58 protein-coding genes, 1 tRNA gene, 1 pseudogene and 1 riboswitch (2 of these 61 running past the window's edge) are annotated in these 55,124 nt (G+C 72.3%); of the genes and pseudogenes, 32 read left to right on the top strand and 28 right to left on the bottom strand.

What is annotated here, in order from left to right; translation table 11 throughout:
* On the bottom strand, positions 1-1,327 hold the 5' portion of the coding sequence (locus F5972_RS38090) for a glycosyltransferase 87 family protein (RefSeq protein ID WP_225311430.1). The gene continues 47 nt to the left of window position 1, outside the view; only the first 1,327 of its 1,374 coding nucleotides appear in the window; its start codon is at positions 1,325-1,327; the stop codon falls past the left edge of the window.
* A 338-nt stretch (positions 1,328-1,665) separates the two neighbouring features.
* On the opposite strand from F5972_RS38090, the gene F5972_RS39340 reads away from it, so the two are divergent.
* Positions 1,666-4,095 (top strand): hypothetical protein, encoded by a 2,430-nt coding sequence (locus F5972_RS39340; protein WP_150933756.1) that lies wholly within the window; start codon positions 1,666-1,668, stop codon positions 4,093-4,095.
* A 571-nt stretch (positions 4,096-4,666) separates the two neighbouring features.
* Here the strand turns inward: F5972_RS39340 and mptB are convergent.
* The 3 genes and pseudogenes from mptB to F5972_RS13250 all read right to left on the bottom strand — a co-directional run.
* Positions 4,667-5,164, bottom strand: a pseudogene (gene mptB, locus F5972_RS39335) (polyprenol phosphomannose-dependent alpha 1,6 mannosyltransferase MptB); the annotation flags it as partial.
* A gap of 287 nt (positions 5,165-5,451) precedes the next feature.
* Positions 5,452-6,189, bottom strand: coding sequence for a glycosyltransferase family 2 protein (locus F5972_RS13255; RefSeq protein WP_150933755.1), 738 nt, complete (start codon positions 6,187-6,189; stop codon positions 5,452-5,454).
* A gap of 13 nt (positions 6,190-6,202) precedes the next feature.
* Positions 6,203-6,553 (bottom strand): STAS domain-containing protein, encoded by a 351-nt coding sequence (locus F5972_RS13250; protein ID WP_117409882.1) that lies wholly within the window; start codon positions 6,551-6,553, stop codon positions 6,203-6,205.
* A 277-nt stretch (positions 6,554-6,830) separates the two neighbouring features.
* Here F5972_RS13250 and F5972_RS13245 point away from each other — a divergent pair, with 277 nt between their 5' ends.
* From F5972_RS13245 to F5972_RS13230, 5 genes are all read left to right on the top strand, one after another.
* A complete protein-coding gene (locus F5972_RS13245; RefSeq protein WP_225311428.1) occupies positions 6,831-7,277 on the top strand; it encodes a hypothetical protein in 447 nt (148 codons plus the stop codon).
* 240 nt (positions 7,278-7,517) lie between these two features.
* Complete coding sequence (locus tag F5972_RS37195) at positions 7,518-7,676, top strand: hypothetical protein (protein ID WP_191910090.1); 159 nt, start codon at positions 7,518-7,520, stop codon at positions 7,674-7,676.
* A gap of 123 nt (positions 7,677-7,799) precedes the next feature.
* Positions 7,800-8,363 carry a MauE/DoxX family redox-associated membrane protein gene (locus F5972_RS13240; protein WP_150933754.1) on the top strand — a complete coding sequence of 188 codons (564 nt, stop codon included), beginning with the start codon at positions 7,800-7,802 and terminating at the stop codon, positions 8,361-8,363.
* A gap of 28 nt (positions 8,364-8,391) precedes the next feature.
* Positions 8,392-8,871, top strand: a complete 480-nt coding sequence (locus tag F5972_RS13235) for a S26 family signal peptidase (RefSeq protein WP_150933753.1) — start codon at positions 8,392-8,394, stop codon at positions 8,869-8,871.
* A 52-nt stretch (positions 8,872-8,923) separates the two neighbouring features.
* On the top strand, positions 8,924-9,451 hold the full coding sequence (locus F5972_RS13230; RefSeq protein ID WP_150933752.1) for a TlpA family protein disulfide reductase: 528 nt from the start codon (positions 8,924-8,926) through the stop codon (positions 9,449-9,451).
* 36 nt (positions 9,452-9,487) lie between these two features.
* Here F5972_RS13230 and F5972_RS13225 read toward each other — a convergent pair whose 3' ends face one another.
* A complete protein-coding gene (locus F5972_RS13225) occupies positions 9,488-10,609 on the bottom strand; it encodes a sensor histidine kinase (RefSeq protein WP_225311427.1) in 1,122 nt (373 codons plus the stop codon).
* Positions 10,606-11,307, bottom strand: a complete 702-nt coding sequence (locus tag F5972_RS13220) for a response regulator transcription factor (protein WP_150933751.1) — start codon at positions 11,305-11,307, stop codon at positions 10,606-10,608. Before F5972_RS13220 ends, F5972_RS13225 begins: the two co-directional genes overlap by 4 nt.
* A gap of 248 nt (positions 11,308-11,555) precedes the next feature.
* Between F5972_RS13220 and F5972_RS37190 the strand changes: the two genes are divergently transcribed.
* The 4 genes from F5972_RS37190 (at position 11,556) to F5972_RS13205 (ending at position 13,357) form a co-directional block, all read left to right on the top strand.
* On the top strand, positions 11,556-11,723 hold the full coding sequence (locus F5972_RS37190) for a hypothetical protein (RefSeq protein WP_191910089.1): 168 nt from the start codon (positions 11,556-11,558) through the stop codon (positions 11,721-11,723).
* A gap of 1 nt (position 11,724) precedes the next feature.
* Positions 11,725-12,018 (top strand): DUF6412 domain-containing protein, encoded by a 294-nt coding sequence (locus F5972_RS13215; protein WP_204284880.1) that lies wholly within the window; start codon positions 11,725-11,727, stop codon positions 12,016-12,018.
* A 29-nt stretch (positions 12,019-12,047) separates the two neighbouring features.
* Entirely contained in the window at positions 12,048-12,740 is a 693-nt protein-coding gene (locus tag F5972_RS13210; RefSeq protein ID WP_150933750.1) for a YidC/Oxa1 family membrane protein insertase, read from the top strand.
* A gap of 125 nt (positions 12,741-12,865) precedes the next feature.
* Positions 12,866-13,357, top strand: a complete 492-nt coding sequence (locus tag F5972_RS13205; RefSeq protein ID WP_225311426.1) for a GNAT family N-acetyltransferase — start codon at positions 12,866-12,868, stop codon at positions 13,355-13,357.
* Between the two features lie 23 nt (positions 13,358-13,380).
* On the opposite strand, the gene F5972_RS13200 is transcribed toward F5972_RS13205, so the two are convergent.
* The gene (locus F5972_RS13200; RefSeq protein WP_225311425.1) at positions 13,381-13,833 is read right to left on the bottom strand and encodes an ATP-binding protein; all 453 of its coding nucleotides are present in this window, start codon (positions 13,831-13,833) and stop codon (positions 13,381-13,383) included.
* A gap of 310 nt (positions 13,834-14,143) precedes the next feature.
* On the opposite strand from F5972_RS13200, the gene F5972_RS13195 reads away from it, so the two are divergent.
* Positions 14,144-14,707, top strand: coding sequence for a methylated-DNA--[protein]-cysteine S-methyltransferase (locus F5972_RS13195; protein WP_150933748.1), 564 nt, complete (start codon positions 14,144-14,146; stop codon positions 14,705-14,707).
* A 42-nt stretch (positions 14,708-14,749) separates the two neighbouring features.
* On the opposite strand, the gene F5972_RS13190 is transcribed toward F5972_RS13195, so the two are convergent.
* Complete coding sequence (locus tag F5972_RS13190; RefSeq protein WP_150933747.1) at positions 14,750-16,087, bottom strand: purine-cytosine permease family protein; 1,338 nt, start codon at positions 16,085-16,087, stop codon at positions 14,750-14,752.
* Positions 16,078-16,194, bottom strand: a riboswitch (TPP riboswitch). Its footprint overlaps the gene before it by 10 nt.
* 38 nt (positions 16,195-16,232) lie before the next feature.
* A complete protein-coding gene (locus F5972_RS13185) occupies positions 16,233-16,556 on the bottom strand; it encodes a rhodanese-like domain-containing protein (protein ID WP_150933746.1) in 324 nt (107 codons plus the stop codon).
* A 144-nt stretch (positions 16,557-16,700) separates the two neighbouring features.
* Here F5972_RS13185 and F5972_RS13180 point away from each other — a divergent pair, with 144 nt between their 5' ends.
* Positions 16,701-17,540: an alpha/beta fold hydrolase gene (locus F5972_RS13180; protein WP_150933745.1), complete on the top strand. Its 840-nt coding sequence runs from the start codon at positions 16,701-16,703 to the stop codon at positions 17,538-17,540.
* Positions 17,541-17,565: 25 nt separating this feature from the next.
* On the opposite strand, the gene F5972_RS13175 is transcribed toward F5972_RS13180, so the two are convergent.
* Together F5972_RS13175 and F5972_RS13170 are read right to left on the bottom strand one after the other, a co-directional pair.
* Positions 17,566-18,444, bottom strand: coding sequence for an Fpg/Nei family DNA glycosylase (locus F5972_RS13175; protein WP_150933744.1), 879 nt, complete (start codon positions 18,442-18,444; stop codon positions 17,566-17,568).
* Between the two features lie 22 nt (positions 18,445-18,466).
* Positions 18,467-19,072 carry a TenA family protein gene (locus F5972_RS13170; RefSeq protein ID WP_150933743.1) on the bottom strand — a complete coding sequence of 202 codons (606 nt, stop codon included), beginning with the start codon at positions 19,070-19,072 and terminating at the stop codon, positions 18,467-18,469.
* A gap of 43 nt (positions 19,073-19,115) precedes the next feature.
* Here F5972_RS13170 and F5972_RS13165 point away from each other — a divergent pair, with 43 nt between their 5' ends.
* A complete protein-coding gene (locus tag F5972_RS13165) occupies positions 19,116-19,772 on the top strand; it encodes a GOLPH3/VPS74 family protein (RefSeq protein WP_150933742.1) in 657 nt (218 codons plus the stop codon).
* Positions 19,773-19,896: 124 nt separating this feature from the next.
* Here the strand turns inward: F5972_RS13165 and F5972_RS13160 are convergent, their stop codons facing one another.
* On the bottom strand, positions 19,897-21,192 hold the full coding sequence (locus F5972_RS13160) for an LCP family protein (protein ID WP_225311424.1): 1,296 nt from the start codon (positions 21,190-21,192) through the stop codon (positions 19,897-19,899).
* A 257-nt stretch (positions 21,193-21,449) separates the two neighbouring features.
* Here F5972_RS13160 and F5972_RS13155 point away from each other — a divergent pair, with 257 nt between their 5' ends.
* Entirely contained in the window at positions 21,450-22,895 is a 1,446-nt protein-coding gene (locus F5972_RS13155; protein WP_150933741.1) for a hemolysin family protein, read from the top strand.
* Complete coding sequence (locus tag F5972_RS13150; RefSeq protein ID WP_150933740.1) at positions 22,892-23,896, top strand: hemolysin family protein; 1,005 nt, start codon at positions 22,892-22,894, stop codon at positions 23,894-23,896. Before F5972_RS13155 ends, F5972_RS13150 begins: the two co-directional genes overlap by 4 nt.
* 361 nt (positions 23,897-24,257) lie before the next feature.
* On the opposite strand, the gene F5972_RS13145 is transcribed toward F5972_RS13150, so the two are convergent.
* Positions 24,258-24,340 (bottom strand) — tRNA-Leu (locus F5972_RS13145).
* A 158-nt stretch (positions 24,341-24,498) separates the two neighbouring features.
* On the opposite strand from F5972_RS13145, the gene F5972_RS13140 reads away from it, so the two are divergent.
* The 7 genes from F5972_RS13140 to pknB all read left to right on the top strand — a co-directional run bounded on the left by F5972_RS13140 (position 24,499) and on the right by pknB (position 33,316).
* On the top strand, positions 24,499-25,239 hold the full coding sequence (locus F5972_RS13140) for an FhaA domain-containing protein (RefSeq protein WP_150933739.1): 741 nt from the start codon (positions 24,499-24,501) through the stop codon (positions 25,237-25,239).
* A 16-nt stretch (positions 25,240-25,255) separates the two neighbouring features.
* Positions 25,256-25,720, top strand: a complete 465-nt coding sequence (locus F5972_RS13135) for an FHA domain-containing protein FhaB/FipA (protein ID WP_150933738.1) — start codon at positions 25,256-25,258, stop codon at positions 25,718-25,720.
* Positions 25,717-26,994, top strand: a complete 1,278-nt coding sequence (locus F5972_RS13130) for a Stp1/IreP family PP2C-type Ser/Thr phosphatase (RefSeq protein WP_150933737.1) — start codon at positions 25,717-25,719, stop codon at positions 26,992-26,994. Before F5972_RS13135 ends, F5972_RS13130 begins: the two co-directional genes overlap by 4 nt.
* 26 nt (positions 26,995-27,020) lie before the next feature.
* Positions 27,021-28,364, top strand: coding sequence for an FtsW/RodA/SpoVE family cell cycle protein (locus F5972_RS13125; RefSeq protein ID WP_150933948.1), 1,344 nt, complete (start codon positions 27,021-27,023; stop codon positions 28,362-28,364).
* Positions 28,361-29,818, top strand: a complete 1,458-nt coding sequence (locus F5972_RS13120) for a peptidoglycan D,D-transpeptidase FtsI family protein (RefSeq protein WP_150933736.1) — start codon at positions 28,361-28,363, stop codon at positions 29,816-29,818. Before F5972_RS13125 ends, F5972_RS13120 begins: the two co-directional genes overlap by 4 nt.
* Entirely contained in the window at positions 29,815-31,386 is a 1,572-nt protein-coding gene (locus F5972_RS13115; protein WP_225311423.1) for a serine/threonine-protein kinase, read from the top strand. Before F5972_RS13120 ends, F5972_RS13115 begins: the two co-directional genes overlap by 4 nt.
* Positions 31,387-31,453: 67 nt before the next feature.
* On the top strand, positions 31,454-33,316 hold the full coding sequence (gene pknB, locus F5972_RS13110) for a Stk1 family PASTA domain-containing Ser/Thr kinase (protein WP_150933735.1): 1,863 nt from the start codon (positions 31,454-31,456) through the stop codon (positions 33,314-33,316).
* A gap of 85 nt (positions 33,317-33,401) precedes the next feature.
* Here pknB and F5972_RS13105 read toward each other — a convergent pair whose 3' ends face one another.
* Positions 33,402-34,004: an anthranilate synthase component II gene (locus tag F5972_RS13105; protein WP_150933734.1), complete on the bottom strand. Its 603-nt coding sequence runs from the start codon at positions 34,002-34,004 to the stop codon at positions 33,402-33,404.
* A gap of 207 nt (positions 34,005-34,211) precedes the next feature.
* On the opposite strand from F5972_RS13105, the gene F5972_RS13100 reads away from it, so the two are divergent.
* A complete protein-coding gene (locus tag F5972_RS13100) occupies positions 34,212-34,457 on the top strand; it encodes a cell division protein CrgA (RefSeq protein WP_150933733.1) in 246 nt (81 codons plus the stop codon).
* A 111-nt stretch (positions 34,458-34,568) separates the two neighbouring features.
* On the opposite strand, the gene F5972_RS13095 is transcribed toward F5972_RS13100, so the two are convergent.
* A complete protein-coding gene (locus F5972_RS13095) occupies positions 34,569-35,435 on the bottom strand; it encodes a rhomboid family intramembrane serine protease (protein WP_150933732.1) in 867 nt (288 codons plus the stop codon).
* Between the two features lie 107 nt (positions 35,436-35,542).
* Entirely contained in the window at positions 35,543-36,073 is a 531-nt protein-coding gene (locus tag F5972_RS13090) for a peptidylprolyl isomerase (protein ID WP_150933731.1), read from the bottom strand.
* A gap of 151 nt (positions 36,074-36,224) precedes the next feature.
* On the opposite strand from F5972_RS13090, the gene F5972_RS13085 reads away from it, so the two are divergent.
* Positions 36,225-36,713, top strand: coding sequence for a hypothetical protein (locus F5972_RS13085; RefSeq protein WP_150933730.1), 489 nt, complete (start codon positions 36,225-36,227; stop codon positions 36,711-36,713).
* A 138-nt stretch (positions 36,714-36,851) separates the two neighbouring features.
* Here F5972_RS13085 and F5972_RS13080 read toward each other — a convergent pair whose 3' ends face one another.
* The 5 genes from F5972_RS13080 to F5972_RS13060 all read right to left on the bottom strand — a co-directional run bounded on the left by F5972_RS13080 (position 36,852) and on the right by F5972_RS13060 (position 43,388).
* Positions 36,852-39,143, bottom strand: coding sequence for a HelD family protein (locus F5972_RS13080; protein ID WP_150933729.1), 2,292 nt, complete (start codon positions 39,141-39,143; stop codon positions 36,852-36,854).
* A 476-nt stretch (positions 39,144-39,619) separates the two neighbouring features.
* Positions 39,620-40,795, bottom strand: coding sequence for a zinc-dependent alcohol dehydrogenase (locus F5972_RS13075; protein WP_150933728.1), 1,176 nt, complete (start codon positions 40,793-40,795; stop codon positions 39,620-39,622).
* Positions 40,792-41,268: a hypothetical protein gene (locus tag F5972_RS13070; RefSeq protein WP_150933727.1), complete on the bottom strand. Its 477-nt coding sequence runs from the start codon at positions 41,266-41,268 to the stop codon at positions 40,792-40,794. The genes F5972_RS13075 and F5972_RS13070 overlap by 4 nt, the downstream gene beginning before the upstream one ends.
* 117 nt (positions 41,269-41,385) lie before the next feature.
* Complete coding sequence (locus F5972_RS13065) at positions 41,386-41,775, bottom strand: STAS domain-containing protein (RefSeq protein WP_150933726.1); 390 nt, start codon at positions 41,773-41,775, stop codon at positions 41,386-41,388.
* Complete coding sequence (locus F5972_RS13060; RefSeq protein ID WP_150933725.1) at positions 41,775-43,388, bottom strand: PP2C family protein-serine/threonine phosphatase; 1,614 nt, start codon at positions 43,386-43,388, stop codon at positions 41,775-41,777. Before F5972_RS13060 ends, F5972_RS13065 begins: the two co-directional genes overlap by 1 nt.
* A 275-nt stretch (positions 43,389-43,663) precedes the next feature.
* On the opposite strand from F5972_RS13060, the gene F5972_RS13055 reads away from it, so the two are divergent.
* The gene (locus F5972_RS13055) at positions 43,664-44,920 is read left to right on the top strand and encodes an MFS transporter (protein WP_150933724.1); all 1,257 of its coding nucleotides are present in this window, start codon (positions 43,664-43,666) and stop codon (positions 44,918-44,920) included.
* A gap of 92 nt (positions 44,921-45,012) precedes the next feature.
* On the top strand, positions 45,013-45,537 hold the full coding sequence (locus F5972_RS13050; protein ID WP_150933723.1) for an SRPBCC family protein: 525 nt from the start codon (positions 45,013-45,015) through the stop codon (positions 45,535-45,537).
* A gap of 105 nt (positions 45,538-45,642) precedes the next feature.
* Here F5972_RS13050 and F5972_RS13045 read toward each other — a convergent pair whose 3' ends face one another.
* Together F5972_RS13045 and F5972_RS13040 are read right to left on the bottom strand one after the other, a co-directional pair.
* The gene (locus F5972_RS13045) at positions 45,643-46,311 is read right to left on the bottom strand and encodes a class I SAM-dependent methyltransferase (RefSeq protein WP_150933722.1); all 669 of its coding nucleotides are present in this window, start codon (positions 46,309-46,311) and stop codon (positions 45,643-45,645) included.
* Between the two features lie 168 nt (positions 46,312-46,479).
* Positions 46,480-47,127 (bottom strand): PadR family transcriptional regulator, encoded by a 648-nt coding sequence (locus F5972_RS13040; protein WP_150933721.1) that lies wholly within the window; start codon positions 47,125-47,127, stop codon positions 46,480-46,482.
* A gap of 138 nt (positions 47,128-47,265) precedes the next feature.
* On the opposite strand from F5972_RS13040, the gene F5972_RS13035 reads away from it, so the two are divergent.
* The 4 genes from F5972_RS13035 (at position 47,266) to F5972_RS13020 (ending at position 50,313) form a co-directional block, all read left to right on the top strand.
* A complete protein-coding gene (locus F5972_RS13035) occupies positions 47,266-48,000 on the top strand; it encodes a CPBP family intramembrane glutamic endopeptidase (RefSeq protein ID WP_150933720.1) in 735 nt (244 codons plus the stop codon).
* A 26-nt stretch (positions 48,001-48,026) separates the two neighbouring features.
* Positions 48,027-48,365, top strand: a complete 339-nt coding sequence (locus F5972_RS13030) for a PadR family transcriptional regulator (RefSeq protein WP_150933719.1) — start codon at positions 48,027-48,029, stop codon at positions 48,363-48,365.
* Entirely contained in the window at positions 48,362-49,090 is a 729-nt protein-coding gene (locus tag F5972_RS37185) for a hypothetical protein (protein ID WP_191910088.1), read from the top strand. Before F5972_RS13030 ends, F5972_RS37185 begins: the two co-directional genes overlap by 4 nt.
* 68 nt (positions 49,091-49,158) lie before the next feature.
* The gene (locus tag F5972_RS13020; RefSeq protein ID WP_150933718.1) at positions 49,159-50,313 is read left to right on the top strand and encodes a methyltransferase; all 1,155 of its coding nucleotides are present in this window, start codon (positions 49,159-49,161) and stop codon (positions 50,311-50,313) included.
* 20 nt (positions 50,314-50,333) lie between these two features.
* On the opposite strand, the gene F5972_RS13015 is transcribed toward F5972_RS13020, so the two are convergent.
* From F5972_RS13015 to F5972_RS13005, 3 genes are read right to left on the bottom strand one after another with little or no spacing between them, the layout of a single operon-like run.
* Entirely contained in the window at positions 50,334-51,209 is an 876-nt protein-coding gene (locus F5972_RS13015) for a DUF72 domain-containing protein (RefSeq protein ID WP_150933717.1), read from the bottom strand.
* 34 nt (positions 51,210-51,243) lie between these two features.
* Positions 51,244-51,669, bottom strand: a complete 426-nt coding sequence (locus F5972_RS13010; RefSeq protein WP_150933716.1) for a nucleoside deaminase — start codon at positions 51,667-51,669, stop codon at positions 51,244-51,246.
* Complete coding sequence (locus F5972_RS13005) at positions 51,666-52,517, bottom strand: LLM class flavin-dependent oxidoreductase (protein ID WP_150933715.1); 852 nt, start codon at positions 52,515-52,517, stop codon at positions 51,666-51,668. Before F5972_RS13005 ends, F5972_RS13010 begins: the two co-directional genes overlap by 4 nt.
* 92 nt (positions 52,518-52,609) lie before the next feature.
* Here F5972_RS13005 and F5972_RS13000 point away from each other — a divergent pair, with 92 nt between their 5' ends.
* Positions 52,610-53,056 carry an Lrp/AsnC family transcriptional regulator gene (locus F5972_RS13000; protein WP_150933714.1) on the top strand — a complete coding sequence of 149 codons (447 nt, stop codon included), beginning with the start codon at positions 52,610-52,612 and terminating at the stop codon, positions 53,054-53,056.
* A 124-nt stretch (positions 53,057-53,180) separates the two neighbouring features.
* Here the strand turns inward: F5972_RS13000 and F5972_RS12995 are convergent, their stop codons facing one another.
* On the bottom strand, positions 53,181-53,729 hold the full coding sequence (locus tag F5972_RS12995) for a dihydrofolate reductase family protein (protein ID WP_150933713.1): 549 nt from the start codon (positions 53,727-53,729) through the stop codon (positions 53,181-53,183).
* A gap of 90 nt (positions 53,730-53,819) precedes the next feature.
* Positions 53,820-54,521 carry a helix-turn-helix domain-containing protein gene (locus F5972_RS12990; RefSeq protein WP_150933712.1) on the bottom strand — a complete coding sequence of 234 codons (702 nt, stop codon included), beginning with the start codon at positions 54,519-54,521 and terminating at the stop codon, positions 53,820-53,822.
* Between the two features lie 335 nt (positions 54,522-54,856).
* Between F5972_RS12990 and F5972_RS12985 the strand changes: the two genes are divergently transcribed.
* Positions 54,857-55,124, top strand: the 5' portion of a protein-coding gene (locus F5972_RS12985) for a glycoside hydrolase family 27 protein (RefSeq protein ID WP_150933711.1). Its footprint extends 1,517 nt past the window's final position; 268 of the gene's 1,785 nt are visible here — the first part of the coding sequence; its start codon is at positions 54,857-54,859; its stop codon lies off the right edge, out of view.

Genomic DNA, 55,124 nt, shown 5'->3' with positions numbered 1-55,124 from the left:
ACCCGAGCAACCAGACCAGGCCGATCGCCCCGAGCCCGAAGGCGTTCTGCACGATCTTCCCGGCGACCGGGCTGAGGACCGGGGCCTCCAGCGCCTTGATCGACACCCCCCACCAGGGGATGGGCAGCACGTAAAAGAGCCACACGCCGGCCGCGACCAGCAGCCGGACCGGGTCCCGCCCCGACCCGGCGACGGCCGCGACCACCACCACGATCCAGGCGATGTGGTGGATCCACGCCACCGGCGACAACAGCACCGCCATCAGCCCGGTGAGCGCCACGGCCGTCATCGTGTCGCCGTCCAAGTGGGCCCGTCGGGCCTGGCGGAAGCCGTACCAGCCGATGGCCGCGACGGCGGCGAGCCAGACGGCCGAGGTCAGCGCGTCGGGCAGGTAGAGCCTCAGCAACATGCCCCGCAGCGACTGGTTGGTGGTGGCGGCGTTCGCGCCCAGCCGCTCGGAGTCGAGCAGCGCCCTGAACCAGAAGTCCCGCGCGTCGTCAGTGATCACCAGGAACGGCAGCAGCGTGAGCACGGCCGCCGTGAACAGCGCCATGAACAACGCCCGCCGCTGCCCCACATCACCCATATCCCCGAGGCGCCGCCGCGCTGTGAGCCCAAGGCGTTGCAGCGTGCTCCCATGGCGCTGCGCTGTGCTCCCGTGGTGCTGCGCTGAGCTTCCGTGGCTGGAGTCGCTATGGCTTGGGGCGGTGCCGCGAGGGGCGAACGCGGTGACGGCCAGGTAGACGAGGAAGACGCCGGGGGTCAGCTTCACCGCCGTCGCCAGGCCGATGAGCATCCCGCGCGGCCACCACGGGCGGCGCACCACGCAGTCGAGCAGGCACAGCGCGAGGAGGAACAGGTCCACCTGCCCGAACCGGACCTGGTCCCTGATCGGCATGAGGTACATGCACCCGGCGCAAAGCACGGCGAACAGCGCGGGCGCGGCCAGGGCGCCGCGTACGCCGTCCAGGAAGGCCCGGAACGCATGCCGTACCGTCACCGCGAGGACGGCGACGATCGCGATCGTCCACACCCACTGCGCGACCGGCCAGGACATCGCGGCGAGCGGCACCGCCAGCATCGCGGCGACCGGCGGGTACGTGAACGGCAGCAGCTGCGGTGCCGGCGTGATCACGTCGTAGACGGGCAGGCCCCGCAGGAGTGCCCAGCCGCCCGTACGGTAGACGTCGAGGTCGACGAGACGCTGGTCTTCGGGATTGGTGAGCCAGTAGGCGATCAGCGGGGACGCGGCGGCGGCCACCGCCACCAGGGCCAGCGCCCATGCCCAGGCGGGCCGGCGGGCCCCGGCGATGCGGCCAGTCGTCACAACCAGGCAGGTTACCGTGGACCCTGGCCACACCATTGTCGATCATGAGGGAGCCTGGAACAGTGCCATCCGCACCAGCACCGGCGCCGGGCCGGGGACGTTCCGCCGCCCCGCCGGGCGGCGGCAGCGTGCCGGTGAGCCCAGGCCCCCGCTCGATGCCGATGCCCGCGCATCGCGGCTCCAACCCTCGCCAGGTGCTGATGGGGACACGCCTCCGCTGGGTGCAGGTGGCGGCCCATCATGGTCCGGGTGCTCGCGGGGAGCACACGGCGACTCGCAGCGGCCCGGGTGCTCGCGGGGAGCACACGGCGACTCGCAGCGGCCCGGGTGCTCGCGGGGTGCGGGTGCTCCTGGCGGCTCTCCTCGCGCTCCTCGTCGCGGCCATCGTCGTGCCCTTCTCCACCGGCCCGGCCTCGGCCGAGACCGGGCCGGCCGGGGGAACCGTGCCGCCGGGCGGAACCCTGCCGGCGGCCGCGACGGTGCCGGTGGGGCGGGTGGTGGTGATCGGGGTGCCCGGGCTGCGCTGGGCGGACCTCGATCCGGAGCGGACGCCCACGTTGTGGGCCCTGGCGGACCGCGGCTCCACCGCGTCGCTGTCCACGCGGGCGGTGCCACCGGAAGGCCTGCCCGTCACCTGCCCGGCCGCCGGATGGCTGACCGTCTCGGCGGGGCAGCGGGCGGCCTCCCCCGGCTCGGGTTGCGGCGCGATCCCCGCGCCCATCGCCGCAGAGGACGGGACCGCGCCGGTCGCCGCCGCTGACGGGACGGCGTCGGTGCCCGGCTGGGCCGCGCTGATCGCCGCGCAGCAGTCCAGTCCGTTCAGGGCACGGCTCGGGCTCCTCGCCGACGCCGTCACCGCCGCCGGGGGGAAGGTCGCGGCGATCGGCCCGGGAGCCGCCCTCGCCGCCGCCGACGGATCCGGCAGGGTCGCGACGTACGCCGCCACGCCCGCCGCGCTGCCCGACCTCACGCCGTACGCACTGGTCGTCGCCGAGGCCGGGGAGATCACCCAGGCCTGGACCGAAAGCCGGGAGACGAGCCCGCAGTCCGCGCAATCCACAACTCCCACGAACCAGGCCACGCCGTCCACAACCCAGCCGGTGCCGGGTGCATCGGCGGCGCGATCCACAGCGTCCGCACCGCAAGCCACACCACCGGCCGCGCCGTCCACAACCCAGTCGGCGCGACCCACGGCATCGGGCACGCGATCCACAGCGTCCACAGCCTCGGCCGGGGGCGAGCGGGAGCCGGCCGATCTGGACGGGGAGGCGCGGCGGGCGGCCGTGAGCGCGGCCGACCGGACCGTGGGCGAGGTGCTGGCCAGGGTCCCCCAGGGCGCCACCGTCCTGGTGGCCGGGATCTCCGACTCCGGCTCCGTCGCTCATCTTCACGTGGCGATCGCCTCGGGCGGGCCGTACGGGCGCGGATGGCTCACCGCCGCCTCGACCCGGCAGCGGGCACTGGTCACGATCACCGACGTCACGGCCACGGTCACCCACCTGCTCGGCATCCCCACGCCCGAGGGCGTGGTCGGCAGGGCGTGGTCAGGGGGCGGCGCGGCGCCGAACGCGGCCGTGGCGGTCCGCGGGCTGGCCGGCGCCGACCTGGCGAGCCAGGTGCTCAGAGAGGTCAGGGAGCCGTTCTTCATCGCGCTGGTCAGCGCGCAACTGCTGTTCTACGGCCTCGCCGCGATCGTGGTCAGGCGTCACCGTCGCATGCTCACCGCCACCCGCGTGGTCGCCACGGTCAGCGCCGCCCTCCCGGTGTCGATCTTCCTGGCCCAGCTGGTGCCGTGGTGGAGCTTCAGGCACCCGATGCCCGCCCTGCTCGGCACGATCGTGGCCTTCGCCGCCCTCGTGGCGGGGCTCGCGTACGCGGGGCCGTGGCGCGGCCGGGTGCTGGGGCCGCCCGCCGTGGTCGCCGGGGTCAGCTCGCTCGCGCTCCTCGCCGACGTGGTCACCGGCTCGCGGCTGCAGGTGAACGCCGTGGCCGGGTACGAGCCCGTGACCGGCGGCCGGTTCTACGGCTTCGGCAACATGGCCTTCGCCGTCTACTCGACCGGCACCATCCTGCTGCTGGCCGCCGTCGCCCACGCGCTGCGCCGCCGGCCGAGGCTCGCCGTGGCCGTCTGCGTCGCGTACGGCCTGCTCGCGATCGCCGGGGACGGCTGGCCGACCTGGGGCGCGGACTTCGGCGGCGTGCCGTCGTTCGTCCTGGGCGTGGCGGTGTGCGTGCTGATGGCCGCGGGCAGACGGGTATCGGTCCTCCGGCTCGGGGTGATCGGCCTGGCGGGCGCGGCGCTCATCTCGCTGATCGCGGTGGCCGACTGGCTGCGCCCCGCCGATCAGCGCACCCATCTCGGGGCGTTCGTCCAGCAGATCATCGGCGGCGACGGCGGCTCGGTCGTCGGCCGCAAGCTCGGGGCGATGCTCCACACTCTGGGCAACCTGCCGCTGACGCTGCTGTCGGTGGTCGCGCTGGCGTTCCTGTTCCTCGTGCCGGCCCGGCCGTCGCGGTGGGGCGCGGCGGGGCTCAGCCTCGCGTACGCCCGGGCCCCCGAACTGCGGGCGGGGCTGATCGGCGCGCTGACCGCGGCCTTCGCCGGGTTCCTGCTCAACGACTCGGGGATCGCGATTCCGGCGATGGCCCTGACGGTCGCGGTGCCGCTGACCCTCGCGGCGTCCGTACACGCCCTGCAGCTCGCGCCGCCCACCACAGCAGCGCGATCGTCAGCGCCAGCAGAAGCGACGGCGCCACCCACTGCCTGATCACCTCCACGCTCCACCACAGGTCACCGGGCTGGTGCGCCTGGCGTGCGGGGAGATAGGCCAGCGAGAGCACGGTGAGCCGGGCGACCAGGAACCCCTCCATGCCCGGCCAGGCGACCAGCGCGAGCAGCGCGAAGCCCAGCCCGTCGTACCACGGCAGCGCGTACGGCGTGGCGAACAGCCAGGCCACCGCGACGGCGAGGGCGACGACCAGGCCCTCGCGCTCCGTCGCCGGACGGCCGCGCAGCAGCAGGACGGCGAGCCCGGCCAGCAGGAGCAGCGACCCCGCCTGGATCCACGCGTGGTACGCCCCGGACCCGAACACCGCCTGCAGCGCCTTCTTCCCGAGGGCCCACGGGGTGGCGAGCGAGACCGATCTGCTGGCGTTCAGCAACTGGTCGAGCGAGTGGGGCCCGGCCAGCAGGTACGCCGCGACGACGGTGAGCATGGCGAGCCCGGCGACCAGGGCGAGCCGCCGCGGGTTGCCGCGCAGCTCCCACGCCGTGCCCAGAGCCACCACGCCCACGGTGGCCTTGACCGCGACGCCGAGGCCGAGCGGCACGCCCCGGCGGGCGACCAGCCCGGCCACGACGAGCGCGACCGCGAGGGTGTCGAGGTGCATCCCGGCCACAAGCTGGTAGACGACCAGCGGGTTCGCCGTCCAGAGCAGGGCCGCCCGGCGCTGCCGTAGGAGGTCACCGGCCGAGGCACGGTGGAGAAGCAGGCCGGTGGCGATGAAGGCGGCGGCGTTGACCAGGGCCATCACGAAGACCGTCAGGCGGACCGAGTCGCCGCCCACGTGGCTCGCCAGCGCCTGTACGGCCGTCGCGACCGGGCCGTACACGCTGGGGGTCCTCGTCCACTCCTCCACGCGGCCGATCACCGGGTCGCCGGGCAGGTCGGCGGGCACGGTCAGGTAGGGGTCGTATCCGAGGGCCGCCATCCGGCCGTACGCGGCGTAGTTGAGGTGGTCGGCCGACCCGGAGGGTGGCAGGAACGCGAGCACCTCGGCGGCGGCGCATCCCGCGAGGACGAGCGTGCGCGCCTTCGGCAGCCGGTCGACGGACATCAACCCGACGGCCAGGCCGATCGCCCCGAGCACGACGGCCGCGGCGGCCATGGCGATGACGAGGTGTCCGCCGGGGGCGAGGTTCAGAGACCAGGGGGGCTGCCACGACCCGGCCTGCCCGGGCAGCTCCGGCACCATCGCGGACGGCCCGAGGACGCCGATCGCGATCGTGAGAAGGATCGACAGGCCGCCCGCCGCCACGGCCGCGACCGGCCCGGCGACGGTCCGCGCTTCCACCCGAGAATTCCACCACACGGCCGGGCCGGTCAGGCCCGTACGGGCGGGGGCTACCGGCGCGAGGGCCGGACCGTGGAGATGGTCTGCCGCACCACGGGCTCGCGGGCCGCGAGGGCCAGGCCGACGTCGCGAAGCTGCCGCGCCCGGTGCACCTGGGAGCGCCAGTCGGTGCCGGTGGCCCGGTGCGACATCTCGACCTCGACCTCGACCACCCGGAAGCCCTTCCTGAGGAGGTCGACGGTCATCCCGGTCTCGACGCCGAAGCCGTGCGCGAGCGGGCGGGCCGCCTCGAAGGCGTCCCGGGTGAGGCACCGCTGCCCGTTGAGCGGCTGGGTCGCCTCCCAGCCGGTCAGCCGTTTGATCCCGTCACGCGCCAGCCTCACGACCATGCCGTGGCCGCCGAGCTTGACCCTGGTCGCGAACGTCGCGATGGTCATGTCGGCCTCGCCCGCCCGCACGGGCGCGATCAGCGGGAGGGCCGCCGCCGCCGTCTCGCCCAGGTCGGCGTCGAGGAACAGCAGGTGACGCGCGTGGTCCGCGTCCAGGAGGCCCGCGGCCTCGGCCCCGCTCTCCATCGCCGCGGCCTTGCCCCTGTTGCGGCTGTGCCGTACGACCCGGGCGCCGGCCGCCCTGGCCACCCGGCCGGTCTCGTCGGACGAGCCGTCGTCGACCACGACCACGAGATCCACGCCGGGCAGCTTCAGGGCGGCGCTCACGGTGGCGCCGATCCGTTCGGCCTCGTCCTTCGCCGGGATCACCACCGCGGTGTCCGGCTCGGGCACTGCCATGTCCCTCATACGCCTAGCCCTGGTGTTCGGCGGTGAGCAGATCGGCGGGCACCGCGTCGTACACGGTGAACACCGAGTCCAGGCCGGTGACCTGGAGAATCTTCCGTACCGCCGGTCTCGGGGCGGCCACCTCCAGCGTGCCGCCGCGTTCCCGCAGCCGCTTCAGCGCGGAGAGCAGCACGTTCATGCCCGTGGAGTCGCAGAACTCCACTCCGGACATGTCGATGACCACCCGGTCCGGCCCGGTGTCCAGCAGACGGGTGAACTCCGTCTGCAACCGGGGCGCGGTATAGAGGTCGATTTCGCCGAATACGGCCATGACGGCCTGACCGGCGTGGGATTGCGTCGCGACTTTCAGCTCCACGACGCGCACACTAGCGTCGTCCCGGCCCCGGGTCACGTTCCACGGGTTTCGTCGAAGAGTCGTCCGCCCTTTGTCCCCGATTCCGGCCGCATGTAAACGCGGAGTGCGCGAAACTTGACGCTCAGCGACACCGGCGTCGCCGGATGGAGGGCCCCGGAACCTCCGCGTCCTGGTCGTCACTTCGCGGAAGGAGGACGGGCGCCTGGGAATGCCACGTGGATCTTCACCACTTGGGAGATCCACGGCCAGAACCCGGAACAGTGGGCCCGACAGCATCATGAACAGTGACATTCCCGAGGATTTCCAGCGCCGCGTGCTGCGGGAGCATCTGGAGACGATCCAGGCGCACACCGAGAAGGCCTCGTCGTGGCGCGCCTCCGCCGAGCCGCTGCGCGGCCTGCTGAACCGCGAGGGGTACGTCCGGGTCAGCGCCCGCCTGGTCGGCGAGGACCTCGACTTCCTCGCCGAGGCCCGCGAGGAGCTGCTGTGCTTCTCGGAGCTCGGCATCCGGCTGCTCGACCTGCACCAGCCCAGGGACGCGGGCGGCATCTCCAGCGACCCGGCGAACCCGATCCTGCGGTGCAGGAGCTGCATGTGGCGCTGGCCCTGCCCCACGTTCCGCGCGATGGCGGAGGCGTTCACGCCGCGCCGCCGGGAGGCCGCCCCGGATCTGCCCTCTTGGCGGGGGCAACTCGAACCCCAGCGAGCCCCCGACCTCGGTTAGAGCCCTCTCCGCCGGTACGCGGCCCGAGGCCGCGTGCCGTACGTGAACTTTTCACGCCGGCCGACGTCACGTCAGCCGGTTCCGAAGCCATGCCCGGCGACGGTGCGCATGTCAGCGCCGGGAGCCCCGGCGGATCGAGGCGGCCGGACCCCACCGCGCGATTTTGCCCGTTGATGTCTGCCACAGCGGTGGGAACGTGAAGGCGACCGCTCCCTCGATCAGCCGACGAAAGGGGTCCCGATGATCCACACGATCCAAGCCTGGGGCGACCGTCTGCTCGCCCGCCTCGTACCGAAGACCGAGGCGTCGGCCTCGGTGCCGTGCTGGTGCATGCAGCAGCAGTGGTGCTGCTACGGCGGCAACTACGGCTACTACTGCGGGCAGGTCGGAACCTGCTGAGAACCTGCCACGGTGGGCCGCGTGCGGGCGACACCCCGCGTGGCCCGCGCCGAATCGCGAGGCGGAGCGCCGCCGGGACGGACGGGATCCGTCCGGGCCGCGGAGAACCTCAGGGGGAGAACCGTGAACTACGTGCTGCTCGCCTGCCGGATGGCCGTCGGGCTGACGTTCCTGGTCTCACTCGCGTCGAAGCTGCGGGGACGGGACTCGTGGCTGCGGTTCGCCGAGGCGGCCGCGCTACTGCTCCCCGGCCGTACGACTGCTCGGCCCGGGGAGCGGCGGCACCTGCTCGCGGCCGCGGTGGCCCTCGTGGAGGGGGCCGTCGTCGTGCTGACGGCGCTCCCCGCCACGACACGTGCCGCCTTCACGGTCGCGCTGGCGGCGCTGGCGGCCTTCTCCTTCGTCATCCACGCCGCGATCCGCGGCGGGCGCGCCGTCCCCTGCCACTGCTTCGGCGGCGGCAGGAGGTCGCCGGTCGGGCCCGCCGACCTCGTCCGCAACGCCGTTCTCGGGCTGATCGCCCTCACCGGGCTGGCGCTGACGGTCCTCGTCCCCGTACGCGGGCCGGACGAGGTCGCCGGAGCGGCGGTCGCCTTCCTGGCCGCACTGCTGGTCACGGTCCTGGTCGTGCTGACGGGGGAGATCGCCGGCCTGTTCGGGCTCACCCGGGAGAGCGGGTGGCGATGAGCGGCGGCTTCGCGAGGCGGCGCGAACGGTGCTGACGATCCTCCTCCTGGTCGCGGCCGTGGCGCTCCCCTGCGCGGCCGTGGTCGCCGTGCTGCGGCGGCGGTACGTCGTCGTCGAGGTGCACGGCACCAGCATGCGGCCGAGCCTCCACGCCGGAGACCGCGTCCTGGTGCGGCGCGTCCCGCCACGGCGCGTCCGGGTCGGCGAGGTCGTGGTGGTCGAGGCGCCGGGTCTGCGCGTGCGTCACCCCGGGCCGCCACGAGAGGTGCCCGGGCCGGACCGGAGATGGCACATCAAGCGGGTGGCGGCGGTCGGGGGCGATCCGGTGCCCGCGCGGGTCGCGGACACGCCCGCGCTCCGCGACGCGGCCTGTGTCCCAGCCGGCCATCTCGTCGTCCTGGGCGACAACCCCGATAAGAGCCTGGACTCGCGCCAGCGCGGCTTCGTGCCCGACGACCGGGTCCTCGGCGTGGTCCTGCGCCGGCTGCCGCCGGAGCGCCGCAGGTGATCCCGGCGCCTTCCCGGCCGCCTTTCACCCCGACACCGATCAGGGAGACAGCATGCAGTTCCTCATCGCGTTCGTCGCGATCGTCGGCGTCCTGTGCGCCGTGGATCTCGTCCTGTCCGTCGGCGTCATCCGGAGGCTCCGCGAGCATTCGGAGGCACTGGAGGCGCTGCGCCGCGGGCCCTCGGTCATGGCCCCGGCGGGGTCGGCCGTCGGCCCGTTCACCGCCGTGACCACGGACGGGGAGACGGTGTCCGACGTGACCCTCCCCGAGACACCGACGCTCGTTGGCGTGTTCTCACCGGGCTGCCCCGCCTGCGCCGAGCGCCTTCCCTCGTTCGTCGACGCGGCCGAGAACCACGACGGCGGCAGGCCGGCGGTCCTCGCCGTGCTGGCCGGCCGGGAGGAGGACGTCGCGGCGGAGCGCGCCGCGCTCGAACCCGTCGCCCGTGTGGTGATCGAAAGCGGTGGCGGCGGCCTCACGAGGGCGTTGTCGGTGTCCGGGTTTCCGGCGTTCGCGCTGGTCGACGCGTCCCGCAGGGTCCTCGCGAGCGGCACCGCCATGGAGGGCCTGCGGACGTGAGAGCCGTCCGGGCGCCGCGACGCAGGGCTTGGCCTGTCAGGCGCGACGCAGCGGCAGCGTGATCGTGAAGCGGCAGCCGGGGCCCTCGTTGGCCACGCCGATCTCCCCGTCGTGGGCCTCGACGATGCCGCGGGCGATCGCGAGGCCGAGCCCGGCGCCGCCGTCGGGGCCGGGCGTACGCGCGGCCTCGCCGCGGAACGCGACGTCGAAGACCCGGGGGAGATCCTCCTCCGGGATGCCGCCGCAGCCGTCGAGCACCGACAGCCGGGCGGCCGTCCCGTCCGCCGCCGCGCGCACGAGGACCGTCCCCGCGGCGGGCGTGTGCCGGATCGCGTTCACGACCAGGTTGCGTACGGCCCGGCCGAGCTGCCCGGCGTCGGCGTACACGGGAACGTGCGGGTCGGCCTCGCCGGACAGGCGCACCCCTTCGGCGCGGGCCAGCGGCTCGACGGCGGCCAGCGTGTCCGCCACGAGGTCGCCGAGCCCGGTGCGGGCGAGCGACAGCCGCAGCGAACCGGCGTGGATCCGCGACAGCTCGAAGAGGTCCTCCACCATGCCGGTGAGCCGGTCGACCTCCACCCTGATCTGCACGTGATACCGCTTGACCGTCTCGGGGTCGTCGGCCACCCCGTCCTCCAGCGCCTCGACCATCGCCCGCATCCCGGCGAGGGGCGTGCGCAGGTCGTGGCTGACCCAGGCGACGAGCTCGCGCCGCGCGCTCTCCAGCGCCCGCTCCCGCTCGCGGCCCAGCCGCAGCCGCTCGTACGCCTGCTCCAGGGCGGCGCCGATGGTGCGCAACTCGGCCGGAAGCGGGTTGGGCGGCGGGGTGAAGCGGCCCGACGGCGGCACGTTCTCCACCGCGGTCACCAGGCTCCTGCTGGCGCGCACCACCGTACGCGCGTTCACCAGCGCCACGCCGAGCCCGACGAGGCCGCCGATGGCCACGACGGTGAGCACGATGTTCTTCGGCCGCCCCTCGATGACCATGGCGAGCGTGATGGCGACCACCCCGGCCAGCGTCGCGGAGACCGTGACGGCCGCCACCACCGCGAGCATCACGCCGATCGACCGCCGGCGCAGCACCCGCAGCAGCGCCAGGCCGAGGGCCGCGATGACCAGGCCGAGGCCGGCGGCGACCGCGACGATCTGGACGATCACGACAGCGGCTCGTAGCGGTAGCCCACGCCCCAGACGGTGACGATCCGCCGCGGGTCGGTCGGGTCCGGCTCGATCTTCTCCCGGAGCCTCCGTACGTGGACCGTCACGGTCGAGGAGTCGCCGAAGGACCAGCCCCACACCTGGTCGAGCAGCGCCGCCCGGCTGAACGCCTGGCGCGGGTTGCGCAGCAGGTAGACGAGCAGGTCGAACTCGCGGGCGGTCAAGGTGATCTCCTGCCCGCCGAGGCGCACCTCGTGGGCGCCGACGTCCACCACCAGGTCGCCGTCCCGCAGGACGCCGGTTCCCGTCGGCACCAGCGCGCCCCGGGCCCGCCGCAGCACCGACTGGACGCGCAGGGCGAGCTCGCGCGGGCTGAACGGCTTGGTCACGTAGTCGTCCGCGCCGGTCTCCAGGCCGACCACCCGGTCCATCTCCTCGCCCAGGGCGGTCAGCATGATCACCGGAACCGGCCAGCGCTCCCGCAGCTTCCGGCAGACCTGGAGACCGTCGATCTTGGGCAGCATCAGGTCGAGCACGAGCAGGTCGGGCGGGTCGGCCAGGGCCCGCCGCAGCGCCTCGGCGCCGTCACCCACGCACTCGACCTCGTGGCCGTCCCGCTCCAGGTAGCGGGCGACCACCTCGGCGACGGTCGGGTCGTCGTCGACCACCAGGACTCGGGCGGCGGGGTTCGCGGACATCGGACTCCTCGGGGAGGGCACGCCTCAACGGTAAAGCCGCGGGACGACCGCGCCGAGCCCCTGTCACCGCCCCGTAAGAACAACCCGCCGGGGTCCGCGGACGGCGGGGCTTCCAGAGCGAGTTCGCACAGGCCGGTGGAAAACGGTGCCGATCACGATGATTCACGTGAAACCTCGGCGGCAGCGGGTAGTACAACTCGGTTTGGATCAAGCTCGCGCTTGTCAGTCGCACCGCGTAGCGTGTGCCTATGGCCCGTACCGTACTGACCGTTCTGGGGATCCTGCTGGCCCTGTGGCTGGTGTTCGCCTTCATCATCCCCGCGATTTTCGCGACGCTGAAGTTCCTGCTCATCATCGGGATCATCGCCGCCGTCGCCGTGCTCGCAGTCACCGTCGTGGGGAAGCTGTCCCGCTGACGTGAACGCTCTCCAGGCCGCCGCCACCTCACTCGTCTGGCTGCTCGCCGAACTGGCCACCGGGCTGGTCGGCGGCTCCGGAGTGCCCTCGGTGACGGCCTTCGCCGGTGTGGCCGGGGTGGCCGTGCTGGTGTTCGCCTGGATGCTCTCCCGGCTGACCGGGGCCCCCGCCGTCGTGCGGGGCCCGGGCAGGCGTTCGTACGACGGGGAGACGGCGATGGTCAGGCTGCGCGATCCCGGCGCGCCCGGCCGCCCCCGTCCCCGCGCACCATCAGGAAGCCCCGCGCTCGCCTGACCACCGATCCGGTCGCGAGCGCTTTCGTCATGCCCCGAACCCAGACGAAAGGCTTCCCCGTGTTCGACTTCGTGCTCGACCCCGCCTACCGGCTCATCGACGCCCTCAGCCACGTCACCGGCGCCGGGCTCGCGATCGTCCTCGTCACCCTCGCCGTACGGCTGTCGCTCCTGCCGCTGAGCATCCGCGTCGCCCGCGCTCAGCGCGTCCGCCTCCGGCTCGCTCCCCAGGTGGAGAAGCTCCGCAAGCGGTGGCAGAAGGACCCGGAGCGGCTCATGCGGGAGGTGAACGCGCTGTACGCAGCCGAGGGCACCAGCCAGTTCGCCGGATTCCTCCCGGGCTTCGCGCAGACGCCGTTCTTCATGGTCACCTACCGGCTGTTCACCACCGCGACGATCGCGGGGCATCCGAACCTGCTGCTCGCGCAGGGCCTGCTGGGAGTGCCGCTGGGGGAGCACCTCGGGGCGGTGGTCGCCGGCGCGGGCCTGTTCAGCCCGCCCGTCGTGGTCTTCGCCGTGCTGCTGGCGCTGCTCACGGCCGTGGCCGTGATCGCCGCCCGGCGGGTTGAGCCCGCAGCTCCGATGCGGCGCCTGCAGGTCCTGCTGCCGTTCTGGACCGTCCTCGCGGCGGTCTTCCTGCCCCTCGCGGCGGGCGTCTACCTGCTCGTGAGCACCGCCTGGACGACCGCCGAGCGCGCGGTGCTCTACCCCCGGCCCGCCTGATCCGCCGGGGCCTGCGCCCGGGCGGTCACACGACAGCCGCGTGCCCCTGCGGCGGCGCGCGATCACGGAACTCGTCGCGGCCGCCGTGCGGCTCGTGTGGGGCATGGGATGGAATCCTGGGCCCTGTGACCGATGCGTACTCGATCAGCACGTGGGCGGGCGGAGACGGCCGGGAGGGGCTGCGCGCGCTCCTCGCGGCCTATCACCTGCGCACCGAGGAGGAGAAGGGCGTCCCGGTGCCCGGCGTCGCCGATCTGCCCGAGCGATACCGGGCGGAGGTGGAGGACCCCGGAGCGGCCTTCGAGCGGGACGTCGTGCTGGTCGCGCGCCGCGACGGAAGCGCCGTCGGCTGTGTGGTGCTGACGGAGGCGGCCGGCGGGCGAGCGGAGATCAAGCGGCTCTGGGTGGACCCGGACGAACGCGGCAGGGGCGTGGCCGGCGCGCTCGTCCAGGCCGCGCTGGCCCGGGCGCGGGAGGCCGGCCTGCGGTCCGTACGGCTTTCGGTCTGGAGGTGGCGGACGACGGCGATCGCGCTCTACGAGCGGCTCGGCTTCGCTGTCACCCGGTCGTGGGACGCGCGCGACGACCTGCTCTGCCTGGAGCACCCTCTCCGCTGACCCGCGCCCACCCGGGAGGGTGCTCAGCCGACCTCGCGCAGAATGCGGGTTTCGGACAGACCCTGATGTCCGTTACGGTCCGGGGTCGCGACCAGGACGACGGCCCACACAGTGGTGATCTCCGCCTCGTGCCGGACCCCCCAGCGCTCGGCGAGATACTCCACGATGCCCAGCCCCCGGCCGCCCAGCGACGACAACGTGGGACGGCCCGCCCGCGGCTCGGTGTAGGCGCCGCCGTCGCTCACCGCCACCTCGACCTGCCTGTCGGAGCAGTACCACGCCACCTTGAGCTGTCCGGACGGGAGAGGGTGGGCATGCCGCAGGGCGTTGCTGAGCAGCTCACTCAGGATGAGCACCACGTCGTCGACGGCGGTCGCGAGCAGTCCCGCCCCCTGTAGTTCGGCGCTGAGGCGCTGACGTGCGACGGCGACGCTCGACGGTGCGTACGGCAGCATCACGACGCTCGACGCACTCACCTCCCCGATCCCCCGGTTCCCCTTGTACAGCGTTTCCCCTTGCACAGCCCAGTACGACCGAAATGCCCCGTCGCATCAGCCGGGAAACCGTGCCCCGGATCACAGCTTGTGCACATTGGACAATAGATCAGTCGCCAAATCGCGACGCCACGCTCCGGGCCGTCCCGCCGGGATGAAGATCCGCCGGCCGCGTCCCGCACCACTCGCCCTGGTCAGCCCGGTGAGCCCGGCCGGTCCGGCGGCGTTCTCGAAGGCCTCACGGGCGCTCCGATACGCTGCCTCCACGCGATGAACAGAAAGTTGGGCGCCCATGTCCACCGAGGACCTCGAAGCCCTGCTCCGCGTGACCACGCCGGGCTACGTCGGCCTGGCCCCGCCCGAAGTGGCGTTTGGCACCATGGACACGCCGGTCGGCCGCCTGGTCCTCGCGGTGACCGCGCGCGGCGTGCTGGCCTGCACCTACGAGGACGAGCACGCGGTCTTCGCCCGGGTGACCCGCTCCGTCGGCTCATTCATCGGGCCCGACCCGCGCCGCCTCGATCCCCTGCGCCGCGAGCTCGACGCGTACTTCGCCGGCCGGCTGCGCACCTTCTCGCTCTCCGTGGACCCGCGCCTGGTCACCGGCTTCTCCCGCACCGTGGTCCAGCTGATGCCGGGCGTGCCGTACGGGGGCGTGACCACCTACCAGGAGATGGCCGAGCGGATCGGGCGGCCGCAGGCGCCGCGCGCGGTGGCGAACGCGCTGGCCGGCAACCCGCTCTGCCTGCTCCTGCCCTGCCATCGGGCCGTGGAGGGGCCGGACTCGCTCGGCGGGTACGCGGGCGGCAAGGCGGCGAAGGAACACCTGCTCCGCCTGGAGGGCGCACTGCCCTGACCGGCCGTACGATCAGGCCCCGTACGGCCGGGCTCCGTACGGTCAGGCCCGGCGCCGGGCGAGACGGCCGGGCACGGACAGCGCCGCCGTCACCAGCGCGGCGACGCAGAACGCGGCGAGCGCGGCGTTCATCCACGGCTGGTGGACGAACCCGACAGCGCTGCGCACGTCGGCCCAGAGGCCGTCCCACCAGGCGACGGTCGGGGTGACCGCCACGATCCAGTACGCCGCGAACCCGAGGACCCACGGCGCGACCATGAGCCACCGCGAGGGGGCGTCCTCGGCCGTGTTCCACCGGGAGGCTCCGCCGAGCAGGAAGTAGTCGACCACGAGGACCGCGAACATCGGCACGAAGACCGCCCCGATCACGGTGAGGAACGCGCCGTAGGAGTTCACGTCGGCCAGCAGCGCGATCAACGTGGTGAGCACGCCGATCACGACCGAGATCACCCGGCGGTCCCAGCGCGGCGCGAGGTTCTGGATCGACACGGTCGTCGAGTAGACGTTCGCGAACGACTGGTCGGCCTCCCGCAGCACCAGGACGCCGAAGAACAGGACCCCGAGCGGTGCGGCCACGAACGGGTCCCACACCTTGTCGGGGTCGTTGCCGACCAGCGCGAGCGCGGCGATGCCGAGGGCCAGGCAGGCGACCTGCGCGATCGTGTAACCCGCCACCACCCCGGTGAACGCCGCGCCGCTCGACCGGGAGTGCCGGGCGTAGTCGGCGGCCATCGGCACCCACGACACCGACAGCGCGATCACGTAGTCGACGGCCGGGGCGAAGGCGTCCCAGGAGCCGCCGCCCACGGAGGGCCCGCGGGTGAAGAGGGCGACCGACAGCCAGATCATCGCGACCACGACGCCCGCGGTGACGTAGCGGCGCAGCAGGCGCAGCGCGCCGAGCGGCCGGATCGTCAGCGCGATCGTCAGCGCCCCGGCCGCGACCGCCCACACCGCGTACGGCACCGCCGTCCCCGACAGCGCCTGCGCGCCCTGCGCGATCACCCACAGCTCGAACGCGCCCCAGCCGAGCATCTGCACGATGTTCAGCACGGTCGGGACGTACGACAGGCGGGCCCCGAACAGGCCGCGCAGCAGCACCATCGCGGGCCGGCCGGTCCGCGCGCCGGGGATCGCCGCGAGGCCGACCATCGCGGTGCCGACGAGGCTGCCGATCACGGCGGCCAGCACCGCGGCGGTGAACGTCAGGGGCCTGCCGCCCAGGGGGTCGAGCAGGAACAACGCCCCCGAGAAGCCGAGGAGGCTGACGCCGAGATTTGCCCAGAACGCCCCCTGGTCGAGCAGGCCGAGGGTTTTCGGGACCTCCTCGTCCAGGGTGAGCGGAACCTCCGCATGCACGTCGTCGACGACGGCGGCCATCACACGCTCCCTACGCCGGCATTATCCGGACAGGTTCATGCGGTCGGCGGCACGAGTTCGATCCGCCCTCTCAGCCCGGTCACGCCCGAGCTCCCGCGGGTATTGACGATGTCTTTGGGATTATGACACTACTTTGACCGTTTTCCTACGCGACGTAGGGGTCCCCTCCGAGCTCGCTCACCATCGGACGCCCGGCGGCGGCCCAGGACCGCATCCCGCCGTCCACGTTGACGGCCTCCCGGCCGATGTGGTTGAGCCACATGGCGGCGTGCGCCGACCTCCCGCCGACCCGGCAGACGACGTAGACCGGCCGGTCGAGCGGCACCTCGTCCACCCGCGCCTGCAACTCGCCGAGCGGGATGTGCACGGCGTCCGGGGCGTGTCCCGCCCGCCACTCCTCGTCCTCACGGACGTCCAGCAGGTACGCGCCCTCGGGCAGGGCGTCGGGGGCGATTTCCGGCAATGTCATGCGCCCATTCTGGCGGCACACCACCGATGCGCGGGCCCGTGCCGGGAGCTGTGACCCACGGTGATCCACGGGCCGCATCCACCAGAGCACTCTCACTCCCCAAACTTCCCTATATGGCTCCATATGACGTACGTTTGAGGAGTGATGGTCTACAAATCCGAAGCCGGTCGACGTGAGATCCTCGACCACTACCGGCGGGTGCTGGACGCCTGGCCGGTTCCAGCCGAGCACGTACGGGTGCCGACCCGCGAGGGCGAGACGTTCGTCCTCGTCTCCGGCCCCCCGGACGCGCCGCCTCTCGTGCTGCTGCACGGCTCGGGCGCCAACGCGTCCATGTGGCGGGGTGACGTCTCCACCTGGTCCCGGCACTTCCGCACGTACGCCGTCGACCTCGTCGGCGAGCCGGGCCTGAGCGCGCCCTCACGCCCCGCCCTGAACTCCGGCGCCGTGGCGCTCTGGCTGGACGACGTGCTGGACGGGCTCGGCGTCACCCGGGCCGCGGTCGTCGGCACCTCGCTCGGCGGCTGGACGGCCCTCGACCACGCCGTACGCCGTCCGGAACGGGTGACTCGGCTTGCCCTGATCTGCCCCGGCGGCGTGGGACGGCAGAAGGTCGGCTGGATCCTCAAGGCCCTGTTGACCCGTCCGTTCCGGGGGCGAGACGGCGGGCTGCGCGAGTCGGCGATGACCGTCGCGGGCCTGGACGGGGAGCGGGACCGGCAGGCGCTCGACGCCGTCGTCCTGACGTTCACGCACTTCAACCCGCGCAGGGAGAAGCTCCCGGTGTTCTCCGACGACGCGTTGCGCGGCCTCACCATGCCGGTGCTCGTCATCGCCGGCGACCGCGACGCGATGATCGACTCTCACCAGACCGCGCGGCGGGTTCGCAAGTGCGTCCCGCACGCGACCGTGCGCCTGCTCCCCGGGGTCGGTCACGCCGTCTTCGGCCAGGCCGAGCCGATCGCCGAGTTCCTCCGCGCCTGACGTCACCTCCGCCGGGCTCGCGGGCCTACTTCAGCAGGCGCGACAGCCGCCGGTCGGCCAGCGGTTTGCCGCCCGTCTGGCAGGTCGGGCAGTACTGCAGCGACGAGTCGGCGAACGCCACCTCCCGGATCGTGTCGCCGCACACCTCGCAGGGCTCGCCGGTGCGGCCGTGCACGCGCAGGCCCGACTTCTTCTCCGACTTGAGGTCCTTGGCCGCCAGGCCGCGCGCCCGCTCGACCGCGTCCCGGAGCGTGTTCACGATCGCGTCGTGCAGGTCGGCGATCTGGCCGTCGGTCAGCGTCCCGGCGACCTTGAACGGGGACATCCGCGCGACGTGCAGCACCTCGTCGGAGTAGGCGTTGCCGATGCCCGCGATCACCTTCTGGTCGCGCAGCAGGCCCTTGATCTGGGCCCGGCTCCCGCCCACGATCGTCTTGAGCAGGTCGGGTGTGAAGCCCTCGGCGAGCGGGTCGGGCCCGAGCCCGGCCACCCCGGGGACGTCGCGGGGGTCCCGCACCACGTACACGGCGAGGCGCTTCTGCGTGCCCGCCTCGGTCAGCTCGAACCCGGGGGCGCGGCCGTCCTCGCCGGGCGACAGCCGTACGCGGACCGCGAGCGGGCCCTTCCCGGGCCGCACCGGCCGCGCGCCCGTGAGGTCGTCGCGCCAGCGCAGCCAGCCGCCGCGCGCCAGGTGCGTGACGAGGTGCAGGCCGTCACAGTCGAGGTCCAGGAACTTGCCGTGCCTGGCCACAGCGGTGATCGGCAGTCCGCCGAGCGAGGTGACGGGCGGGTCGACGGTCTTGAGCGCCTGGAAGGCGGTCACGTCGACCCCGATGATCGCGTGGCCGACGGCGTGCTCGCGGAGGAACCCGGCGAGCGCCTCGACCTCGGGCAGCTCCGGCATGCCCCCACACTAATCGCAGCCGTCAGGGCACGTCCCAGAACGCGAGCTCGTGCTCCATCCCGCGGACGAACAGCTCCCGGGCGCGCGCCGGGTCCGGGGCCGCCTCGTCGATCATCTCGCCGATCCGGGCGGCGAGCGCGGCGAAGCCGGGGTCGGCGTAGGTGTCCACCCACGCGCGGTAACGCGGCTCGGCGGGCGGGTCCGCCGCGAGCAGCCGCCCGAGCGTCGAGTAGCCCCACATGCAGGGGTAGAGCGCCGCCAGCCCCTCGCCGTAGCCGGCCGCCGCCTCCAGCAGGAACGACGTGTACGCCGCGCAGGCCGGGCCCTTCACCGCGCCGTCGAGGTCGGCGCCGAAGCCCGCGGCGAGCGACCGGTGCAGGTCGAGCTCCTCGTGCCAGGTCGCGTGGGCCAGGTCGACCAGGTCGCCGAGATGGCCGTCAGGCGCCTGCCAGGCCAGCCGGGAGAACACCCTGACGTAGTCGAGCAGGAACAGGTAGTCCTGCTCCAGCCACGACCGGAAGACCGGCTCGGGCAGGTCTCCCGCCGCGATCCCGCGTACGGTCGGGTGGGCGAGCTGGGCGTCGAGCATCGGCCGTCCGATGACGTGCAGGTCCGCTGATATCCCCATAAGTTCTCATTCTCGCGGTAAGGGACGAGTTAGGCTCGATGCCGTGACACTGACGATCGCCGAGGAAGTGCTGCTGCTGGCTTACCGGGAGGACACCGGGAAGCCGGTCATCGGGTCCGTGGAGCTCGACGCCGCCCTGGCGGGAGCCGTGGTCGCCGAACTCGCCGTGAGCCGGCGCGTCGATTTCGACGACAAGAAGCTCGTGGTCACGGACAACGCGCCGCTGGGGGACGAGGAGCTGGACCAGGCGCTGGCCCGCATCTCGGGCGAGTCCCGGCGGCACAAGGCCGACTGGTGGGTGGGCAAGCTCCGCATGGGCGGGCTGCGCAAGCGGCTGCTGACCCGCCTCGCCGTACGCGGCGTGCTGAGCGAGCACACCGGCAAGATCCTCGGGATCTTCCCCACCACCCGCTATCCGGAGCTCGATCCGAGCCACGAGCAGGCGGTGCGGGACCGCGTCCGGGACGTGCTGGCCGGGGCTCAGCCCGACGAGCGGACGGCGGCGCTGATCGCGGTCGTCCACGCGGCGAAGCTCGACCGCGAGGCCTTCCCGGACGCGCCGAAGGGCCGCGTCAAGGAGATCGCCCAGGGCGAGTGGGCCGGCGAGGCCGTACGCAAGACGATCGCGTCCGTGCACGCGGCGGTCATCGCGGCCACGACCGCGGCGACCACCGCCGCGACCACCGCGACCATCAACTGACGCTCCGCCCGGGCCTTCGCCCGATCCGGCGAGGCTCGGCGGGTGAAGGCCGCACCTCGGCCGCGCCTTGGCCGGGCCCCGCCGGGGCCGGCGCCGTGGCACGGCGCCGGCGACGGGGGCGGGGTCACTTCGTGATGACGTCCTTGGGGACCTGCTTGTCGGCGGCGAGCGCCTCGAACAGGCGCAGCGCCTTCTGCGTGTCCCACTTCACGACGGCCTGACCGCCGATGGTCGGCAGCGAGCCGATCGGCACGGCCGTCGTGACGGGCCCGCCGCGCATGGCGAGGCCCACCGACAGCAGGTCGAACAGGCCGGTGCCGGGGTCGACGGCGACCGAGTCGGCCGCGTTCAGCGCCAGCGGCACCGAGGTGAAGGGGTTGAGCAGGGTGCCGGGGCTCGCCGCCTTCTGGACCACCGCGGAGAAGAACTCCCGCTGCCGCTGGGTGCGGTCGAAGTCGGGGATCGCGCCGGTCTTCCTGGTGCGCACGTAGCCGAGAGCGGTGCCGCCGTCCATGTCCTGGCAGCCCTTCTTGAGGTTGATCCCGGCCTTGTGGTCGTCGATGTTCTGCTTGACGCAGATGTTGACCCCGCCGATCGCGTCGACGATGCCGACGAAACCGCCGAAACCGATCTCCATGTAGTGGTCGATCCGGATGCCGGTCACCTGCTCGACCGTCTTGGTCAGCAGCTTCGGCCCGCCGAAGGCGTAGGCCGCGTTCAGCTTGCCGCTGCCGTGCCCCTCGATGGGGACGTACGAGTCGCGGGGCAGGCTGACCAGCGTCGGACGGCCGTCCGAGGGGATGTGGAGCAGCATCATCGTGTCGGTGCGCTTGCCGACCGCCTTGCCGGTGGCCAGCTTCCTGCGCTGCGCGGCCGTGAGGCCCGCCCGGCTGTCGGAGCCGACCAGCAGCCAGTCCTCGCCCGGCGTCTCGGCGGACCGCTTGTCGTAGTCGGTCATCGCCTCGACCGAGTGCAGCCGGGCGCTGATCAGGAAATATCCGGCGATGGCGGCGACGAGCAGGAGCACGACCAGTACCACGACGATCCGGACGACGGTCCTGCCGGTCACCCGGGGACCACGCCTGCCGCCCGAGCCGCCGCCGCGTCCGCCACCGGACCCGCCGCCGAAGCCGCTTCCGGACCCGCCGCCACGCGCGGTCGCCGGCCCGCCGGCGTCCCGGTGCGGGGCGTCCTCAGGGCCCCCGGGCGTCCGTCCGGTCCCCCCTATCGGGCGGATCGGGGTGTTGCCCGAGCGCGGCTTGCCGTACACCTTGGAGCGGGCGCGGGGGACCGTGTCGTCCCTGCCGGACCCCCTCCCGGGCTGCTCCGCCCGGTGCTCTGACCCAGGCGCCCCGAGCGGGGCAGCCTGGGGCTCCCCCGGGCGGCGGATCGCCCGGGTCGCCTCGTTCTCGTCGGCCACGTGAAATCCCCAGCCCCTCAGCGTCCTGACCACCGCTTTGACCTCACCGGCGGAACTCTTTGCCGACGGGCCCCCTCCTTCACGGTACTCAGAAGGCTTCTAAGCAGCCAGTAAACGCCGCCGGGAAACACAGGAGAGATTCCAGCCGTTACGGTGGTATACGAACCACGCGAAAGGATCGACGTGTCCGTTCCGGACCCCTGGAGTACCGGCCCGTGCCTTGGCACGGGCTCCCATGATCATACGGCGGGCGCCCGATGAGCGCCGCCCTCGGTCTTCTTGCCGTTCTCGTCCTGACCCTCGCCACCGGCTTCTTCGTCGCGCAGGAGTTCGCCTACGTCGCCGCCGACCGCGGCGCGCTGCGCGAACAGGCGGCGGCCGGTGACGACGCGGCCCGCCGCGCCCTCGACGTCACCGGGCGGCTGTCGTTCATGCTCTCCGGCGCGCAGCTGGGGATCACCGTAACCACCCTGCTGGTGGGCTTCATCGCCCAGCCCGCGATTGCGGGCGTGCTGCGCGGCCCCCTGGAGGCGGCCGGGCTGCCCGGCGCGGCCGTGCCCGGCGTCTCCGTGGCGCTCGGCGTCGTGATCGCCACCGTCGTCCAGATGATCATCGGCGAGCTCGCCCCCAAGAACCTCGGCATCGCGCGGCCCGAGGAGGTCGCCAAGGCCCTCGGCCGTCCGACGGAGATCTACCTGGCGGTCGCCGGGCCCCTCATCCGCCTGTTCGACACGGCGGCGGCCAGGCTGGTCCGCCTGTTCGGCATCGAGCCGGTGGAGGAGCTCGAACACGGCGCGACCCCCGAGGAGCTGTCGCGCATCGTGTCGGAGTCCGCCGCCGCCGGAGAACTGCCGCCCCGGCTGGCCGAGACGCTGGAGCGGGCGCTGGAGTTCGGCGACCGCACCGCGGAGGACGTCATGGTCCCCCGTCCGCGCGTCGTCTCGCTGCGGGCCGAGTGGCCGGTGTCCGACCTTCTCGACGCCCTGCGCGCCCAGGGTCACTCCCGCTACCCCGTGCTCGGCACCGACGCCGACGACGTCGTCGGCGTGACCGGGCTGCCCGAGTATCTGAAGGCCGGTTCCCCGTCCGACGGGCTCGTCGGCGGCATCACCCGCGCGCCGGTCCTCGTCCCCGCGACGCTGCCGCTGCCCGAGCTGCTGCGCCGGATGACCTCCGCCGGCGAGACGTTCGCCTGTGTGATCGACGAGTACGGCGGACTCGCCGGCGTGGTCACCCTGGAGGACCTCGCCGAGGAGCTGGTCGGCGAACTCGTGGACGAGAACGACCCCGAGCCCCTCGGCGTCGTACGACACGGCGACCACGTCTGGGACGTGCCGGGCACGCTCCGCCTCGACGAGGTCGAGCGCGCCACCCACATCCGGCTGCCCGAGAGCGAGGACTACGAGACCGTCGCCGGGCTCGTCCTCGCCGCCCTCGGCCGCATGGCGGAGCCGGGCGACGAGGTCGTCTCCCCTCTCGTGCCCGAGCCGCACCTCTTCGAGGACGAGGAGGAGGACAGGCGGCACGCCGTGCTGACGGTCCAGAGCGTGCGCCGGCGGGTTCCCGAGTGGATCCGGCTGTCGACGGAGGCGGGCGAGCGGCGGGAGGCCGAGGACGCCCACGCGACGGCCCGTGAGCCCTCCGGCGGCGTCTTCTACGCCCCCGAGCTGTTCTCCGCGTTGTTCCAGGGCAGGCCCGCATGAGTCCGCTGACCGGAGTCCTGCTCGGAATCGTCCTGCTCGCCGCCAACGGCGTCTTCGTGGCCGCCGAGTTCGCCCTGGTGTCCGCCCGCAGGCACCGGCTGGAGGAGATCGCCGCGGGCGGCGGCCGGCTGGCCAAGATCACTGCTCGGGCGGCGGTGCGCGGCGGGCGCGAGCTGTCGCTCATGCTCGCCGGGGCGCAGCTCGGCATCACGCTGAGCTCCCTGGGCCTCGGCATGGTCGCGGAGCCCTCCATCGAGCATCTGCTGGAGCCGGTCCTCGCGCTGCTGCCGGAGTCGCTGCGCACCCCGGCCGCGTACGTCGTGGCGCTCGCCCTGGTGACGTTCCTGCACATGGTCGTGGGCGAGATGGCGCCCAAGTCGCTCGCGCTCACCCACCCCGAACGGGCCGCGATGGGGCTGGCGCTGCCGTTCCGCGGCTTCGCCTGGATCGTCCGCCCTGTGCTGGCCACGCTGAACGGGCTGACCAACGGCATCCTTCGGCTTCTCGGCGTGCACGCGCGCGACGAGCTCGCCACCACCCGCACGCCCGGCCAGCTCGCCATGCTGGTCGCTGAGTCGGGCCGGATGGGCATGCTCGACCGCGACGAGCACGACCTGCTCACCCGCGCGCTGCGGGTCCACGCCCAGCCGGTGGAGCGCCTCATGGTGCCCGTGGGCGAGGCGCCGTCGGTGCCCGCCGAGGCCGACACCCTGCTCGTACGGCGGACGGCGGCGCGCGTCGGGAGCCTGCGCATGCTGGTGGTCACCCCCGACGACGTGGTCGGAGTGTGCCACGTGCGCGACGCGATCGTGCGGCCCGGCCACAGGGCCGGCGAGCTGGCGACGCCGGTCCCCCGCATGGCGAAGGGCACCACGATCTCCGACGCCGTGACCCTGCTCCAGGAGGCCCGCGCCCAGCTCGGGCTCGTCACGGACGCGGGCGGCACGCCCGTCGGTGTGATCGATCTCACTACGCTGCTGGGCGAGCTGCTGGTGGCCTGATCCGGACGGAGCCCGCAAGCGCGCGGAAAGTGGTTTGAAAGCCGATCTCCGGAGAATGTGCAGTGCGCGATCGAGGGGCCCCGACCATCGGGGCCCCCGGTACGTCACGACCTATGGAGCGGGGCCCGACGCCGTACGGGCCGGAAGGAGAGGCCCGACGTGCGTTCACTCCCGACCACGTGGGGCCGCGGCTCGCACGACACAAAGAAAAAGCCTCGCGGGAGGGAAGCTTGGCTTCCGACCATGCGAGGCTGCCGCTTGTCCGGCCGGGGGTTCCAGGGGGTTGTCCCCCTGGGTGGCACAAAGAGAAAGCCCCGCGCGGAGGAAGCTCTGCTTCCGACCGTGCGAGGCTGCTTTCTCGTGGGCAAGGGGGGAGTTGAACCCCCACGTCCTTTCGGACACACGGACCTGAACCGTGCGCGTCTGCCATTCCGCCACTTGCCCTTGCGGTTGACCCCCATCTCTGGGTGCCTGGAAAGGTTAGCACGTATCCGCCCGTGCTACCGAACCCGGATACGATCCTTCTCAACGACGATGCGATGGAGCTCAGCGAAGCACCGGAGCGGTCGCGACCATAGACGTAAGTGGAAGGGAGGTATCCGGTGGGAGTCCTTCAGCGCTTCGAGCGAAGGCTCGAAGGGATGGTTGAAGGGGCCTTCGCGCGGGCGTTCAAGTCTGAACTCCAGCCGGTCGAGGTTGCCAGCGCCGTGCAGAGGGAGATGGACGAGCGCGCCGCGATCGTCGCTCAGGGTCGCACGCTCGTGCCGAACGACTTCGTGGTGGAGCTGTCGACGACCGACAGCGAGCGCCTGGAGGTGTACGCCGACAGCATCAGCCACGAACTCGCCACGCTGGCCCGGGAGTACGCCAAGGAGCAGGGGTACTCGTTCGTCGGGCCGGTGCGCGTGCGCTTCGAGACCGCCGACGACCTCGCGGTCGGGCTGTTCCGCATCCGGTCGGGCGTGATCCGTGGCGCCACGGTCGAGCAGGACGAGATCCGGCAACCCCCGAGCGACCTGCCCGCCAGCCGGCCCAGCGCGTTCCAGGGCCGCCCCCGGCTGCTCGTCTCGACCCAGGACGACCCCCAGGGGCAGCGCTCGTACGAGCTGACCACCCCGGTGACGTTGCTGGGGCGCGGAACCGATTGTGATCTACGACTGGTGGATCCCGGCGTATCGCGGCATCATGCCGAGCTACGGGTGGAAGGCCCACAGGTCGTGCTCGTGGACCTGGGGTCGACCAACGGCACCTTCGTCAACGGCCAGCCGGTCCGCAGGGTCGAGATGCAGGACGGGACGAGGGTGACCCTCGGCCGCACGACACTGGTGTTCCGGCGCGATTAGAGGTAACAGACGGTCCATGTCCGAGCTAACGCTGCTGCTGATCCGGCTCGCCTTCCTGGCGGTGCTGTGGTTCTTCGTGATCGCCGCGGTCGGCGTCATCCGGACAGACCTGTTCGGTTCGCGCACGGCTCCCGCACCTCCACGGAAACCGGCCAAGCAACCCCGGCCGGTGTCCAAGCCCAAGAAGGGCGAACCACGTCAGCTCATCGTCACCGGTGGCCCCCTGCAAGGGACCATCATCAACCTCACGGAGACGCCAATCACCATCGGCCGGGCGAACGACGCCACGCTGGTACTCAGCGACGACTACGCTTCGAGTCGGCACGCCCGGCTCTTTCCGCAGGACGGCCAGTGGATCGTGGAAGATCTCGGTTCCACCAACGGCACGTACCTCGAACGTTCGAAAGTGACCCGCCCGACGCCGGTGCCCCTCGGAGTTCCGATCCGCATCGGCAAGACCGTCATCGAATTGCGCAAATGACCATCGCACTCCGCTACGCCGCTCGCTCGGACGTCGGGCTCCTCCGTGAAGGCAACGAGGACTCGGCGTACGCCAGCGGCCGCCTGCTGGCCGTCGCCGACGGCATGGGCGGGCATGCCCACGGCGAGGTGGCCAGCTCGGTCGCCATCGCCGCAATGTCGTCCCTCGACCGGGACGCCTCCGGCGGTGACCTGCTCGGTGCCATCGAGGCGGCGGTCCGGGACGCCAACCACCAGCTGCACGCGATGGTGGCCCGGGACCCGAGCCTCAAGGGCATGGGCACCACCCTCACCGCGATGCTCTGGAGCGGCCCGCGCTTCGCCCTGGTCCATGTGGGCGACTCCCGGGCCTACCTGCTCAGGAACGGCGAGCTGTACCAGATCACGCATGATCACACTCTGGTGCAGTCGCTGGTGGACGACGGGCGGATCACCCAGGAGGAGGCCGCCAACCATCCCCAGCGCTCGATCCTGCTGCGGGCGCTCGACGGCAGCGGCGAGGTCGATCCCGACCTGCAGGACCGGGAGGCCCAGGTGGGCGACCGGTACCTGCTGTGCTCGGACGGCCTGTCCACCGTCGTCAGCGCCGAGACCCTGCATCTCACCCTGACCACCGTCGACGATCCCGAGGACGTCGTCCGGCAGCTCATCGACCTCGCCAACCGGGGCGGCGGGCCGGACAACATCACCTGCGTGGTGGCCGACGTGATCGAGGTGGACGACGTGCAGCCGCCGGTCCTGGCGGCGGCGGTCGTGGGTGCGGCCGGCTCCGGCCGGGGGCGTTCCCCCGCGCCGCCCGACACGCCCGCGGGCCGGGCCGCCACGGTCACCGCGCCGCAGCCCGTGATCACCGACGACGACCTCGGCGACGAGCCCGTACGGGAGGTCCAGTCGTCGGGGCGACGGGCCCGCAGACGCCGCTCGGGCCCGAAGGTCGCCGCCGGCGTGCTGGTCGTCGCCGTCGCGCTCGGGCTCGGCGGCTACTTCGGCTACGAGTGGACCCAGAGCCAGTTCTACATAGGCGCCAGCGGGGACAAGCTCGTCGTCTTCCAGGGCGTCGACGCGGAGGTCGGGCCGGTGTCCCTCAAGAAGGTCGCCTACACCGACGACATCCGCGTCTCGGCGCTGCCCGCGGTCCAGCAGGACCAGGTCCGCACCGGCATCCCGGTCGACGACCTTCAGGCCGGGATAACCAGGATCAAGAACTTCGGCGCCTCGGCGACGTCCACGACGGACACCGGGGCGACACCGACCCCCACGAGGTCCGCTAAGTGACTGCTGTCGAAGCCACGCCCGTACCGATGACCGCGAAGCGGCGCGGCGCCCAGCTGGGCATGCTCGCCTTCGCCGTACTGATCGTGATGGGCGCGTACGCCAGCGTCGGGCTCGGGATCAACGGCAAGGTCCCCTCCGGCATGCTCGGCTACGGCCTCGGCCTCGGCGGTGTGATGCTCGCGGCCTACCTGGTGCTGGCCAAGTTCGCGCCGTGGGCCGACCCTCTCCTGCTTCCCCTCGTGACGCTGGTCAACGGCATCGGCCTGGTGATGATCTACCGGCTGGAGGAGGGCGGCATCAAGGATGCCTCGGCCTCCAACCAGCTCATGTGGACGGCGCTCGGTGTGGTGATGTTCTCCGCGACGCTGATCGTGTTGAGGGACCACCGCGCCTTGCAGCGCTTCACCTACACCGCCGGCTTCGTCGGGATCGTGCTGCTCGTCCTGCCCGTGCTCCCGGTGGTCGGCTCCGAGCACTACGGCGCCCGGATCTGGATGAACCTCGGGCCGTTCTCCCTGCAGCCGGGCGAGTTCGCCAAGCTGGCCCTGGTCGTCTTCTTCGCCGGCTATCTCGTCGCCAAGCGCGACGTGCTGGCCCTGGCCGGCCGCCGGCTGCTGTTCATCGACCTGCCGCGCGCCCGCGACCTCGGCCCGGTGCTGATCACCTGGGGCGTCAGCATCGCGGTCCTGGTCGCCGAGAAGGACCTCGGCACCTCGTTGCTGCTGTTCGGCGCGTTCATCGCGATGCTCTACATCGCCACCCAGCGCACCTCCTGGGTGCTCATCGGCCTGCTGCTCTTCGTGGGCGGCGCCGTCCTCGCCGGGCAGGTCTTCAGCCACGTCCAGGCCCGCTTCGAGGGATGGTTGCACGCCAGCTCCACGGCGGTCTACGACTCGGGCACGAGCTACCAGCTGATGCAGGGCCTGTTCTCGCTCGGCTCGGGCGGCATCCTCGGCACCGGGCTCGGCCAGGGCTATCCCGGCATCACCCCGTTCTCGTTCTCCGACTTCATCTTCGACGCCGTGGGCGAGGAGCTGGGCCTCACCGGCCTGATGGCCATCCTCATGGTGTACGCGCTGATCGTCGAGCGTGGCCTGCGGATGTCCCTGGCGTCCCGCGACCCCTTCTCGAAGCTGCTCGGGGGCGGGCTGTCGTTCATCCTCGCCTGGCAGGTGTTCATCATCGTCGGCGGGGTGACCCGGCTGATCCCGCTGACCGGTCTCGTGACGCCGTTCATGTCCGCGGGAGGCTCGGCCCTGCTCGCCAACTGGATGCTCATCGCCCTGCTCGTACGCATGTCAGACGCGGCCCGCCGGCCGCCGCCACAGGCGATCCAGGACGAGGGGATGACCCAGGTGATGCAGCGATGAACAGCACGCTCAAGCGCGTCGCCGTGGCCTGCCTGCTCATGTTCGGCCTGCTCATGGCCAATGTGACCTATCTGGGCACAGTGAAGGCGGAGAGCCTGCGCAACGACTCGCGCAACGTCCGGATGCTCTACTCCAGGTACAAGATCGACCGAGGCTGGATCACCGCCGACAACACCAAGACCACCCTGGCCAAGACCGTCGACACCGGCGACTCGAAGTTCCGGTTCGAGCGGGAGTATCCGCTGGGCAAGCCGTTCACCCACGTGGTCGGCTGGTTCGCGCCGGAGAGCGCCGCCGGCATCGAGAGCGCGATGGGCCGCTACCTCGACGGCTCGCACCCCGACCTGGTGGTCCGCCGGGCCATCGACATGGTCAGCGGCAAGCCCGCCAAGGGTGCGAGCGTCGACCTCACGCTGAACACCAAGGCCCAGGAGATCGCGTACAAGGACCTGGCGAGCACCGGAAAGCGCGGCGCGGTCGTGGCGATCGAGCCCAAGACCGGCAAGATCCTGACGATGGTGTCGGTGCCGTCGTACGACCCCAACCCGCTGGCCACGGCCAGCAAGGAGAAGGTCAACAAGGCGTACAACAAGCTCGACAAGGACGGCGACAAGCCGCTGCTGAACCGGGCGATCGACCTGACGTACGCCCCGGGGTCCACGTTCAAGACGGTGACCTCGGCGGCCTACCTCAGCGACGACTCCTCCCGCGACGAGAACACGCAGGTCGACGCGCCCGACTCGCTGCCGCTGCCGGGCACGAGCATCTCGCTGCCGAACTACCACGGGGAGTCCTGCGGCGGCCGGGCGACCCTGGTCGAGGCGCTGACCATCTCCTGCAACACGCCGTTCGCGAAGATGGGCATGGAGCTCGGCTGGGACAAGCTCAAGGAGCAGGCCGAGAAGTTCGGCGTCGGGAAGCCGCTGGCGATCCCGCTGTCGGTCGCGGGCAGCAGCATCGGCAAGGAGGAGGGCAAGGCCGAGCTCGCCAAGACCGCGATCGGCCAGCAGAGCAACCAGATGACCCCGCTGCAGATGGCGATGGTCGCCGCCGGCATCGCCAACCAGGGCACGGTGATGAAGCCGTACCTGGTCAACAAGGTCTTCGGGCCCGACGGCGCGGAGATCGACGGAACCGACCCGGAGTCGCTGAGCGAGGCCGTCAGCCCCGAGGTCGCCGGAGAGCTGACCAAGATGATGATCAGCGTGGTCGAGAACGGCACGGGCGGCGCGGCCAAGCTCCCCGGCATAACCGTCGCGGGCAAGACGGGCACGGCGGAGACCTCGCCGGGCAAGCCGTCGCACGCGTGGTTCATCTCCTTCGCCCCGGTCGACGACCCGCAGGTCGCCGTGGCGGTCTTCGTGGAGTCGGGCAGCGCGGGCAACGACGCCACCGGCGGCGCGGTGGCCGCGCCGATCGCGCACGACGTCATGCAGGCGGTGCTCGGACAGTGACCGAGACGGTGCTCGGCGGCCGGTACCGGCTGACCTCCCCCATCGCCGCGGGCGGGATGGGCGAGGTCTGGCGGGCCGACGACGAGTTGCTGGGCCGGGAGGTGGCGATCAAGCTGCTCGGCCGCCACGTGGCGGGCGACTCGACCTTCCGCGACCGGTTCCGCTCCGAGGCCCGGATCACCGCCGCCCTGACCGATCACGGCATCGCCCAGGTCTTCGACTACGGCGAGACCGACGACGTGGCCTACCTGGTGATGGAGCTGGTGAAGGGCGAGCCGCTGTCGGCGGTCCTCGCCCGCAACGGCGCGCTCGGGCCCGAGGTCACGCTCGACGTCGTGGAGCAGACGGCCCGGGGCCTGCAGGCGGCCCACCGGGCCGGGGTGATCCACCGCGACGTCAAGCCCGGGAACCTGCTCGTCACCGAGACCGGCCAAATAAAGATCACCGACTTCGGCATCGCCCGCGCGCTGGAGGCCGCGCCGCTGACCGCGACCGGCCTCGTGCTCGGCACCGCCCAGTACGTGAGCCCGGAGCAGGCGTCCGGCGACACGCTCACCCCCGCGAGCGACATCTACTCCCTCGGCGTGGTGGCGTACGAGTGCCTGGCGGGCCGTCCGCCGTTCACGGCGGAGACCCCGGTGGCGCTCGCGCTGCGGCACCTCAACGACACGCCCCCGCCGCTGCCCGGCAACGTGCCCGCGCCGGTGGCGGCGCTGGTGATGTCCATGCTGGCCAAGGATCCGGCCGCGCGGCCGGAGACCGGCCAGCCGCTGATCGACCGGGTGCGCGGCCTGCGTGGCACCCTCGCGGGCACGGCCGCCTCGACGGCGGTGCTCGGCTCGCTCACCGATCCCCAGGGGTTCCCCGCCACCGGAGGCCACACCATCGGAGGCGGCATCGGAGGCGGCGCCGCCGGAGACGCCGGCGGGACCAGGCCGCTCGGCGCGGCGCCGAATCCCGGGTCTCCGCACCTCGCACCGGGAGCCGGGTATCCCGGCGTCACCTCCCCGTTCGGCCAGGCGGGCCCGGAGTCCGCGCTGCCCACTCGTCCGGGCGGGGCACCCGTGGGCGTCCCCGGAGCCGGAGCCGGGGTCCGGCGGCCGGCCGGCGCGAGCGGCGCCGGCGGGCACGCGGCGGGCGGGCGCAGGCGACGGCCGGCGGCCCTGATCCTCGCCACGGCCGGCTGCGCGGCCGCGGTCGCCATCGGGGTGCTGGCGTTCACCGCCGCGCACACCGGCGACACACCGCCCGACACGGGGGAGACCACCGCGCCCGCGACCTCGCCGTCCGCCTCGCCGACGCCGTCCAAGGCGCCGGCGCGGGAGTCCAGGCCGGCGGCGCCGCCGTCGCACCGGCCCACGGCCCGCAGGACGTCGGCTGAGCCGACCGCCGTTCCGTCGGCTACCGTAAGCAGGTCGGCACCATCCACCCGGACGCCCGAACCGGAACCGTCCCCGACCTCTTCCTCGACCTCGGAACCGACGTCCACCCCGGCCAAGGACACCACCGAGACTCCGCGCCCCACGGAACCCCCGCCCGACACGAACCCTCCGGCTGAGGGGGAGTGATGAGGAAAAAGGTCGATGATGGACACCGGCGGCACCCCACGATGAACGGCAAGGGACTGTGCAGGAAATGACTCAGCCACGACTACTCGGCGGACGCTACGAGCTCGACGGCGTCGTGGGGCGTGGCGGCATGGCCGAGGTCTACCGCGCCCGGGACATCCGGCTGGACCGTGTCGTCGCCATCAAGACGCTCCGCTCCGACCTCGCCAGGGACCACACGTTCCAGGCGCGCTTCCGGCGTGAGGCGCAGTCGGCCGCCTCGCTGAACCACCCGTCGATCATCGCCGTGTACGACACCGGCGAGGACATGATGGACAACACGCCCGTGCCGTACATCGTCATGGAGTTCGTCGACGGGCGGACGCTGCGTGACGTGCTGCGCGCCGACCGGCGGCTGATGCCCGAGCGGGCCGCGGAGCTCGTCGACGGCATCCTGCGGGCACTCGACTACAGCCACCGGGGCGGCATCGTCCACCGGGACATCAAACCGGCCAACATCATGTTGACGCTCAACGGCGAGGTCAAGGTCATGGACTTCGGCATCGCCCGGGCCATGGCCGACTCCGCCGCCACGATGACCCAGACCGCGCAGGTGATCGGCACCGCGCAGTACCTCTCCCCCGAGCAGGCCCGCGGCGAGCGCGTCGACGCCCGCAGCGACATCTACTCGACCGGCTGCGTGCTGTACGAGCTGCTCACCGGCCAGCCGCCCTTCACCGGCGACTCCCCCGTCGCCATCGCCTACCAGCACGTGCGGGAGGACCCGATCCCGCCGTCGCGGATCGACCCCGAGATCCCGCAGTGGGCCGACGCGATCGTGCTGAAGGCCATGGCCAAGGACCCGGTCCACCGCTACCAGAGCGCCACCGAGATGCGCGGCGACCTCCAGCGGGCCCTTTCCGGCATGCCCGTCGACCCGCAGACGATGGCGATGGCCACCCAGCAGCACAACTCGTACGGCGTGCAGGACCGCACCCGGACCATGACCACGGCGGGCGCCGCCGCCCAGGGCACCCGCGCGATCCCCCAGTACGACTACGGCCCCGAGGAGCGCGGCGGCCGGTACGACGGACGGCGGCGCGGGGGCGGCGGCAACACCGCGCTGAAGACGGCCGCGTGGATCCTGATCCCCCTCCTGATCATCGGCGCGATGATCGGGGTCGGCTACACCTTCCTCGGCGGCGGCGGCTCGTCCACGGCCGACAAGGTCGCCATCCCGCAGGTGACCAACCAGACGAAGGCCGCGGCCAAGCAGGCGCTGGAGGGGAAGGGCTTCAAGGTCCAGTTCGGGCCCGAGGAGTTCAACGCCGACGTGCCCAAGGGCTCCGTCATCAGCACCGACCCCGCCGAGGGCGAGGAGGCCGACCCCGGCTCCACGGTCACCGTCGTCGTGTCGAAGGGCGAGGAGAAGATCTCCATCCCCGACGTGACCGGCCTGGCGCCGGACGAGGCCCGGGCGAAGCTCGTGGAGATGGGCCTCAAGGCCAGCGTCGTGGCGAAGGTCTCCAGGCAGCCGCAGGGCAAGGTGTTCGAGACCGACCCGAAGGCGGGCGAGGAGGTCGAGAAGGGCTCCCTCGTCAAGCTGTACGTGCCCAAGGAGATGACGGAGGTGCCGAGCGTCGTCGGCCTCACGCTGGCGGACGCCAGGAAGGCGATCGAGGGCGCCGGCTTCAAGGTCAAGACGACGGAGCGGCCGAGCGACGTGGTGCCGCAGGGCAACGTGATCGACCAGTCGCCGCAGGCGGGGGCCAAGCTCAACCCCGGCACCACGATCACGCTGACGGTCTCCAGCGGGCCGGAGCAGACGCAGGAGCCGCCCCCGCCGCCCGTGGACGACACACCGACGGGCGATCCGACCGGTGACGGCGGTGACGGCGGCGACGGCGGCGTCGACCTCGGGGACGGCGGCGACCCCTTCGGCAACGGCTGAGCCCGGAGACGCGAGAAGGGCTTCCGCCACTCGGGGGCAATGGCGGAAGCCCTCACTTTGGTAGTCGTAACAAGAGCGGAAAGCGTTACACGATCCGCGCGAGCCAGTTTCCGAGCAGCCGGTGGCCGTGCTCGGACACGACCGACTCGGGATGGAACTGGACGCCCTCGACGGGGGCGGCACGGTGGCGCAGGCCCATGATGACGCCGTCGGGGGTGGTGGCGGTGACCTCCAGCGCGTCCGGCACGGTCCCCGGGACAACGGCGAGCGAGTGGTAACGCGTCATCGTCACCGGTGAGGGAATCTCCGCGAAGACCCCCCTCCCGTCGTGCCGGACCGGGCTGGTCCTGCCGTGCATCAACTCGGGTGCGCGGCTCACCACCGCGCCGTAGGCGACGGCGATGGCCTGGTGGCCGAGGCAGACGCCCAGCAGCGGCAGGCCGCGCGCAGCGCAGTGCCGTACGAGGGGGACGGACACGCCGGCCTCCTCGGGCGTGCCGGGGCCCGGCGACACGAGCACCCCGTCGAAGCCGTCGGCGTCGCCCACCACGACCCGGTCGCGCGGCCGCACGTCGCAGTCCGCGCCCAGACCACGCAGGTACTGCACGATCGTGTGGACGAAGCTGTCGTGGTTGTCGACGACCAGCACCCTCGGCGGCGTCCTGGGCTGTGTTTCCCGCTGCACCATGTTTCCCGCTGTTTCCCGCTGCGCCATCGGCTCGTTCGGCGTTCCCGGGTGTGGAGAAATCGGACTTTCAGCGTAAGGCAATACCGTACGGGGATCGCCCCGGCGGGCCCGCGCCGACTATCCTTGCTCGGGACTTCGCCGCCACGGCGGCTACGCTATTGACACCAGCCCGCACGACCGCGCGGGTACCCACCAGGAGACGCTCCCGTGCCCAAGTCGAAGATTCGCAAGAAGCCCGTCTACACGCCGCCGCAGAAGACGCAGACGGTGAAGGTCAGCCCCCGCTGGCTCGCCCCTCTGATGGTGGCCTGCTGGATCGTCGGCATCGTCTGGATCGCGGTCTACTACATCGCGCCGACCGTTCCCGGTATCTCCGCGCTGGCCAACTGGAACCTGCTGATCGGGTTCGGGCTCATCATCCTGGGTGTCGTGCTGTCCACCAAGTGGCGTTAGCCGTTTGAGATTTTTTCCACAGTCTTTGTCCACAGGCTGTGGGTAAAGTGCGACGCGCGGTCGATCCGCCGGGCCCGCCTCCGTACGGCGAGGCCCGGCCGGCCGCTGGAATCAGGTGCGGATGCCTACGGGAGGAAACCCGTACGGCGGAAGTGTCGTGACGAGCAGGACCAGCGCCACCAGCACGACCGCGGCGACGCCGACCTGGATGAGGACGCGGTTGCCGCGGGGCGCGTAGACGAAGCCCGCCGCGACCAGGGCGCCGATCACCAGCCCGCCGAGGTGCCCCTGCCAGCTGATGCCGGGCACGACGAACGTGAGCACCACGTTGATCCCGATGAGCCACAGGACGCCCCGGGCGTCGTACCCGAGCTTGCGGGAGACCACGAACAACGCGGCGAACAGGCCGTAGATGGCTCCGGACGCGCCGACCGCCACGGTGCCGAAGAGATAGATGGCGACCGAGCCGCCGAGCGCCGACAGCAGGTAGAGCGCCGCGAAACGGGCCGAGCCGAGCCTGCGCTCCAGTTCGGGGCCGATGACGTACAGCGCCCACATGTTGAACAGGATGTGCCAGAACGACGGCGGCGGCGAGTGCAGGAAGGCCCCGGTGATCAGGCGCCACCACTCGCCCATGTGGACGCCCAGCGAGTACATGGCGAACCGCTGGAGGACCTCGTTCTGGTTCACGACCTCGGCCGCGTACGCGAGCACGTTGAGGGCGAGCAGCGCCCAGGTGACGCGGGGCGCGGCGACGACGGCCCCGCCGAAGGTCGTGCGGGCCTGCCGCACCTCCCGGTTGCCCTCCTGGACGCATTCGGGGCACTGGTGGCCGACCGCCGCCTCACGCATGCAGTCGGGGCAGATCGGGCGCGCGCAGCGCTGGCAGCGGACGTAGGTCTCGCGCTCGGGGTGCCGGTAGCAGGTGGGTACGGCTTGCGCCCCCGGCTGCGGGGGCGGCGGAGGCTGGGAGGTCATGGAATCCTTCCTGGGCGGGGCCCGGTGCGGGCACATCCACGACAGCCAGCCTATAAGCCGGAAACGCCCCGGCCGCGCGCGTTCGCGCGGCCGGGGCGCCGGAGGCGTCAGGACCGCTCGATGGTGACCTCTTCGAGGACCACGTCGTTGACGGGCCGGTCGCCCCGGGCCGTGGGGGTCTTGGCGATCGCGTCGACCACCTCGGTGCCCTCGATCACCTCGCCGAAGATCGTGTGGCCCTGGTTGAGGTGCGGCGTCAGCGAGACGGTGATGAAGAACTGGGACCCGTTGGTGCCCTTGCCGAACCGCTTGCCGGCGTTCGCCATGGCGAGCAGGTAGGGCCGGTTGAACTGGTTCTCCGGGTGGATCTCGTCGTCGAAGCTGTATCCCGGGCCGCCGACGCCCTGCCCGAGCGGGTCGCCGCCCTGGATCATGAAGCCGTTGATCACCCGGTGGAAGATGGTGCCGTCGTACAGCTTGGCGGTCGTCTTCTCGCCGGTCTCGGGGTGGGTCCACTCACGGGTGCCCTCGGCGAGTTCGACGAAGTTGCGCACCGTCTTCGGCGCCTTGTTGGGGAAGAGCCGGACCCGGATCGTGCCGTGGTTCGTGCGCAGGTTCGCGATGAGGTTGTCAGCCACGAGGGCCGCCCCCTTTGGTTGCTCGTGTTAGTTGTCCGGATCACAGGGTATCGAGCATGCCTTCAAGCACCGCCCGTGATTGAGCCCCGGCCATCCGGGAAGGGGACGTTCCGGGGCCCTGTCGATTGGGGAGGTTGATGTGTCCCTGTCAATGAGAAAGCGCCGTGCCGAAGTGGTCATCCCGCAGACGTGGCTGAACAGGGTGAGAGAGCAGGCCATGAAAGCCGGTGGCCGGGTGAGCCCGATGGCGGAGAACGCCAGGGATCTCGCCACGCACCGGATCGAGGACGCCAGAGTCTGGGCGGCGCCGAAGCTCGACCAGGCCGCGCAGTCGGTCGAGGAGCAGATCGCTCCGATCGTCAGCGCGTTCCTGAGCGAGTTGGCCCGCCGGATCGAGGTGTCGACCGGCACCCGGCGGACCCGGCGGCGCTGGCCCGTCGTCGCGCTGCTCAGCGGTGTCGCGATCGGCGCGGCCGGTGTGGCGATGTACCGCAACAACGCCCAGAAGTGGGCCGAGACGATGCGGGACAGTGTGCGGCACACGGGTGCCGACGCCGGCAGGTGGGTCGGGGACAAGGCCGAGGAGGTCGGGGAGAAGGCCGACAAGGCCGCCGACGAGATCTCGGGAAAGATGTCCTGAATCCATCAGGTACCGCGCGGCCTCGGCGCCGCGCACGGCCCGCCCGGGTGCGCGTCGAGCAGACGGGCCGGGCCACTCGATACGGCCGGCGTCCTCCACGCCGGCCGTTCGCGTGTCCGGAGCCCAAGACGGCCCGGTTCAAGACGGCGCGGCCTCTCCAAGCTGCACGGCGGGTTCCAGGCGGTGCAGCATGGCGGGCAGCGTGCCCTCGTGGACCACGGTCAGCCGCCGCGTCGCCCGCGTGGTCGCGACGTACAGATCCTGGCCCCCCTTCGGTGACTGACGCAGGATGCCCTCGGGGTCGACCACGACCACGGCGTCGAACTCCAGGCCCTTGGAGCCGCGCACGGTCAGGACGGCCACCCGGCTGTCCAGCGGATCGACGGCCTCGGGAAACAGCGCGGCGACCTCGGCGTGGCGGGCGTCCGGTGTGACGACGCCCACCCGTCCCTCCCCGATCTCACGCAGGTCCTCCTCCACCAGCCGCCGCAGGTCGGTCCCGGCGGCCGGCACGGCGCGGGGGCGGGCGCCGCCCTGCCTGACCGACTCGGGCGGCTCCTGCCCGGGCTCCACCGCCCGCAGCACGTCCGCCGCCACCTCCATGATCTCCGCCGGGGTCCGGTAGTTGACCAGCAGGCGCTCCTCCCGCCAGCGCCCCTTCACGTACGGGTCGAGCATCTCGCCCCAGGACCGGGCGCCGGCGGCCGCGCCGGTCTGCGCGATGTCGCCCACGACCGTCAGGGAGCGGGCCGGGACCCGCCGCATCACCGTCCGCCACGCCATCGCCGACAGCTCCTGCGCCTCGTCCACGATCACGTGCCCGTACGCCCAGGTGCGGTCGTGCGCGGCGCGGTCGGCGGTCGTGACGTACGGCCCGTCGTCGCGGTTCCGGCCGGCCAGCGAGGCGGCGTCCAGCGCAGAGGCGGCATCGGTGATGGTCAGGACCTCCCTGGCGTACAGCTCCTCCTCGCGCCGCTCCTCCTCCGCGCGGCGGCGTCTCGCCCCCGCCCCGTGGTCGTACTCACCGAGCAGTTCGGCGGCCTCGTCGAGCAGCGGCACGTCGCCGATGGTCCAGGGCGCCTCCTGTGGCCGCAGCAGCGCCGCGCGCTCGTCCTCCGTCAGGTGCGGCCCGGCGGCGGCGCGCAGCCGCTCCTCGTCGGACAGCAACTCGCGGACGAGCCGCTCCGGGGTGATCTCGGGCCACAGGGCGTCGAGCGCGTCGCGCACCGGCCGGTGCTCCCACAGGGCCGTGGCGGCGTACCGCAGGTCTCCGTCCTCCAGCGGCCGGTCGAGCTGTTCGGCCTCGTCGCGCGCCAGCGCCGGCAGGATCCGGCGGACGAAGGCCCAACGGGCGATGTTGTGCCGCCGCCGCAGGCCGCGGGCATGGTCCCGGGCCCGCAGGCAGGTGGCGTGGTCAACCCGCAGCGTCATCTCCTCGACCACCACCTCCACGCCGCCGCGCAGGGACGTGCGCACGGGGATCCGCACCTCCAGGTCGCCGTCCGGCACGCGCTCGCGGTCCCGTACGGCCTCCTCGATCACGCGGGCCATGCGCGGGTCGCCCTTCACGACGGCGGTGGCCGGCCCGTCCTCGGCCTCGGCCCGCACCCCGGGATGGAGCCCGCCCAGGCTGGTGAGCACCACCTGGGTCTCGCCCAGGGCCGGGAGCACCTGGCCGATGTACCGGGAGAAGGTCGCGTTGGGCGCGACGACGAGGATGCCGCGCCGTTCCAGCGTGTCGCGGTGCGTGTAGAGCAGGTACGCCGCGCGGTGCAGCGCGGCGACGGTCTTGCCGGTGCCCGGCCCGCCCTGCACGACCAGCGCCCCCGCCAGGCCCGAACGGATCACCCGGTCCTGCTCCCGCTGGATCGTCGCGACGACCTCGCCCATGCGGCCGGTGCGCCCCCGCCGCAGCGCCGCGAGCAGGGCGGCCTCGCCGACGAGCGTACGGCGGTCGGCGTCGGCCATCCGGTCGAGGTCGAAGACCTCGTCGTCGATCCCCACGACCCTGCGGTCCCGGGTGTGCAGGTGACGGCGGCGTACGAGACCCTCGGGGTCGCCGGGGGTCGCGACGTAGAAGGGGCGTGCGGCCGGGGCCCGCCAGTCCACGAGCACGGACGTGTGGTCGTCGTCGCGGAGGCCGACGCGCCCGATGTAGAGGGTCTGGCCCTCCCCGTCGTCGACGCGGCCGAAGCAGAGGCCGCGTTCGACGGCCGACAACCGCGCGTGCCGGCGGGCGTGCTCGGCCGCCGCCACCTCCCGCTCCACGAGCGCCTGCCGGGTTCCCGAGGCTCCCCGGGCCAGTACGGCGCGCATTCCGCGGCCCGCCCGGTCGCGGGCGATGTCGAGGCGTTCGTACAGCATGGAGACGTACTCCTGTTCACGCCGCAGGGCTTCGGCGCGAGCGGCGCCTGTTTGACGGTCACCCATCCTTGTGATAAACTCCTATCGAGGGGATCTGTTTTGCAGATGACTTCGAACCTCTCACTATAGGCCACAGTCGGCCGTTTCCGTATGCCTTGCGGCTCTTCTCCGCCTCTTCTTCGCGGCCACCTCTGGGACCTCAGTCAATTCGTGTGACGGATGTGAGTGAGGACGGGCCTGTCCTGGGTAGCCGTCCTCCAGCGGAGGAGTCGCCTGCGTCCCGTCCCGGATTCGTTCGGGCACCCGGTGAACCACCGCGCGCCGCGGGACGTCTTGGAAACAAGGAGGCCCGGATGGACGTCCTCGACAGCCTCGTGGACGAGGAGCTCCGGCTGGAGTTCGTCCTCATCGAGGCGCTGCACCAGGAAGCGGAACGGCTGGCCGCCCCAGCCGTACGCTGAGATCGCGCGCCCGCCGTCCCTCACGGGACGGCGGGCCGCTTTCACGCCTGCCCAGGCCGGCGAGAGCCCGGATCCAGGGACTCAGATCCAGGGGCGGAACACGGCCCGTACGCAGCCGTCCTTCTTGTTCCTGAACAGGTCGTAGCCCCTCGGCCCCTCGTCGAGGGTCATCGTGTGCGTCGCGAGGTGGGACGGTCTGAGCTCTCCCCGGCCGATCAGTTCGAGCAGCTTCGGGATGTACCGCTGGCCGTGCTGCTGCGCGCCCCGTAGCGTGAGGCCCTTGTTCATCAGCGCGCCGAGCGGGAACTTGTCCACGAACCCGGCGAAGACGCCGAGCACGAACACCGAGCCGCCCGTGCGGCAGGCGTGGATCGCCTCCCGCACGGCGGCCGGGCGGTCCTGCTCCAGGCGGAGCCGCTGCTTGACCCCGTCGTACACGCGCTGCAGGCCGGTGCTGTCCGCCTCCATGCCGACGGCCTCTATGCACACGTCCGGGCCCCGCCCGCCGGTGCGCTCGCGCAGTTCGGAGACGACGTCGGTCGTCGTGTAGTCGACCACCTCGCAGCCGACGTGGCGGCTGGTCATGGCCAGCCGTTCGGGGTAGCGGTCGATCGCGACGACCCGTTCGGCGCCGAGGAGCATCGCGGCTTTGGCGGCCATCTGGCCGACGCCGCCGCAGCCCCACACCGCGACCACGTCGCCCGGCCGTACGCCGCCGAGGTCGGCGCCCATCCATCCCGTCGGGACGGCGTCGGAGGCGAACACGGCGTCCATGTCGGAGACGCCCTCGGGCACCGCGAACGCGTTGTGGTCGACGAAGGGCACCCGGACGTACTCGGCGTGGCTGCCCCGGAAGCCCCCCATCGCGTGGGAGTAGCCGAAGATCCCGGCCGTCGACCCGCCCCACATCAGGTCGGTGATGCCCGGGTTGGGGTTGCTGTTCTCGCACAGGGACCAGTCGCCGTGCCGGCACGACCAGCAGCGGCCGCAGCCGATGATCGAGCAGACCACCACCCGGTCGCCCGGCCGGTGCCGGGTCACCTCCGGGCCGGTCTCCACGATCTCGCCGAGGAACTCGTGCCCGATGACGTCGCCCGCCCGCATCGCCGGGATGTGGCCGCCGAGCAGGTGCAGGTCGGAGCCGCAGGTGGTGCTGGCCGTCACCTTCACGATCGCGTCCTGGGCGTTGAGGATCGCGGGGTCGGGCACCCGCTCGACCGACAGCTCGTTCACGCCCTGCCAGCACACCGCCTTCACAGCCGCCCCCCTTCCGACGCCCGGCCGAGCGCCAGGTCGAGGACCTTTCCCGGCAGGGTGGGCCGGGTGGTGGCGACCTCCTCGTCCGACCGCAGCACGTCGCCCGTCTCCAGCAGCGACTTCGCCTCGCGCAGCGCCGTGCGGACCGCCGTACGCGAGTCCTCGCCGCGCAGCCGGGTCAGGGCGCCTTCGGCGCGCGCCGTACGCTCCCGTGGGCGGGCGTAGAGCTCCGTGCCCCGGCCGCCCGGCGCCGGGTTCATCCGCACCTCCGCGTCCACGCGGGTCAGCGGCTCGGGCAGCCTCTCGCCGGGAGCGACATCCTCGGGCGGCCGGTTGATCGTGACGCCGAGCCAGCGGCCGGCCGCGAGAGGGTCCTTCGCCGGGACGGGCGTCCGGCCGCGCGCCGCGGCCCATCGCGCCACTCCGAGGCCGGCGGCCGCGAGCGCCGCCGCGCCTGCGATGAGACGTTTCATGGCATCGCCCCCTCCAGGCCCCCGGCCCGGCCGTCCTGTCGGGGTGCTACCCGTGCCCAGCGGCTCTATCCCGCCCGTGGCGGCACGTGAGGAGGAGTTGGGGCTATCGGGGGGCGGTTATTGGGGGGCGCGCGGCGGAGCGGCGGCGAGAGCGGCCTCGACGGTGGGGAAGACCGGGACGTGGGACGCCAGGCCCGTGATCCACAGGGCGCGTGCCGCGCCCTTCTCCACCGCGACGAGAGCCAGCCAGCCCCCTTCGTCGAGTGCGCGCTTCCAGCAGCTCACCAGCAGGCCGGTCGCCCTGGAGTCCAGGAAGTCGAGCCCCAGGAGGTCCATCACCAGGTGCGGCCCGTACTGCGCGAAGGCCTTGTCGAAGAGCTCGGAGGCCGCCTCGTGGGTGATGAAGTCGAGCGTGCCCCGCACCGTCACCACTCCGAGGCTTCCGCTGCTCCCGCCGTCTCCGGCGTCGGAGGTGATCGGCTCTGTCGAGATATGGAGTTCGGCCATCAGGACACTTCCAAGGCGTTCGGCATGATGCGCGCGACGAGGATGCAGGTGTCGTCGCCGGTGTTGCTCGGGGCGAGGACCTCCATGACGGCCGCCACCCTCCCGTCCGGAGGCACTTTCGGCACGACCTCCGATATGGCCGCGCTGAGGATGTCCAAACCCTCGAACAGGTCCCGGCCCGGTCGTTCGATGAGGCCGTCGGTGAACATCAGGAGCAGGTCGTCCGGCTCCAGCCGGACCTGCGCGCACGTGTAGGTCACGCTCTCGAAGACTCCGAGGAGGACGCCGGGATGCAGCAGCCGGTGCACCTTGTCACCCCGCACCAGCAGCATCGGGGGGTGGCCCGCGTGGGTCCACGTGAGCGTGCGGTCCTCGACCCGGTAGCGCGCGACCACCGCCGTGGCGAGCACGTCGGGCCGCATCCGCCGCAGCAGCCGGTTCAGCGCGACGAGGATCTGCGCCGGGTCGTGGTCGGCGAAGGCCAGCCCGGTGATCGCGTGCCGCAGCTTCGCCATGGCGGAGGCCGCGGCGAGGCCGTGCCCGGCGACGTCGCCGACGGCCAGCAGCGCCTCCTCGTTGTCGAGGTGGATGGCCTGGTACCAGTCGCCGCCCAGCGGGGCCGTCTCGGCGGGGAAGTACCGCACGCCGAGCTGCAGCCCGGGCACGGCGTCCTGCACCGGCAGGATGATGCTCTGCAGGCGCGCCGTGAGCTGCGACTCCTCCTCCAGGCGCTGGCTGACCTCCGCCAGTTCGTCGGCGGTCCTGCGCCAGTCGGTGACGTCCTGGACCACGCCGTGGATCTCGACGGGCCGCCCCGCGGCGTCCCTGGTGACCTCGGCCGTGGTCCTGACGTGCCGGTACTCCCCGTCGACGCGGATGCGCAGCTCGAACTCGTGCGGCCCGCCGCTCTCCACGAGCGTGGAGAGCGCGTGGTCGACGACGGGCACGTCGTCGGGGTGGGCGATCTCGCGGTAGTGCTCCAGGGGGAAGGGGCCGTCGGCCACGTCACGCCCGTGGATCACGTAGAGCTGGTCGGACCACTCGACCTCGCCGGTCACCAGGCTCCAGTGGCCCCATCCCAGGTGACCGAGGCGCTCGGTGTGCAGCAGCCGGGTGGACAGCCGCTCCTCCCTGTCGTGGCGCACCCAGGACAGGAAGACGCCGCCCTGCAACGCGGCCACGCGGACGCTGTAGGTGGAGAGGTAGGGGACGCCGTCGTCGTCCTCCCTGTGGACGTAGGGAGAGACGTCCTCGGCCTCCCCGGTCGCCAGGACCCGCAGGCAGGCCTCCCACAGCGGCGAGCCGGCGACGCTCGGGTACCCCTCCAGCATGCGCAGGCCGACGAGCTCCTTGCCGACGCGGTCCTTGATGTCGCGGGCCTCCGGGCTCGCCGCGAGCACCTCGAAGTCGACGACGGCTCCGGCCGGGTCGCGGATCGGCAGCTGCCAGACGCCCTGGGTCGGCATCGCGTCGAGCGTGGCCTGCAGGAGGGAGACGACGGCTTCCCGCGGGAGTTCGCCGGAACCGTCAGGCGAACTGTTCACAGGGGTCAGCCGCAGGATGCGATCACCTCCGCCCATGAACCCGCCGTCCACCTTCCTCGGAACGCTCAAGGGCCGATGCCGGAAGAATCGCCCTTGTCGTCCCGCCGAGACTACCCCTCCCTGCCAAGGATAGGCGCTGGACCCCACTTGGTCTCCCCGGGAAGTACTCCGCAGATCAACCGAGGTGGCCAGGGCGAATCCCCGGCGGCTTCCGGCGGCGCGCGGCGATAAATGAAGTGACGGACGGGTGCCGGAGCGGCACGATGGGCTGTCGCCTCTTCTTCACGTCTCTCCTCTCCATGTTCCCTCTTCTCCACGTCCACCCCGTCTCCCGGAGTTCTCACATGGCCGGCGTGCGCCGCGATCTCGGCCTGCTCGGGGATCGGCGGTTCGCCCTGCTGCTGGCGGCCCGGACGATCTCCGTACTCGGCACCGCCTTCGCGCCGGTGGCCCTCGCCTTCGGCGTGCTCGGCCTTCCTGGCGCGACCGCCACGACACTGTCGGTCGTGCTCACCGCCGAGGCGCTGCCGATGGTGCTGTTCATCCTCGTCGGCGGCGTGATCGCCGACCGGCTGCCGCGCCACCGGGTCATGATGGTGGGCGAGTCGCTCAACGCGGCGGCGTACTTCTGCCTGGCGGCGATGATGCTCACCGGCTGGACGCCGCTGCCCGTCCTCGTGATCGCGAGCGCGGTGAGCGGCATCGCCGCCGCGGTCCTGTTCCCCGCCCTGACCGGCATCATCCCGGACGTGGTGCCCGCCGACCGGCTGCAGACCGCGAACGCGCTGCTGGGGCTGGGCCAGAACGTCTCCCGTGTCGCCGGCCTGGTGCTGAGCGGCGCCGCCGTGGTCCTGCTGGGGAGCGGCTGGGCGCTGATCGTCAGCGGGGCGATGTTCGCCGTGGCCGCCGTGCTGATCGCGCTGGTGCGGCTCACCCCCGCCGAGCGCGCGGCGGGCGGCGGGCACTCGGTGCCGGCCGAACTGCGGGACGGCTGGCGCGAGTTCGTCTCCCGCCAGTGGCTGTGGGTGGTCGTCGCCCAGTTCTCGATCCTGGTCATGGCGCTGCAGGCCTCCCACGGCGTGCTCGGGCCGCTCGTCGCCAAGGAGTCGCTGGGCGGGGCGCCCGCCTGGTCGGCCGTCCTCGCGGGCGAGGCCGTCGGCATGATCGTGGGGGTGGTCGTCACGCTGCGCCTGCGCCCCCGGCGGCCCATCCTGGTCGCCACGCTGCTCACGCTGCCGACCGCCGCGCCGTACGTGCTGCTCGGCCTGGACGCGCCGCTGTGGACGGTCGTGGGCGGGGCGTTCGTGATGGGCGTGTGCTTCGACATCTTCGGCGTGCTGTGGCAGACCACGATGCAGCGCGAGATCCCGGCCGAGTCGCTGTCGCGGGTGAGTTCCTACGACGCGCTCGGGTCCCTGATGTTCGGGCCGCTCGGCCTGCTGCTGGCCGGGCCGGTGGCCATCGCGGTGGGGCCGCGCCCGGCGCTGGTCGCCTGCGGCGCGATCATCGTCCTGGTCACGCTGACCGCGCTGCTGGCCCCCGGCGTACGCGGGCTGCGGGTCGCCGACGAGGAGACCGCGGCCGTACCCGCCGCGTCCTGACTGCGCGCGTCACGAGCGCGTAACCGCTCTGTTCACCGGCGCGGCTTTCGTCCAGGGTGTGAGGGGACAGGACGCCCCACACGGAGGTCAGCATGGACGACTATGGCATCACCGGCGCGCGGGTGGATCTGGAGGTCGTCGTCGACCTGCCGCCCGAGCGGCTGTGGGACCTCGTCACCGCCGTCCACCGGGTGAGCGAGTGGAGCCCGGAGTGCGAGCACACCGCCCTGTTGGACGGCACTGTGGACGGGGGCGGGAGACGGGTCGCGGTGGGCACCCGCTTCGAGGGACGCAACCGCCGCGAGAACCTGGTCTGGACGGTGAACTGCCTGGTCACCGAGGTGACGCCCCCGCACTCGTTCGCCTGGGTGGTGCTCGACGACGCCCACGACCCCGAACGCCCCTCGTCGTTCTGGCGCTACGACCTGGAGCCCGGCGACGCCCCCGGGCGGACCCGGGTGCGGCACACCTTCGAGCACGGCCCCGGGAACAGCGAACTGCGCAGGATCATGGCCGCCAACCCGGAGATGGCGCCGGTCATCCTCGACGTACGGCTGGGCGAGTTGCGCAGGCACATGACCGAGACGCTGAAGGCGATAACGGCCGCGTACGCCTGACCTCGGCGCACAGCGCAAGCACAGAGCAACGCAGAGCGAGCACGGCCCGGCTTCGGAACAGCCCCGGGGCGGAGCTGGGAGCGCCCGCCCCGGAGCCGGCCGGCCTTAGGGGGCCGGTCTGGTCAGCCGGACCTCGACGCTGATGCCCTCCGTACGGATCTCACAGGTCCTGAACGCGCTCTCGGCGGCGAGGCGGGCGAACAGGTCGCGGGAGTAGGCGCGGCGGCGCAGCGCGAGCAGCGGCACCTTCGTCATGAGGGCGTTCAGCGGCGTGAGCCCCATGCCCCTGATCTCCTCGTCGACGGCGGCCCGGGTCGCCTCCCGGCTCATGTCGTGGATCACCGCCCGGCCACCGGGGCGCAGCACCCGGTGCATCTCGTCGAGGGCGCGCACGGGCCGTCCGAAGTTCTTGAAGGCGGCCTGGCAGACGACCAGGTCGAAGGAGCGATCGGGGAACGGGAGGCCGGCGGCGTCGCCGTGCAGCACGTCGACGCGCACCCCCGCCCGGCGGGCGTTGCCGGTCGCGATCTCCACGAACGTGCGGCTGAGGTCGAGCCCGGTCACCGCGAACCCGAGCCGGGCCATCTCCACGGCCAGATGACCCGGGCCGGGGGCCACCTCCAGGACGGCCGCCCCCGCGGGCAGACCCGTCGTGACCTCCGCCGCGAACCGCCGTACGGCGGCCAGCTGGGGCGCGGAGGCGCGCTGGCGCGCGTACCACCGGGCCATCGCGCCCTCCATGCCGGGCGCCTGCTTCTGCGTGATCTTCTCCATCGTCTCCTCCGGTGTCGGTTCGTACGGGTGTCCGAACCGGCCCGTGGAGGGAGCCCGGCTATCCTTGCGGTTGCCAACCTTGTGACCGGATCCGTCCGCGGGTTTCGGTTCGAGGGTCGCGACCCCGGCGAGGTGTTCCCGCACCACGCCGGGGTTCGCTCATGGGGTTCAGTCCGGGGTGAGGCCCCTTTCGGCGAGTTCGGCCATCTCGGGCGGCATCCGCCCCGACTCGTGCCAGGCCCGCCACATGGGCAGGTCGGGGAAGGCCCCGCTGGTCAGCTCCTCGACGAAGGACCGGATCCACGCGGCCTCCGCCTCACGGACGGCCAGGTCGTACTCCGCCTCGACGAGGAACAGCCGCGGCGTCTCCCGGCGCCACTCGGCGAGGGCCTCCCGCTGCGCGGCGACGTCCTCCTCCAGCAGGGCCAGCCGGCGCCGCAGCAGGCCGGTCAGCTCGTCCGGCGGAAGCACTCCGCACACCGACAGGGCGGCCTCGAACCTCGGCCGTTCGGGCTCGGGGTCCGCGATCAGGTCGCGTACCCAGTCGGCCAGCTCGGCCCGCCCGGCGTCGGTGATGCGGTAGATCGTGCGCTCGGGGTGCGCCCCCTCGCGCACGGTCCCCTCCACCTCCAGGAACCCGTGTTTCTCCAGGTTGCGCACCACCGTGTAGAGCGACCCCCACTTCACGCCCATGTCGCGGTCCTTGCCGCGGGCGCGCATCAGGGTGGCCATCTCGTACGGATGCATGGGGCGCTGGACGACCGTCGAGAGCACCGCCAGACCCAGCAGGTTGTTCACCTTCCGCCGTCCGGCCATCGCCCCCACCTCACCTTGACTACTCGTTCGCGAGTATACGCAGACGAGTAACTCTCCGTCGAGGGATTGTAGATTGCATTCCTAACTAGCTCGCTCTATCGTCTAGATCGTCATCTGACGTAGAAAGGGCGGCTGGTCATGACCGTTCCGAGCTTCACGGTCCCGAGCCTGTTCCTGGCGGCGCCGCTGACGGCCTACCTGGCCTTCGTCTCCCCCTGGCTCGGCAGACGCCAGTACGACCGGCTGGCCCGGCGCCGCGCCGGCGACCCCCGGGCGCTGGTCCGGGCCTACCGGCTGTGGATCGGCGAGGAGTGGGCCTGGATCGCCGTGACGGCGCTGATCCTGGCGCTGTCACCGGGCGCCGGCCCCCATGACCTGGGCCTCGCCCGGCCCGACGACCTCGGGAAGGTCGCGGCGATGGCGGGCGGCCTGGGCTGCGCCCTGCTGGCCGGCTCGCTGGTGCTCCGCCACGCCGCGCGGTCCGGCCGCGCCGTACGCGGTCAGGAAGCCGTGGCGGCCCTGCTGCCGCGCACCTCCTCCGAGCGGCGGCACGCGGTCGCCATGGCCGTCACCGCGGGCGTCTGCGAGGAGGTCGTCTACCGCGGCCTGCTCATCGCGCTCGGCGTCGGCGTCCTGGGCCTGAACCAGGCCGTGGCCGCGTTCCTCGCCCTCGCGGCGTTCGTGGCGGGCCACTTCTACCAGGGCTGGAAGGGCATGGCCGCGGTGTCCCTCCTCGGGTTCTGGTTCACCGCCATGTACCTCGCCACCGACAGCCTGCTGCTGCCGATCGTGGCGCACGTCCTGATCGACCTCCGGGGCCTGGTGCTCACGCCCCCGCCGGTGCAGGAGGAGGTCGGCGAGCCGTCTAGGTAGCACAGCTACCGTGCGAGGATGGGCGCATGGCGACCGACCGCCGGGCGAGCTGGCTCAAGGGAGTCCTCGATCTGCTGGTGCTGGCCAGCCTGACCGAGGGCGAGAACTACGGCTACGAGATCGCCAAGACGCTCGCCGCCTCGGGACTCGGCCAGATCAGGGGCGGCACGCTGTATCCGGTGCTCAACCGGCTGGAGGAGGCGGGCCTGGTGTCGGCCGAGTTCCGGGTGACCGAGCGGGGCCCCGGGCGGCGTTACTACCGGCTGACGGAGCAGGGCCGGCAGACGCTCGCCGAGCAGGGCCGCCTGTGGCTGGCGTTCGACGAGTCCGTACGCACCATGCTGGCCTCGGGAGGACTGAAGTGACCGGCTACCTCGACGAGCTCACCGCGCTGCTGCGCGCGGGCGGCGTGCCGGACGAGCAGGCCGGAGCCATCGTCGCCGACCTCGCGTCGTACGCCGACGAGACCGGAGCGGACCCGGAGGAGGAGTTCGGGCCGGTCGACCGGTTCGCCGAGCAGCTGCTGGCGGCGCGCTCGCCCGAGGCGGACGCGGCGGGCGCGACCGAGTGGCGGTGGACCGCCGACGTCTTCGCCGACCGGCAGATGCTGGCCAGGCTCGGCGACCAGGGCTGGGAGGTCGACCGGGTCGACGCCCTCGGCAGGTTCGTCAGCCACCGCGACCCGGAGCGCCCGCAACGGTGGGAGTACCGCAGAGAACGGGTCACACCGGGCGGCGCCCGGACGCCGGCCGCGCGCCTCGCGCCCGAGGGCTGGGAGCCCTGCGGCACCTGGGTCTGCTTCGAATACTTCAAACGGCCCAAGGCCGCCAGCGTGGGACCGGCCGCGCAGATCGACTCCCCGCCCGCGGCCCCGGCGCGGAGCATCTTCTTCAGCCGACAGTTCTACGTCGTGACGGCCGCGCTCCTGATCGTCCTCGTCGCGCTGTGGCTTCTGGTGGGGCGGTCCGGCGGTGAGGGGACGGCCGGCGGTGAGGGGGCGGACTTCTTCGCGGGGCTGGCCGCCGGAGGCTGCACCACGATCGCGATCCTGGCGCTGGTGCTGTGGTGGAGCGCCCGCCGCCGCGGCTGAGCCGCCCGCCGTACGGACACCGCGGCGTGGAGGAGACCCGGGCGGGAGGGGCACTAGCCTGGGGCGGGATGGAGCGCCTGACGACAGCGCGCGGGGACTTCGCCCTCGCCCGCTTCCCCGAGGATCCCCGCGACCCGCTGCGCGCGTGGGACGCCGCCGACGAATACCTGCTGCGTCACCTCGACGAGCGTGAGGACGGGCCGGTTGACCTGTCGGGGAGCGTGGTCGTGCTGGGCGACCGGTGGGGCGCCCTGGTCACCGCGCTCGCCGGGCACGATCCCGTCCAGATCAGCGACTCCTTCCTCGGCCGGCGGGCGACCCTCGCCAACCTGGAGCGGAACGGCCTGCCGGCCGACGCCGTACGGCTGCGCACGACCAGGGAGGCGCCGCCGGAGCGGATCGACGTGCTGCTGGTGCGGGTGCCGAAGAGCCTCGCGCTCCTGGAGGACCAGCTGCACCGCCTCGCCCCGGCCGTGCATACCGGCACCGTGGTCGTCGGCGCGGGGATGGTCACCGAGATCCACACCTCGACGCTGCGATTGTTCGAACGCATCCTCGGGCCGACCAGGACCTCCCTGGCCGTGAAGAAGGCCCGGCTGATCTTCTGCGCACCGGAGTCCGGGCCGCTCCGGAAGGCCGATCCGTGGCCGCGGAGCCTCCGCCTGCCCGCCGACGCGGGGGTGGTCTCCGGCCTGACCGTCGTCAGCCACGCCGGGGTCTTCAGCGCCGACCGGCTCGACGCGGGCACCCGTCTGCTCCTCCGCAACCTGCCCGCGCGTACGGGGGCGGAGCACGTCGTCGACCTCGGCTGCGGCAACGGGGTGATCGGGCTCGCCGCGGCGTTGTCCAATCCGGACGCCGAGGTGACGTTCGTCGACGAGTCGTACCAGGCGCTGGCCTCGGCGGAGGCGACGTTCCTGGCGAACGCCCCGGCGGGCGCGGTCGCGCGGTTCACGGCGGCCGACGGCATGGCGGGCTTCCCGCCGGGCACGGCGGACCTGGTGCTCAACAACCCGCCGTTCCACAGCCACCGCGGCCGGACCGACGCGACCGCCTGGCGGATGTTCAACGGCGCCCGCGCGGGCTTGCGGCGGGGCGGCGAACTGTGGGTGGTGGGCAACCGCCACCTCGGCTACCACGTCAAGCTGCGCAGGCTCTTCGGCAACTGCGAGGTCGTCGCGAGCGACCCGAAGTTCGTCCTGCTGCGCGCCGTCAAGAAGTGATGCAAGCCGTAGGGAACTGATCAGAACAGGGTGAGCGGCTCGTCCTTGGCCTGCTCGCCGAGTCGCCCGGACAGCGGTTCCGGCAGCGGCTCGACGCCGGGCACCTCGGCCCGCACCTCGTCGTGGAACAGGCGGGCGAGAGTCGGCGCGTCGGCGTTGTCGGGAGTGTGCACGAACACCGTCGGCGAGCGGCCCTCGCGCAGCCACCCGGCCACGGTGTCCACCCAGTGGCGCCAGCCCTCGACCGTACGCGCCTGGTCGTCGCGGCCGAGGTAGCGGACCACCGGCCGGTCGGTGAGGGCCGCGGCGCGCAGGGGCACGCGCGGCTTCTTCGTCCAGGCGTCGCGCTCGGCGTCGCTCGTCGGCGGGCTCCTGAACAGCACGGTCGTGTCGAACGGGATCCACTCCGCGCCGGCGCCCTCCAGGACGGCCTCCAGGAGCCGTACGGCCCGCGGGTCGTCGAAGAACGCGCGGTGCCGCACCTCCACGCCGTACCGGTGGGAACGGGGAAGCCGGGCGAGGAAGGTCCCGAGGACCCCCGCGTCGGCGGGCCCGAACGAGCCGGGAAGCTGTATCCACAGGGTGTGGGCGCGCGGACCCAGCGGCTCGATCGCGTCGAAGAACGCGCGCACCTCGTCCTCGGCGCCGGTGAGGCGGCGTTCGTGAGTGATCGACTTGGGCAGCTTGACCACGAAGCGGAAGTCCGGGCCGGTCTGCCCGGCCCAGGTCTCCACCGTGGCCCGCGCGGGCGTCGCGTAGAAGGTGGTGTTGCCCTCGACCGCGTTGCACCAGGTCGCGTAGGCCCGCAGGCGCTCTCCGGGCGGGAGCGGATGCGGCAGGAGGCGCCCCTGCCAGGGCTTGTGCGTCCACATCGCGCATCCCACATGAAGCCGCATGCCCCCGACGCTATCGAAGCGTCACCGGAAATCGTCAGGTGTAGTACCCCTCGACGGGGACCCGCGCCTCGTCGAACAACGCCGGCCCCTCCTGACGGAAGGACGACGGGCTGGTCGGCGGCTTCAGCGTGCCGAGTTGCTCGGTGGAGAGCGCGAAGACGACACGGCCGAGCCCGGAGCGCTCGATGGCCCCCGCGCACATGCCACACGGCTGGCAGCTCGTGAACATGGTCGTGCCGGCCGCGGTGGCGGGGTCGAGCTCGCGGGCGGCCCAGCGCGCGAGCTTCAACTCCGGATGGGCGGTGATATCCGAATCCGTGAGCGAGGTGTTGCACTCCTCGGCGAGGACGCCGCCGTCCGGGCCCACGAGCAGCGAGCCGAACGGCGGGTTCCCATCCTCCCGGGCCGCCGCGGCCAACTCGATCGCCCTGCGGAGGAGGTTTTCTTCGTCCGGTGTCACGGGTGCTCCGTTCTCGTACGGGCGGCGGCCACCGTCGCGAGCATGCGCCAGGCCGCCTCCGGATGGTTTGTCTCATCGGGGTCCCCGCGGAAGGGATCGAGCAGGACAGTCTCGGCGCCGAGGAGGCGCAGCCGTTCCAGGTCGTCGAGGACCTGGGCGACGGTGCCCTCGCCGGCCCGGCGTTCCGCGCCCGTCACGGGGGTGTCGGTGAGCCGCAGCAGGATGCGCGGGGCGAACGCGGGGGCGGGACGCTCCAGGCCCGCCGCGATGGCGGCCAGCCGGTCCATCCGCTCGTCCAGCCACGGGAGGGTGAAGCGCAGCGGGTGCCACGCGTCGCCGAGGAGCACCGCCCTGCGGAGGGCGGCGTCGCTGCCGCCGCCGATCCAGATCGGGATGTGCCCGGCCCGGTAGTCCTCCTCGTTCCGCCACGCCCGGCGGATCGCCCGCAGGTGCTCGTCGGTCAGCGCGCCGCGCCGCTCGTACGGCACGCCGAGCGCCTCGAACTCCTGCCGCGCCCAGCCCACGCCCACCCCGAGGGTCAGGCGGCCTCCGCTGAGCTGCTGGAGGTTGGCCGCAATCCGGGCCGTGAGCAGCGGGTGCCGGTAGGGCACGATGAGCACGGTGGTGCCGAGCCCGATCCTCGTGGTGATCCCGGCCAGCCAGGACAGCGTGGTGAACGGCTCGTAGAACGGCGCCGGATACTGCCCGGCGACATCGGGGGTCACGACGACGTGATCGGAGACCATGAGCAGGTCGAACCCGAGATCCTCCGCCGTCTCCGCCCAGCCGCGCAGCACGTCCGGCCGGGTGCCCGGCCCGAAGTTCGGGACGTTGACACCTAGTTTCACCGGTCCAGGCTATTGTCCGGCCACACCATCGGGAAGGAAGAATTCCCTGCTTGACGGTGGTTCCGCCGTGGATTCCCCGGTAGATTCGGCGAATGGCCGAGAGTCTTGACCCGACGGACTGGTCCATTCTCGCCGAGCTGCAACGCGACGGCCGCGTACCGCTCACCGAGCTGGCCCGGCGGGTGAGCCTGAGCGCCTCCGCGACGACCGAGCGGGTGCGCCGACTGGAGGCGGTCGGCGTCATCAGGGGTTACCGCGCCGTCGTCGATCTGGGAAAGGCCGGATACGCCGTGCTCGCCGTGGTGCGGCTCAAGTATCCGGGCAGCAGGCACGAGCCGCTGCACCGGCTGCTGGGCGAGCGCATGGAGATCCTGGAGTGCCTGCGCACCACCGGCGATGACTGCTACACGCTCAAGGTCGCGGCCACCTCCATGGCCCACCTGGAGAAGGTCGTGGACGAGCTGGCGCGGTTCGGCAGCACCACCACCAACATCGTCTACAGCGAGACGCTCCAGTACCGCGGCCCGCACGCCACCTGAAGACGGCACAGCGGCGGGCGAGTCCGGCGCGACGGACACCCCGGGCCGTCTGCGGCGCACCGCCCTGATCAGAAGATCCGTTCCACGGCGGCGCGTGCGGCGGGCACCGGTCGGCGGGCGCCGGTCAGCCGGCGTCGGGGACGAAGGACAGGTGCAGCACCCCGGTCTTGAACGTCTCGGACCTGACCAGCTTCAGCTTGTGCGTCGGGCCGTCCTCGAACAGCCGCCGGCCGCGGCCGACGACGATCGGGTGGACGAGCAGGTTCAACTCGTCGAGCAGCCCCTCGGCCAGCAGCCATCGCACGGTCGTCGCGCTGCCGGACATCTGGATGTCGCCTTCGGTGATCTGTTCCTTGAGTTCGCGCAGCCTGCCCGCGACGTCACCGGAGACGAGGGTGGTGTTGGACCAGTCCGCCCTCTCCAGCGTGTTCGACACGACCCACTTGCGGGCGTTGTTGAAAGCCGCCGCCACCTCGGGGTCCTGGTCGGTCGTCGTCCAGTAGGCGGACCACTCGTCGTACAGCGTGCGGCCCATCAGGAAGCCCGCGGCGTTCTGCATGCCCGCCTGGACGACGGCGCCCATCTCGTCGCTCCAGTACGGGAAGTGCCACTGGTCCGGCGACTCGACCACGCCGTCCAGCGAGATGAAGAAACTCGAAACGATCTTCGCCATTGCTCCGTTCCCCTTTTGCTCGGCGGCACCCGGTTCGTGCCGCTCGCCGTATCGACGGCGGCGAAGGGAAGACTAGGAGGACGGCGGTGCTCAGGTCTTGTACAGAAGCGACACCGGATCCGCCGGATCCCGCTCGCTCAACCGCGTGGCGGTCTGCCCGACGTAACGGGCCAGCGACCTCGCCAGATGCGGCTGGTCGAAGTAACCGAGCCGGTGGACCACCTCGACGGCGGGCACGCCGTCCCGGATCAGCACGGCCGCCCGCCGGGCACGGTCGATCTGCCGGACGGCGCCGCGGGTGAGGCCGGTCGCCGCGAGGAAGCGCCGCTGGAGGGTGCGCTCCGACAGGTCCGGGGACGCGCCGTCGAGCACCGCGGCGACGACGGGGTCACGGACCAGGACGTCCTCGCGCACCATGCGGCGGACGAACATCTCGGCGTTGTCGTAGCTCGGAAGACACCAGGCGGACCCCTTGAGGTGGAACGTCCTGCGGGTCGCGTCGGGTATCTCCGCCATGGCGTCGACGAGGCGGTTCGCCGGAAGATGCGGCATCGAGGTGCCGAGCGCGAAGACGATCCCGAAGAACGTCGCGTCCTCGGGCACGGAGGCCTGTGCCGCCCTCGTCTCCGGGCCCTGCACGGACGCGCTGACCTGCCCGCGATGCTCCCAGAAGACCAGATCCCAGTTCGCCGTCGCCACGGACGTCATCCGGCTGACGTCCTGGCTGGTGCTCCGCCACACCCGCTCGATGTACGGCGAGTCGGACGGCCGGCTCTCGATCTCCAGAGCCATCCTGCCTGACCCCCTTGTCCTGTCGCTGGCTATGCCCGGGAGCGTACCTCAGATGAACGTTTCACCCCCGGCGGGACGGCGGGGACGCCGCAGCAGGGAGCCGGGCGGGGCGGGTGGCCGGAGACTTGACGGTGCCCGAGATGTTGTATTCGCTCCCCTTCGGCGCCACCACCACCTGCCTCTCCACGGGGAGGGTGCCGACACTGCGGGGATGTTAACGCTAACATCAGACCGTGCTCCCGCTCGGCCGGTCACCCGCGCAGTGCGTGGAACGCCGCGCTTTCTCCACTCGGTGAACCCCACCGACACGAGCACCTCAGAGACGAGGAGGCACGATGCGACTACGCGGACCCGTACGGCGACGCCGTTCCGACGACGCCGGGAGTGGCCATCCGGCCCCGGCGCCATCTCTCACCCGGCCCCTGTCGCGACTGTTCGTCGCCGTACAGGTCGTGGTCCTCGCCCTGGCGTCGGTGGCGTGGGCCGTCCCGGCCGGCGCGGCGCGAACGATCGCCATGCCGGCCGCGGCCGTCGCGGCCGTGGCGACGCCCCCCATGGGCTGGGCCTCCTGGAACACCTTCGCCGCCCAGATCAACTACAACG

The sequence above is a fragment of the Microbispora cellulosiformans genome (genome assembly GCF_008728085.1).
Lineage (GTDB): Bacteria > Actinomycetota > Actinomycetes > Streptosporangiales > Streptosporangiaceae > Microbispora > Microbispora amethystogenes.
This window is presented reverse-complemented; position numbering and strand designations above follow the sequence as displayed.

Coding starts and splice junctions, on each gene's coding strand:
- F5972_RS13255 (WP_150933755.1), bottom strand. CDS start 6,189: ATGGCAGTGCCCGAGCCGGACACCGCGGTGGTGATCCCGGCGAAGGAC.
- F5972_RS13245 (WP_225311428.1), top strand. CDS start 6,831: ATGAACAGTGACATTCCCGAGGATTTCCAGCGCCGCGTGCTGCGGGAG.
- F5972_RS37195 (WP_191910090.1), top strand. CDS start 7,518: ATGATCCACACGATCCAAGCCTGGGGCGACCGTCTGCTCGCCCGCCTC.
- F5972_RS13230 (WP_150933752.1), top strand. CDS start 8,924: ATGCAGTTCCTCATCGCGTTCGTCGCGATCGTCGGCGTCCTGTGCGCC.
- F5972_RS13220 (WP_150933751.1), bottom strand. CDS start 11,307: ATGTCCGCGAACCCCGCCGCCCGAGTCCTGGTGGTCGACGACGACCCG.
- F5972_RS37190 (WP_191910089.1), top strand. CDS start 11,556: ATGGCCCGTACCGTACTGACCGTTCTGGGGATCCTGCTGGCCCTGTGG.
- F5972_RS13210 (WP_150933750.1), top strand. CDS start 12,048: ATGCCCCGAACCCAGACGAAAGGCTTCCCCGTGTTCGACTTCGTGCTC.
- F5972_RS13195 (WP_150933748.1), top strand. CDS start 14,144: ATGTCCACCGAGGACCTCGAAGCCCTGCTCCGCGTGACCACGCCGGGC.
- F5972_RS13190 (WP_150933747.1), bottom strand. CDS start 16,087: ATGGCCGCCGTCGTCGACGACGTGCATGCGGAGGTTCCGCTCACCCTG.
- F5972_RS13185 (WP_150933746.1), bottom strand. CDS start 16,556: ATGACATTGCCGGAAATCGCCCCCGACGCCCTGCCCGAGGGCGCGTAC.
- F5972_RS13180 (WP_150933745.1), top strand. CDS start 16,701: ATGGTCTACAAATCCGAAGCCGGTCGACGTGAGATCCTCGACCACTAC.
- F5972_RS13175 (WP_150933744.1), bottom strand. CDS start 18,444: ATGCCGGAGCTGCCCGAGGTCGAGGCGCTCGCCGGGTTCCTCCGCGAG.
- F5972_RS13170 (WP_150933743.1), bottom strand. CDS start 19,072: ATGGGGATATCAGCGGACCTGCACGTCATCGGACGGCCGATGCTCGAC.
- F5972_RS13155 (WP_150933741.1), top strand. CDS start 21,450: ATGAGCGCCGCCCTCGGTCTTCTTGCCGTTCTCGTCCTGACCCTCGCC.
- F5972_RS13150 (WP_150933740.1), top strand. CDS start 22,892: ATGAGTCCGCTGACCGGAGTCCTGCTCGGAATCGTCCTGCTCGCCGCC.
- F5972_RS13135 (WP_150933738.1), top strand. CDS start 25,256: ATGTCCGAGCTAACGCTGCTGCTGATCCGGCTCGCCTTCCTGGCGGTG.
- F5972_RS13130 (WP_150933737.1), top strand. CDS start 25,717: ATGACCATCGCACTCCGCTACGCCGCTCGCTCGGACGTCGGGCTCCTC.
- F5972_RS13125 (WP_150933948.1), top strand. CDS start 27,021: ATGACCGCGAAGCGGCGCGGCGCCCAGCTGGGCATGCTCGCCTTCGCC.
- F5972_RS13120 (WP_150933736.1), top strand. CDS start 28,361: ATGAACAGCACGCTCAAGCGCGTCGCCGTGGCCTGCCTGCTCATGTTC.
- pknB (WP_150933735.1), top strand. CDS start 31,454: ATGACTCAGCCACGACTACTCGGCGGACGCTACGAGCTCGACGGCGTC.
- F5972_RS13105 (WP_150933734.1), bottom strand. CDS start 34,004: ATGGTGCAGCGGGAAACACAGCCCAGGACGCCGCCGAGGGTGCTGGTC.
- F5972_RS13095 (WP_150933732.1), bottom strand. CDS start 35,435: ATGACCTCCCAGCCTCCGCCGCCCCCGCAGCCGGGGGCGCAAGCCGTA.
- F5972_RS13085 (WP_150933730.1), top strand. CDS start 36,225: ATGAGAAAGCGCCGTGCCGAAGTGGTCATCCCGCAGACGTGGCTGAAC.
- F5972_RS13080 (WP_150933729.1), bottom strand. CDS start 39,143: ATGGGTGACCGTCAAACAGGCGCCGCTCGCGCCGAAGCCCTGCGGCGT.
- F5972_RS13070 (WP_150933727.1), bottom strand. CDS start 41,268: ATGAAACGTCTCATCGCAGGCGCGGCGGCGCTCGCGGCCGCCGGCCTC.
- F5972_RS13065 (WP_150933726.1), bottom strand. CDS start 41,775: ATGGCCGAACTCCATATCTCGACAGAGCCGATCACCTCCGACGCCGGA.
- F5972_RS13055 (WP_150933724.1), top strand. CDS start 43,664: ATGGCCGGCGTGCGCCGCGATCTCGGCCTGCTCGGGGATCGGCGGTTC.
- F5972_RS13050 (WP_150933723.1), top strand. CDS start 45,013: ATGGACGACTATGGCATCACCGGCGCGCGGGTGGATCTGGAGGTCGTC.
- F5972_RS13045 (WP_150933722.1), bottom strand. CDS start 46,311: ATGGAGAAGATCACGCAGAAGCAGGCGCCCGGCATGGAGGGCGCGATG.
- F5972_RS13040 (WP_150933721.1), bottom strand. CDS start 47,127: ATGGCCGGACGGCGGAAGGTGAACAACCTGCTGGGTCTGGCGGTGCTC.
- F5972_RS13035 (WP_150933720.1), top strand. CDS start 47,266: ATGACCGTTCCGAGCTTCACGGTCCCGAGCCTGTTCCTGGCGGCGCCG.
- F5972_RS13030 (WP_150933719.1), top strand. CDS start 48,027: ATGGCGACCGACCGCCGGGCGAGCTGGCTCAAGGGAGTCCTCGATCTG.
- F5972_RS13020 (WP_150933718.1), top strand. CDS start 49,159: ATGGAGCGCCTGACGACAGCGCGCGGGGACTTCGCCCTCGCCCGCTTC.
- F5972_RS13015 (WP_150933717.1), bottom strand. CDS start 51,209: ATGCGGCTTCATGTGGGATGCGCGATGTGGACGCACAAGCCCTGGCAG.
- F5972_RS13000 (WP_150933714.1), top strand. CDS start 52,610: ATGGCCGAGAGTCTTGACCCGACGGACTGGTCCATTCTCGCCGAGCTG.
- F5972_RS12995 (WP_150933713.1), bottom strand. CDS start 53,729: ATGGCGAAGATCGTTTCGAGTTTCTTCATCTCGCTGGACGGCGTGGTC.
- F5972_RS12990 (WP_150933712.1), bottom strand. CDS start 54,521: ATGGCTCTGGAGATCGAGAGCCGGCCGTCCGACTCGCCGTACATCGAG.